The organism is Streptomyces sp. NPDC051578 (assembly GCF_044454045.1).
Classification (GTDB): Bacteria; Actinomycetota; Actinomycetes; order Streptomycetales; family Streptomycetaceae; genus Streptomyces.
The window spans coordinates 1-55829 of record NZ_JBITDH010000012.1; the positions used below are offsets into that span (position 1 = coordinate 1).

47 protein-coding genes and 1 pseudogene (1 of these 48 running past the window's edge) are annotated in these 55829 nt (G+C 74.2%); 23 read left to right on the forward strand and 25 right to left on the reverse strand.

Annotated features, from left to right (window positions below):
* The 3 genes from ACIA6C_RS30345 to ptsP all read left to right on the forward strand — a co-directional run.
* A partial coding sequence (locus ACIA6C_RS30345) for a hypothetical protein (RefSeq protein ID WP_399280706.1) occupies positions 1-224 on the forward strand: 224 nt, incomplete at its 5' end.
* A gap of 338 nt (positions 225-562) precedes the next feature.
* Positions 563-1012 (forward strand): PTS glucose transporter subunit IIA, encoded by a 450-nt coding sequence (locus tag ACIA6C_RS30350; protein ID WP_399280708.1) that lies wholly within the window; start codon positions 563-565, stop codon positions 1010-1012.
* Between the two features lie 78 nt (positions 1013-1090).
* The gene (gene ptsP / locus ACIA6C_RS30355; protein WP_366082729.1) at positions 1091-2761 is read left to right on the forward strand and encodes a phosphoenolpyruvate--protein phosphotransferase; all 1671 of its coding nucleotides are present in this window, start codon (positions 1091-1093) and stop codon (positions 2759-2761) included.
* A gap of 132 nt (positions 2762-2893) precedes the next feature.
* Here the strand turns inward: ptsP and ACIA6C_RS30360 are convergent, their stop codons facing one another.
* Both ACIA6C_RS30360 and ACIA6C_RS30365 read right to left on the reverse strand, forming a co-directional pair.
* Positions 2894-3862 carry a hypothetical protein gene (locus ACIA6C_RS30360; RefSeq protein ID WP_399280710.1) on the reverse strand — a complete coding sequence of 323 codons (969 nt, stop codon included), beginning with the start codon at positions 3860-3862 and terminating at the stop codon, positions 2894-2896.
* Positions 3863-3920: 58 nt separating this feature from the next.
* Positions 3921-5897 carry an acetoacetate--CoA ligase gene (locus tag ACIA6C_RS30365; protein ID WP_399280712.1) on the reverse strand — a complete coding sequence of 659 codons (1977 nt, stop codon included), beginning with the start codon at positions 5895-5897 and terminating at the stop codon, positions 3921-3923.
* A 222-nt stretch (positions 5898-6119) separates the two neighbouring features.
* Here ACIA6C_RS30365 and ACIA6C_RS30370 point away from each other — a divergent pair, with 222 nt between their 5' ends.
* Positions 6120-8465, forward strand: a complete 2346-nt coding sequence (locus ACIA6C_RS30370) for a glycoside hydrolase family 31 protein (RefSeq protein ID WP_399280714.1) — start codon at positions 6120-6122, stop codon at positions 8463-8465.
* A gap of 53 nt (positions 8466-8518) precedes the next feature.
* Here ACIA6C_RS30370 and ACIA6C_RS30375 read toward each other — a convergent pair whose 3' ends face one another.
* A complete protein-coding gene (locus ACIA6C_RS30375; RefSeq protein ID WP_366082726.1) occupies positions 8519-9028 on the reverse strand; it encodes an NUDIX domain-containing protein in 510 nt (169 codons plus the stop codon).
* 29 nt (positions 9029-9057) lie between these two features.
* Here ACIA6C_RS30375 and ACIA6C_RS30380 point away from each other — a divergent pair, with 29 nt between their 5' ends.
* The 3 genes from ACIA6C_RS30380 to ACIA6C_RS30390 all read left to right on the forward strand — a co-directional run bounded on the left by ACIA6C_RS30380 (position 9058) and on the right by ACIA6C_RS30390 (position 11474).
* On the forward strand, positions 9058-9729 hold the full coding sequence (locus ACIA6C_RS30380; RefSeq protein WP_399280716.1) for a M15 family metallopeptidase: 672 nt from the start codon (positions 9058-9060) through the stop codon (positions 9727-9729).
* Positions 9730-9822: 93 nt separating this feature from the next.
* Entirely contained in the window at positions 9823-10287 is a 465-nt protein-coding gene (locus ACIA6C_RS30385; RefSeq protein ID WP_361140407.1) for a zinc ribbon domain-containing protein, read from the forward strand.
* A complete protein-coding gene (locus tag ACIA6C_RS30390) occupies positions 10284-11474 on the forward strand; it encodes a lipid-transfer protein (protein ID WP_399280718.1) in 1191 nt (396 codons plus the stop codon). The genes ACIA6C_RS30385 and ACIA6C_RS30390 overlap by 4 nt, the downstream gene beginning before the upstream one ends.
* A 189-nt stretch (positions 11475-11663) precedes the next feature.
* On the opposite strand, the gene ACIA6C_RS30395 is transcribed toward ACIA6C_RS30390, so the two are convergent.
* Genes ACIA6C_RS30395 through ACIA6C_RS30410 form a run of 4 tightly spaced genes read right to left on the reverse strand, consistent with a single transcriptional unit; the run spans position 11664 to position 15984 of the window.
* Positions 11664-12290 carry an ATP/GTP-binding protein gene (locus tag ACIA6C_RS30395; RefSeq protein WP_361140401.1) on the reverse strand — a complete coding sequence of 209 codons (627 nt, stop codon included), beginning with the start codon at positions 12288-12290 and terminating at the stop codon, positions 11664-11666.
* Complete coding sequence (locus tag ACIA6C_RS30400) at positions 12271-12705, reverse strand: DUF742 domain-containing protein (protein ID WP_329193451.1); 435 nt, start codon at positions 12703-12705, stop codon at positions 12271-12273. The genes ACIA6C_RS30395 and ACIA6C_RS30400 overlap by 20 nt, the downstream gene beginning before the upstream one ends.
* Before the next feature lie 10 nt (positions 12706-12715).
* The gene (locus ACIA6C_RS30405; protein ID WP_361140398.1) at positions 12716-13153 is read right to left on the reverse strand and encodes a roadblock/LC7 domain-containing protein; all 438 of its coding nucleotides are present in this window, start codon (positions 13151-13153) and stop codon (positions 12716-12718) included.
* Positions 13150-15984, reverse strand: coding sequence for a nitrate- and nitrite sensing domain-containing protein (locus tag ACIA6C_RS30410; protein ID WP_399280721.1), 2835 nt, complete (start codon positions 15982-15984; stop codon positions 13150-13152). Before ACIA6C_RS30410 ends, ACIA6C_RS30405 begins: the two co-directional genes overlap by 4 nt.
* 392 nt (positions 15985-16376) lie before the next feature.
* On the opposite strand from ACIA6C_RS30410, the gene ACIA6C_RS30415 reads away from it, so the two are divergent.
* On the forward strand, positions 16377-16895 hold the full coding sequence (locus ACIA6C_RS30415; RefSeq protein ID WP_399280723.1) for a hypothetical protein: 519 nt from the start codon (positions 16377-16379) through the stop codon (positions 16893-16895).
* Between the two features lie 109 nt (positions 16896-17004).
* Here the strand turns inward: ACIA6C_RS30415 and ACIA6C_RS30420 are convergent, their stop codons facing one another.
* The 3 genes from ACIA6C_RS30420 to ACIA6C_RS30430 form a co-directional block, all read right to left on the reverse strand.
* Entirely contained in the window at positions 17005-21723 is a 4719-nt protein-coding gene (locus ACIA6C_RS30420) for a hypothetical protein (RefSeq protein WP_399280725.1), read from the reverse strand.
* 54 nt (positions 21724-21777) lie between these two features.
* Entirely contained in the window at positions 21778-22680 is a 903-nt protein-coding gene (locus ACIA6C_RS30425) for a hypothetical protein (protein WP_399280727.1), read from the reverse strand.
* Between the two features lie 493 nt (positions 22681-23173).
* A complete protein-coding gene (locus tag ACIA6C_RS30430; RefSeq protein WP_399280856.1) occupies positions 23174-24712 on the reverse strand; it encodes a hypothetical protein in 1539 nt (512 codons plus the stop codon).
* Between the two features lie 87 nt (positions 24713-24799).
* Here ACIA6C_RS30430 and ACIA6C_RS30435 point away from each other — a divergent pair, with 87 nt between their 5' ends.
* The 3 genes from ACIA6C_RS30435 to ACIA6C_RS30445 are packed head-to-tail and all read left to right on the forward strand — an operon-like array spanning position 24800 to position 27047.
* On the forward strand, positions 24800-25579 hold the full coding sequence (locus ACIA6C_RS30435; protein WP_366083091.1) for a 5-oxoprolinase subunit PxpA: 780 nt from the start codon (positions 24800-24802) through the stop codon (positions 25577-25579).
* Positions 25576-26187: an allophanate hydrolase subunit 1 gene (locus tag ACIA6C_RS30440; protein ID WP_366083093.1), complete on the forward strand. Its 612-nt coding sequence runs from the start codon at positions 25576-25578 to the stop codon at positions 26185-26187. The genes ACIA6C_RS30435 and ACIA6C_RS30440 overlap by 4 nt, the downstream gene beginning before the upstream one ends.
* A complete protein-coding gene (locus ACIA6C_RS30445; RefSeq protein ID WP_399280729.1) occupies positions 26184-27047 on the forward strand; it encodes a biotin-dependent carboxyltransferase family protein in 864 nt (287 codons plus the stop codon). Before ACIA6C_RS30440 ends, ACIA6C_RS30445 begins: the two co-directional genes overlap by 4 nt.
* A 224-nt stretch (positions 27048-27271) precedes the next feature.
* Here ACIA6C_RS30445 and ACIA6C_RS30450 read toward each other — a convergent pair whose 3' ends face one another.
* Together ACIA6C_RS30450 and ACIA6C_RS30455 are read right to left on the reverse strand one after the other, a co-directional pair.
* Positions 27272-28669, reverse strand: a complete 1398-nt coding sequence (locus ACIA6C_RS30450) for a HEAT repeat domain-containing protein (protein ID WP_399280731.1) — start codon at positions 28667-28669, stop codon at positions 27272-27274.
* Between the two features lie 340 nt (positions 28670-29009).
* Positions 29010-29432 (reverse strand): ankyrin repeat domain-containing protein, encoded by a 423-nt coding sequence (locus ACIA6C_RS30455; protein WP_361139908.1) that lies wholly within the window; start codon positions 29430-29432, stop codon positions 29010-29012.
* Between the two features lie 364 nt (positions 29433-29796).
* Between ACIA6C_RS30455 and ACIA6C_RS30460 the strand changes: the two genes are divergently transcribed.
* Entirely contained in the window at positions 29797-29991 is a 195-nt protein-coding gene (locus tag ACIA6C_RS30460; RefSeq protein ID WP_030031218.1) for a hypothetical protein, read from the forward strand.
* A 172-nt stretch (positions 29992-30163) separates the two neighbouring features.
* Positions 30164-31882: a hypothetical protein gene (locus tag ACIA6C_RS30465; protein ID WP_399280733.1), complete on the forward strand. Its 1719-nt coding sequence runs from the start codon at positions 30164-30166 to the stop codon at positions 31880-31882.
* 44 nt (positions 31883-31926) lie between these two features.
* Here the strand turns inward: ACIA6C_RS30465 and ACIA6C_RS30470 are convergent, their stop codons facing one another.
* Positions 31927-33429 carry a PLP-dependent aminotransferase family protein gene (locus ACIA6C_RS30470; protein ID WP_366081836.1) on the reverse strand — a complete coding sequence of 501 codons (1503 nt, stop codon included), beginning with the start codon at positions 33427-33429 and terminating at the stop codon, positions 31927-31929.
* A gap of 267 nt (positions 33430-33696) precedes the next feature.
* On the opposite strand from ACIA6C_RS30470, the gene ACIA6C_RS30475 reads away from it, so the two are divergent.
* From ACIA6C_RS30475 to ACIA6C_RS30485, 3 genes are all read left to right on the forward strand, one after another.
* Positions 33697-34467 carry a glycerophosphodiester phosphodiesterase gene (locus ACIA6C_RS30475; protein ID WP_399280735.1) on the forward strand — a complete coding sequence of 257 codons (771 nt, stop codon included), beginning with the start codon at positions 33697-33699 and terminating at the stop codon, positions 34465-34467.
* Positions 34468-34536: 69 nt separating this feature from the next.
* Positions 34537-35907 (forward strand): MFS transporter, encoded by a 1371-nt coding sequence (locus ACIA6C_RS30480; protein WP_399280737.1) that lies wholly within the window; start codon positions 34537-34539, stop codon positions 35905-35907.
* A 306-nt stretch (positions 35908-36213) separates the two neighbouring features.
* A complete protein-coding gene (locus ACIA6C_RS30485; RefSeq protein ID WP_007262928.1) occupies positions 36214-36588 on the forward strand; it encodes an RNA polymerase-binding protein RbpA in 375 nt (124 codons plus the stop codon).
* A gap of 73 nt (positions 36589-36661) precedes the next feature.
* Here ACIA6C_RS30485 and fxsA read toward each other — a convergent pair whose 3' ends face one another.
* From fxsA to ACIA6C_RS30505, 4 genes are all read right to left on the reverse strand, one after another.
* Positions 36662-37258 carry an FxsA family membrane protein gene (gene fxsA, locus ACIA6C_RS30490; protein ID WP_399280739.1) on the reverse strand — a complete coding sequence of 199 codons (597 nt, stop codon included), beginning with the start codon at positions 37256-37258 and terminating at the stop codon, positions 36662-36664.
* A gap of 95 nt (positions 37259-37353) precedes the next feature.
* On the reverse strand, positions 37354-38136 hold the full coding sequence (locus ACIA6C_RS30495; RefSeq protein ID WP_361139890.1) for a polyprenol monophosphomannose synthase: 783 nt from the start codon (positions 38134-38136) through the stop codon (positions 37354-37356).
* Positions 38137-38458: 322 nt separating this feature from the next.
* Positions 38459-40069, reverse strand: a complete 1611-nt coding sequence (locus ACIA6C_RS30500) for an amidohydrolase (protein ID WP_399280741.1) — start codon at positions 40067-40069, stop codon at positions 38459-38461.
* A 124-nt stretch (positions 40070-40193) separates the two neighbouring features.
* Positions 40194-40634, reverse strand: coding sequence for an Lrp/AsnC family transcriptional regulator (locus tag ACIA6C_RS30505; protein ID WP_168713945.1), 441 nt, complete (start codon positions 40632-40634; stop codon positions 40194-40196).
* Between the two features lie 218 nt (positions 40635-40852).
* Between ACIA6C_RS30505 and ACIA6C_RS30510 the strand changes: the two genes are divergently transcribed.
* Positions 40853-41296, forward strand: coding sequence for a hypothetical protein (locus ACIA6C_RS30510; protein WP_361139884.1), 444 nt, complete (start codon positions 40853-40855; stop codon positions 41294-41296).
* 18 nt (positions 41297-41314) lie between these two features.
* Here the strand turns inward: ACIA6C_RS30510 and ACIA6C_RS30515 are convergent, their stop codons facing one another.
* Positions 41315-42412, reverse strand: a complete 1098-nt coding sequence (locus ACIA6C_RS30515; RefSeq protein ID WP_399280743.1) for a phosphotransferase family protein — start codon at positions 42410-42412, stop codon at positions 41315-41317.
* A gap of 47 nt (positions 42413-42459) precedes the next feature.
* Positions 42460-43593 carry a hypothetical protein gene (locus ACIA6C_RS30520; protein ID WP_399280745.1) on the reverse strand — a complete coding sequence of 378 codons (1134 nt, stop codon included), beginning with the start codon at positions 43591-43593 and terminating at the stop codon, positions 42460-42462.
* A 213-nt stretch (positions 43594-43806) separates the two neighbouring features.
* Here ACIA6C_RS30520 and ACIA6C_RS30525 point away from each other — a divergent pair, with 213 nt between their 5' ends.
* The gene (locus ACIA6C_RS30525) at positions 43807-44646 is read left to right on the forward strand and encodes a class I SAM-dependent methyltransferase (RefSeq protein WP_399280747.1); all 840 of its coding nucleotides are present in this window, start codon (positions 43807-43809) and stop codon (positions 44644-44646) included.
* 880 nt (positions 44647-45526) lie between these two features.
* Here ACIA6C_RS30525 and ACIA6C_RS30530 read toward each other — a convergent pair.
* Positions 45527-46699: an acyl-CoA dehydrogenase family protein gene (locus ACIA6C_RS30530; protein ID WP_399280749.1), complete on the reverse strand. Its 1173-nt coding sequence runs from the start codon at positions 46697-46699 to the stop codon at positions 45527-45529.
* Between the two features lie 147 nt (positions 46700-46846).
* A complete protein-coding gene (locus ACIA6C_RS30535; RefSeq protein WP_399280751.1) occupies positions 46847-47608 on the reverse strand; it encodes a TetR/AcrR family transcriptional regulator in 762 nt (253 codons plus the stop codon).
* A 197-nt stretch (positions 47609-47805) separates the two neighbouring features.
* Between ACIA6C_RS30535 and ACIA6C_RS30540 the strand changes: the two are divergent.
* Together ACIA6C_RS30540 and ACIA6C_RS30545 are read left to right on the forward strand one after the other, a co-directional pair.
* Positions 47806-48314, forward strand: a pseudogene (locus tag ACIA6C_RS30540) (DUF6230 family protein).
* 29 nt (positions 48315-48343) lie between these two features.
* Positions 48344-49273 (forward strand): DUF6114 domain-containing protein, encoded by a 930-nt coding sequence (locus ACIA6C_RS30545; protein ID WP_399280753.1) that lies wholly within the window; start codon positions 48344-48346, stop codon positions 49271-49273.
* A gap of 78 nt (positions 49274-49351) precedes the next feature.
* Here the strand turns inward: ACIA6C_RS30545 and ACIA6C_RS30550 are convergent, their stop codons facing one another.
* The 3 genes from ACIA6C_RS30550 to ACIA6C_RS30560 form a co-directional block, all read right to left on the reverse strand.
* Positions 49352-49525, reverse strand: a complete 174-nt coding sequence (locus ACIA6C_RS30550) for an SCO1431 family membrane protein (protein ID WP_399280755.1) — start codon at positions 49523-49525, stop codon at positions 49352-49354.
* A gap of 203 nt (positions 49526-49728) precedes the next feature.
* On the reverse strand, positions 49729-50175 hold the full coding sequence (locus tag ACIA6C_RS30555; protein ID WP_399280757.1) for an SPW repeat protein: 447 nt from the start codon (positions 50173-50175) through the stop codon (positions 49729-49731).
* 102 nt (positions 50176-50277) lie between these two features.
* Positions 50278-51648, reverse strand: coding sequence for a peptidase C39 family protein (locus tag ACIA6C_RS30560; protein WP_399280759.1), 1371 nt, complete (start codon positions 51646-51648; stop codon positions 50278-50280).
* A gap of 166 nt (positions 51649-51814) precedes the next feature.
* Between ACIA6C_RS30560 and ACIA6C_RS30565 the strand changes: the two genes are divergently transcribed.
* From ACIA6C_RS30565 to ACIA6C_RS30575, 3 genes are all read left to right on the forward strand, one after another.
* On the forward strand, positions 51815-52432 hold the full coding sequence (locus ACIA6C_RS30565) for a hypothetical protein (protein ID WP_399280859.1): 618 nt from the start codon (positions 51815-51817) through the stop codon (positions 52430-52432).
* A 380-nt stretch (positions 52433-52812) separates the two neighbouring features.
* A complete protein-coding gene (locus tag ACIA6C_RS30570; protein WP_399280761.1) occupies positions 52813-54756 on the forward strand; it encodes an AAA family ATPase in 1944 nt (647 codons plus the stop codon).
* Between the two features lie 70 nt (positions 54757-54826).
* Complete coding sequence (locus tag ACIA6C_RS30575; RefSeq protein WP_399280763.1) at positions 54827-55807, forward strand: phosphotransferase family protein; 981 nt, start codon at positions 54827-54829, stop codon at positions 55805-55807.
* A 14-nt stretch (positions 55808-55821) separates the two neighbouring features.
* Here ACIA6C_RS30575 and ACIA6C_RS30580 read toward each other — a convergent pair whose 3' ends face one another.
* Positions 55822-55829: the 3' portion of a hemolysin family protein gene (locus ACIA6C_RS30580; RefSeq protein ID WP_399280765.1), read on the reverse strand. 1069 nt of this gene lie beyond the right edge of the window; only the last 8 of its 1077 coding nucleotides appear in the window; its start codon lies beyond the right edge, outside the window; its stop codon occupies positions 55822-55824.

Genomic DNA, 55829 nt, shown 5'->3' on the forward strand with positions numbered 1-55829 from the left:
TGGCGTTGATTTTTGGCACGCTGTTGAGTTCTCAAGGAACGGACGCTTCCTTTGTACTCACCCTCGCGGGTTTTCCTCCGGGCGCTTCCTTTGTTTTTCGTTTTGTTCTTGCGTTTCCGACTCTATCAGAGTCAGTCCCGCTCGTTTTCCGCCGTCCAGGGCTGCGCTTTCGCGTTTCCCTTTCCGGCGGGACCGACTCTATCAGTGCTTTTCAGTCCCTCTGACCACTCACCGTTCTGCCGCAAGGCATACGGAGAGAAGCCGAGTTCAAGATCAGTACTTCGGAGGGGGGTTCCCGTCCATCGGCGGTTCGCGAGATGTTCACGCGGCGCGTCCTGGCGGGACTCACGACAGTACAGGGCCGGGAGTGCCCAGGCAAATCGATTCAGGCTATGGTCTAGTCCACTACGTTGGTGTCGCGGCAGCACGTCGGCGCCCCTCTCTGGTGGGGAGCATTTCGTGCAGAACCGGGACATCTCATGACTTACCCTTCTCAAAGTAGGCCGTCCTGACAGATTGTGACGGCGACTCGAAGAAGCCCCACCCCCCTGGGAGGCCCTCCATGACCAGCGTGACGTCCCCACTTGCCGGGCGTGCCATCGGACTCGCGGCTGTGCCCGATCCGGTGTTCTCCGGCGCGATGGTGGGACCGGGCACCGCTATCGATCCCGTGCGTGAGGCCTCGGAGGCGGTGGCGCCCGTGGACGGTGTGGTCGTCTCCCTGCACCCGCACGCGTACGTGGTCGTCGACGGGGAGGGGCACGGCGTGCTCACCCACCTCGGCATCGACACCGTCCAGCTCAACGGCGAGGGCTTCGAGCTGCTCGTCAACAAGGGCGACACCGTCACACGCGGCCAGGCCGTCATCCGCTGGAACCCTGCGGCGGTCGAAGCCGCCGGCAAGTCGCCCATCTGTCCCGTCGTCGCGCTCGAGGCCTCCGCGGAGTCTCTCGGCGCTGTCGTGGAGTCCGGGGACGTGAAGGCCGACGACGTCCTCTTCAGCTGGCAGTGACGTACCGCCCCTGTTCGGGGGCGCGTCGGACATCCACCGCGGCTGGCTGGGCCCGCCGCTCAATCGGAGACGGGTGAAATGGAGACAACGCTGCGAGGCGTCGGCGTGAGCCACGGTGTGGCGATCGGCGAGGTGCGGCACATGGGCACGGCGGTCCTCGAACCGCCGGCCAAGCAGATCACCGCGGACGAGGCGGAGCGCGAACAGGGGCGCGCCCGCAAGGCCGTGGAGGCCGTGTCGGCCGACCTCATGGCGCGCGGGCAGCTGGCCGGTGGCGAGGCCCAGCACGTGCTGGAGGCCCAGGCGATGATCGCCACGGACCCCGAGCTGATGGCGGACGTGGACCGGCGGATCGCCGTCGGGAGCACCGCTGAGCGCGGGATCTACGACGCGTTCGCCTCCTACCGCGACCTGCTCGCGGGCGCCGGGGAGTACATGGCCGGGCGGGTGGCCGACCTGGACGACGTGCGCAACCGCATCGTGGCGCGCCTGCTGGGCGTGCCGATGCCGGGCGTGCCGGACAGCGACGAGCCGTACGTCCTGATCGCGCGGGACCTGGCGCCCGCCGACACGGCGCTGCTCGACCCCGCTCTCGTCCTCGGTTTCGTCACCGAGGAGGGCGGGCCGACCAGCCACAGCGCGATCCTCGCGCGGGCTCTGGGCGTACCGGCGATCGTCGCGCTGCCGGGGGCCTGCGAGATCGCCGAGGGGACCCTCATCGCCGTCGACGGCAGCACGGGCGACCTGTTCGTGGACCCGTCGGCGCAGAAGCGGGGCGAGCTGGAGGCCGCGGCGGCCGAGCGGAAGGCGGCGCTGGCCGCTTCGTCCGGGCCGGGTGCCACCTCCGACGGGCACAAGGTGCCGCTGCTGGCCAACGTCGGCGGGCCGGCGGACGTACCGGCGGCCGTCGAGGCGGGTGCAGAGGGCGTGGGCCTGTTCCGTACCGAGTTCCTCTTCCTGGACGACAGCAAGAAGGCGCCGTCCGAGGAGAAGCAGGTCGAGTCGTACCGCAAGGTGCTGGAGGCCTTCCCCGAGGGCCGGGTCGTCGTACGGGTGCTGGACGCCGGCGCCGACAAGCCGCTGGACTTCCTGACTCCGGGCGACGAGCCGAACCCTGCTCTGGGCGTGCGGGGGCTGCGTACGCTGCTGGACCACCCGGAGGTGCTGCGTACGCAGCTGTCCGCGCTGGCCAAGGCGGCGGAGGGCCTGCCGGTCTACCTCGAGGTCATGGCTCCGATGGTGGCGGACCGGATCGACGCCAAGGCGTTCGCGGACGCCTGCCGGGAGGCCGGGCTGCGGGCGAAGTTCGGGGCGATGGTGGAGATCCCCTCCGCGGCGCTGCGGGCGCGCTCGATCCTGCAGGAGGTCGAGTTCCTGTCGCTGGGAACGAACGACCTCGCTCAGTACGCCTTCGCGGCGGACCGGCAGGTCGGGGCGGTGTCCCGGCTCCAGGATCCGTGGCAGCCGGCTCTGCTCGACCTGATCGCCATGTCGGCCGAGGCCGCCAAGGCGGAGGGCAAGAGCTGCGGTGTCTGCGGTGAGGCCGCTTCCGATCCGCTGCTGGCGTGTGTGCTGACGGGTCTGGGTGTCACCTCCCTTTCCATGGGTGCCGCTTCCATTCCTTATGTGCGGGCGACGCTGGCCAAGCACACACTGGCGCAGTGCGAGCGTGCCGCGGCCGCGGCGCGTGCGGCCGACACCGCGGACGAGGCCCGGGTGGCCGCGCAGGCGGTGCTGTCCGGCGAGTAGTCGGGCGGGCTCGCGGGAGTGAGCCGCAGGAGTCCTGGTCCCGAGGGGGCCTTCGCCACCGGCGGAGGCCCCCTCGGGCATGCACCGGCCCCTCGGGCGTTGACCGGCCCTTCGGGCGTTCGTCTTCGCCCGTCAGTGGTGGGGGTCCGGGTCGTCCACCTCGTATCCCGGGCAGTACTCCACTCCCGGTTCGGGTGCGACGGGGTCACCGGTGTCCGCGTCGGTGCAGTAGGCGTTGAAGACCGCCGCCGCCGAGAGGGCGACCAGGCGGCCGCGGTCCAGGCGCCAGCCGTGGACGCGGTCCGGTGATTCCCCGGAGGTGCTGCGGAGCACCAGTCCGCCGGCTCCCCCCAGGGCCAAGCCGGCGGCCAGCACGGTGACGAAGTCCATGCCTTCGCGGCTCTCGATCCGGGGCCGGGACCCGGTGTCGGGCACTTCCGCGTGGAGGACGGCGACCAGTTGTTCGGTGTCGGTGGGAACGCTGCACACGAGGTGGTGATGGCCGGGGCCGGCTCCCTCCACGAGGCGTTTGAAGGCGCCGGTCGCCCGTTCGAACGAGGCCTGGCCGATGTCCTCGCCGCAGTCCGCGCAGGTGCCGACGCCCGCGAGCAGGGTGGTGGCGTACTCCCAAGTGGCCTGCCGGACGGCTTCGTCGAGCAGGAGGGGGACGAGTTCCCCGATGGGCTGGCCCCGGTAGGGGAGGCAGCCGCTCGCGCCGGCGAGTTCCGCGGTGAAGCGGGTACGGGCCTGTGCCGTGTCCGGGTCGAGTCCGTGTTCCGTGCAGTAGTCGGCGTACTCCTCGGGGTCGAAGAGGGCGACGGTGGAGTGGATGCCCTGCGCCGCGAGGGAGCGGAGCAGGGCTTCGACGTGGTGGAGGTAGTCCGCGTAGTCGGCGTGTTCGGCGAAGGGGAAGCTGCGGTAGCGGCGCATGGCCGCGAAGTCCCCGGCGTCGGCCAGGAGGCCGAGGGTGCTGGGGACTTCGCGGCGGAGCCGACGGCGCAGTGTGCGCCGGTTCGTGCGGCGGCCGGTGGTCCCGTCGGCGGCCGGTGCGGCTCCGCTTCCGGCGCCGGCGGTGTCGGCGGTGGTGTTCGTGTGTGGCATGGCTCCCCCTGAGTGTCGCAACGTATTGCTCACTCACAGTAACCAAGGCCACTGACAGTCACTTCCGGCTGCGGGCCAGCTCCTCGTAGAAGGCCAGGAGTTCGGGGCGGTCGACCGAGCCGATGTTGACCGCCTTGTCCATGGGGGTGCCCTGGAGGAGGCGCTTGACCGGGACCTCGATGCGCTTGCCGGTGAGGGTGTGCGGGACCGCCGGGACCTCGATGATCTCGTCGGGCACGTGGCGCGGGGAGAGCTCCTCGCGGATCGTCGCCTTGATGCGCGCGCGGAGGCCGTCGTCCAGGGTGGCGCCGGGGGCGAGGTGGACGAACAGCGGCATCCAGTAGCCGCCGTTGGGTTCCTCCATGCCGATGACCAGGGATTCCTTGATCTCGGGGAGCCGCTCGACGGCTTCGTAGATGTCGGCGGAGCCCATCCGGACGCCCTGCCGGTTCAGGGTGGAGTCGGAACGGCCGTGGATGACGACCGAGCCGCGGTCGGTGATCGTGATCCAGTCGCCGTGCCGCCACACGCCGGGGAACATCTCGAAGTAGCTCTCGCGGTAGCGGCTGCCGTCGGGGTCGTTCCAGAAGCGGATCGGCATGGAGGGCATGGGGTTGGTGACGATGAGTTCGCCGACCTCCCCGATGAGCGGCTTGCCGGAAGGGTCCCAGGACTGGAGGTCGGTACCCAGCGAAGGCGCCTGGAGTTCGCCGATGTGGACGGGCAGGGTGGCCACGGCGCCCGCGAAGCAGCTGCAGACGTCGGTGCCACCGCTGACGGAGGCGATCCAGAGGTCCTCGGCGACCTCGTCGTGCAGCCAGCGGAAGCCGTCGGGGGGCAGCGGCGAGCCGGTCGTGGCGACGCACTTCACGGCGGACAGGTCGTAGTCGCGCGAGGGGTGGACCTCGGCCTTGCGGCAGGCCATCACGTACGCGGCCGACGTCCCGTACAGCGTCGCCTTCGTCAGCTCGGCGATGCGCCACTGGGCGCCCGTGTCGGGGTGGCCGGGGCTGCCGTCGTAGAGGACGACCGTCGTTCCGGTGAGGAGGCCCGAGACGAGCAGGTTCCACATCATCCAGCCGGTGGAGGTGAACCAGAAGAACCGGTCCTGCGGGCCGAGGTCGCTGTGCAGGCCGAGCTGCTTGAGGTGTTCGAGGAGGATGCCGCCCTGCGACTGGACGATGGCCTTGGGCAGGCCGGTGGTGCCGGAGGAGTAGAGGACCCAGAGCGGGTGGTCGAAGGGGACCTGTTCGAAGACCGGTTCCGCGTCGCCCGCGACCAGCTCCGGCCAGGGGAGCGTCCCCTCGGGGGCCGGGGTGCCCAGAAGCGGGATGTGGACGACGGCGCGCAGCGAGGGGAGCTCGGCGCGCAGTTCGGCGACGGTCTCGCGGCGGTCGTGTTCCTTGCCGCCGTAGCGGTAGCCGTCGACGGTGAACAGGACGACGGGCTCGACCTGCTGGAAGCGGTCGAGGACGCTGCGGGCGCCGAAGTCGGGGGCGCAGGAGGTCCAGACCCCGCCGACGGCGGCGGTGGCGAGGAGCGCGACGACGGCCTCGGGGATGTTGGGGAGGTAGCCGCTGACCCGGTCGCCGGGGCGTACGCCGAGGGCGCGCAGTTCGGCGGCGAGCGCCCCGACCTGACGGCGGAGCTCCGCCCAGGTGACGGGGACCGGCTGGTGGGTCTCGTCTACGCAGATCAGGGCCGGCTCCCCGGCGCGGGCCGGGTCCTCGGCGGCGCGCAGGGCGTGCTCGGCGTAGTTGAGGGTGGCGCCGGTGAACCAGCGGGCGCCCGGCATGGAGCGGTCGGCGAGGACCGACTCGTAGGGGGTGGTGAAGCGCACGTCGAACCACTCGGCGACGGCCTGCCAGAAGGTGTCGAGTTCGTCGACGGACCAGCTGTGGAGGGCGGGGTAGCCGCCTTCGGCGGGGGCGCCGTGGTGCTCGGCGGCCCAGGCCTGGAATGCGGTGATCCGGGCCGCCGCGATCCGTTCGGGGCCCGGGGTCCAGAGGGGTTCCGGCTGGGTGGCTGAGGTCATGGGTCGGCTCCCGGTCGACTGTGTGGCTCGCGCTTCGTGTGCGTACGTTGCCATCGCGCGTTCGGTGCGCGCGCGGCGGCTCACAGGGACGATGCCATGTGATCGACATCCGCACCAGAGTGGTTCGGGGCGGCGGTGTGATCGCCCGCCGGGCGCCGTCGGCGGGTGAACGGCAGCTGAACGCAGCCCGCTCGGCCGGGGGGCGGTGGCAGGGTGGGCGCCATGGACGGTCGTGATCTGGTGCGTGGGGTGCGGGAGCTCGGTACGGCGCGCGGGAGGCGCGCCTGGCGCGCGGCGTGGCGGCGACGGCGTGCGGACGCCGAGGGGCTCCTGCCCCGGGGCGCGGAGCGGGCGCGGGTGCCGGGGCTGCTGACGGGTACGGAGCCGAGGCCGGGCGGGGGTGTGCTGCGCTTCGCGCGTTCGGAGCTCGTGGTGCGGGTCACGGCCGGCGGCGCGGTGTTCTGGGGGTGGGACGGGGCGGAGCCGACGCCCTCGTACGCGGTGGTGGGCAACGGCCCCGAGCCCGATCCGCGCGCCGTGCTGGAACCGGACACGGGGGGCGGCTGGCGGGTGGTGTCGGAGCGGGTGACGGTGGCGGTGTCCCGGCACGGGGCGGTGGAGGTGCGCACACCGGGCGGGACGGTGCTGCGCCGGGAGTCGCCGCCGCGCTGGTGGGAGCCGGTCGAGCCGGGCCGGGGCGGGGCGCGGTGGCAGGTGCGCGGGGAGGTCCCGGCGGACGCGCGGTTCTTCGGGCTGGGCGGCCGGGCGGCGGGGCCGCGGCTGCGGGACGGCTCGTACCGGCTGTGGAACACCGACCCGAAGGGCGGTTTCGGGCCGGGTGACGATCCGCTGTACCTGACGATGCCGGTGCAGTGGGTGGTCGCGGACGCGGGGACGCACCTGATGTTCCACGACAACACCTGGGACGGGCAGGTGGTGCTGCGCGAGGGCGAGGAGGGCGCGGGTTCGGGCGCGGACCGGCCCGGGACGGCGGAACTGCGAGCGCTGGGCGGTCCGTTGCGCTGCTGGGTGCTGGTGGGTACGCCGGCCCGGGTGCTGCAGGGCTGGTCGGCGTTGACGGGAGGGGCGGCGGTGCCGCCGCAGTGGGCGCTGGGCTACCAGCACGCGCGCTGGGGTTTCGGCAGCGAGGCGGAGGTGCGGCGGGTGGTGGCGGGGTACGCGTCGCGGGGGCTGCCCCTGGCGGCGCTGCACCTGGACATCGACCACTACGACGGGCACCGGGTGTTCACCGTGGACCGGGAGCAGTTCCCGGACCTGCCGGGGCTGGCGCGGGAGCTGGCGGCGGACGGGGTGCGGCTGGTGTCGATCGTCGACCCGGCCGTGAAGGCGGGCGACCCGCTGCACACCGCCGGGCTGGCGGTCGGTGAGCGGGGGGCCTTCGTGCGGGACGCGCGGGGACGGGAGGTCAGGGGGGAGGTGTGGCCGGGCGAGTGCGCGTACCCGGACTTCACGGATCCGGCGGTGCGCGCGTGGTGGGGCGGGCTGTACGAGGAGCGCCTCGCGCAGGGCTTCGCCGGTTTCTGGCACGACATGAACGAACCGGTGGCGTTCGCGGCGTTCGGTGACGCGACGCTGCCCCGCTCGGCGCGGCACGTGCTGGAGGGGGCGGGCGGGGACCACCGGGCCGCGCACAACGTGTACGCGCTGGGCATGGCCCGGGCCGGATGGGAGGGGCTGGTACGCCTGCGGCCCGACGAGCGGCCGTTCCTGTTCTCCCGGTCGGGGTGGGCGGGGATGCAGCGGTACGGGGGAACGTGGTCCGGAGACGTGGAGAGCAGTTGGGAGGGGATGCGGGCCTGTCTGGCGCTGGTGCTGGGCCTGGGTCTGTGCGGGGTGCCGTACTCGGGCCCGGACGTGGGGGGTTTCGGCGGGTCTCCGTCGCCGGAGCTGTTCCTGCGGTGGTTCCAGCTGGGGGCTTACCTGCCGCTGTTCCGTACGCACGCCGCGATATGGGCGGGCCGGCGGGAGCCGTGGGAGTTCGGGCCGCAGGTCGAGGAGGCGGCGCGGGCGGTGCTGGCGGAGCGGGAGCGGTTGCGGCCCTACTTCGTGACGCTGGCCCATCTGGCACGGCGGACGGGGGCTCCGTACGTGCGGCCGCTGTGGTGGGGGTCGCCGGAGGACCGGCGGCTGCGGGACTGCGAGGACGCGTTCCTGCTGGGGGACGCGCTGCTGGTGGCGCCGGTGCTGGAGTGCGGGGCGGACCGGCGGGCGGTGCGGCTGCCGAGGGGGCGGTGGTACGACACCGCGACGGGGGCGGCGCACGAGGGTCCGGGCCAGGTGCTGCTGGACGCGCCGCTGGGGCGGACGCCGGTGCTGGCCCGGGCGGGGTCGGTGCTCGCGGTGCGCGGGGAGGACGGGGCGGTGACGCTGGAGGCGTGGGCCCCGGCGCGGGGCCGGACGGGCGGTGGGGTGGTGGTGCGCGATCCGGGGCCGGGTTTCGAGGCGGGCGAGGTGGAGCGGTACGCCGTGCGGTGGGCCGGGGAGGCGGTGGCGGTGGAGGACGAGGCGGGCGAGCCGGTGCCCGGGGTGGTGGTGCGGGGGCTCTGAGGGGTGGCTGACGCGACCGCCGGGGGGCTCCGAAGGCAGGGGTGGGGGGCGGCTCAGGCGTACTGGCCGGCGAAGAAGGCACCGACCGCCCGGGTGTGGAGGGGGAAGGCCAGTTCCGCGGGGGCGCGCAGGATGTGCCAGCCGTCCGTCTCGTCGGTCGGCACGGAGGGCGGGAGGGAGTCCGCCGGGCGGGTCGGGAGGAGGCCGAACAGGAGCAGGTGCCCGGCGCGGGAGCTGAGGGCGTCGGCCAGGGTGACTCCGGAGGCGGGCTCTTCGATGCCGGTCTCCTCCCGGAGTTCCCGTACGACCGCGTCCTGCCAGGCCTCGGCGAAGTCGACGAAGCCGCCGGGCAGGGCGATCTCGCCGAGGGCCGGTTCGATGGTCCGGGTGACGACCACCAGGCCGGTGCCCTGCTCGTCCTCCACGGGCAGGAGGGCCACGGCCACCGGGAGCGGGTTGCGGTAGGTGGTGGTTCCGCACGCGGCGCACGTACGGGGCCAGTCGGCCGTGTCGAACGGAGCTCCGCAGGTGGAGCAGTGCGAGTCCCTCAGGTGTCGCGGCATCCGGCGATGGTATGCCAAGGGGAATGAGGATGTCGGCTGTCGTGGCCCTGTTGGGGGCGCTGCTCGGCGGTTCGGCGGCGCCCGGTTTCGTGGCGCTGTCGGACGTCGATCCGACCATCGGGCAGGAGATCCGGTACGCGTCGGCGCACAACTTCACCGGCCGTCCGGTGGCCGGGTACGAGGAGCCGGTCTGCCTGCTCGCCCGGCCCGCCGCCGAGGCCTTGCGCCGGGCCCAGCGGCAGTTGTCGAGGCGCGGGTACGGGCTGCTGGTGTACGACTGCTACCGGCCGCAGCGGGCGGTGGACGCGTTCGTACGGTGGGCGGGGGACCCGGAGGACCGGTCGGCCAAGGCGGAGTTCTATCCGCGCGTGGACAAGGCCCGGCTGATCCCGGAGGGGTACATCGCGCCGAAGTCGGGGCACAGCCGGGGCAGCACGCTGGACGTGACGCTGGTGGCACTGCCGGGCGGCCGGCCGCTCGACATGGGGACGGCGTTCGACTTCTTCGATCCGCTCTCCCATACGGATGACCCGCGCGTGGGCGTACGGGCGCACGCCCACCGGGAGCTGCTGGGGCGGGCGCTCGCCGCGCAGGGCTTCGTCAACCTGCCCGAGGAGTGGTGGCACTTCACGTACCAGCCCGAGGCCTTCCCCCACACGTACTTCGACTTTCCGGTGTCCGTCTCGTCCGCGGCCCGCTGAGCGGGCCGGCTGCGTGAACCGGTGACCGCGGCGGGGCGCTCGTGCCACACTCGCATTCTGACGAGCCGTCAGATAGCGAGTGAGGGAGGGGCTTTGGAACGCAACCGCACGCCCGTCGTGAGCGGGTGGTTCACCGGTTCGCAGGAGGACGGGGACTTCCGGCTGCTCGGCACCCGGTGCTCCGCCTGCGCCGCCGTGTTCTTCCCGCGCGAGGACGCGTACTGCCGCAACCCGCACTGCCCGGGAGGCGGCGAGCTGGCCGAGGCGCCGCTGTCCCCGCGCGGGCGGATCTGGTCGTACACCGACGGCCGCTACCGGCCGCCCGCGCCGTACGTGTCCGACCCGGACGCGCCCTGGGAGCCGTACACCCTGATCGCGGTGGAGCTGGAGGCCGAGGGGATGGTCGTACTGGGCCAGGGCGCGCCCGGGGTGACGGTCGCCGACCTGGCGGTCGGGATGGAGGTCGAGGTGATCGGCGGGGTGCTGAACGAGGACGCCGGGACGGTGTGGACCACCTGGCGGTTCCGGCCCGTGGACCCGGCGGGGGTGGCCGCGTGAGCGCCGACGTGGCCGTGCTCGGGGCCGGCATGCACCCGTGGGGCAAGTGGGGCCGCAGCTTCGTCGAGTACGGGCGGGCCGCCGCGAAGGCCGCGCTGGCCGACGCGGGCCTGGAGTGGACGGACGTGCGGTCCGTCGTCGGCGCCGACACCGTGCGTTCGGGGTATCCCGGCTACGTGGCCGGCGCCACCTTCGCGCAGGCCCTCGGCTGGCAGGGCGCGAGGGTGACCAGCGTGTACGCGGCCTGCGCGTCCGGTGCCCAGGCCATCGGGGCGGCCCGGGCACAGATCCTGGCGGGGCTGGCCGAGGTGGTGCTGGTCGTGGGGGCCGACGCGGCGCCCAAGGGGTTCTTCGCCCCGGCGGGCGGGGAGCGGCCGGACGACCCGGACTGGCTGCGGTTCCGGGTGCTGGGGGCCACGAACCCGGCGTACTTCGCGCTGTACGCGCGCCGCCGGATGGCGCTGTACGGGGAGACCCCGGAGGATTTCGCGGAGGTGAAGGTGAAGAACGCGGCGGCGGGGGCGCTCAACCCGTACGCCCGCTACCGCAAGGCGGTCACCGCCCGGGAGGTGGCGGCCTCGGCGGTGGTGGCCGATCCGCTGCGGCTGCTGGACATCTGCGCGACCTCGGACGGCGGCGCGGCCCTCGTGCTGACCAGCATGGACTTCGCGCGGTCGCGGGGGGTCGCGGACCCGGTGCGGATCCGGGCCGTGTCGACGGTGACGCCCACGTATCCCCGTACGCTGCTGGACCTGCCGGACATCGCCACCGACGCGGTGACCGCCTCCGCCCCGGCCGGCGGTTCGTTCCGGGCCTCGATCGCGCGGGCCGCGTACGAGGAAGCGGGGCTGGGGCCCGACGACCTGTCGCTCGCGGAGGTGTACGACCTGTCCACGGCACTGGAACTCCAGTGGTACGAGGACATCGGGCTGTGCGGTGCGGGCGAGGGGGCCAAGCTCGTACGGGAGGGGGCGACGGCGCTCGGCGGGCGGATCCCGGTGAACACCAGCGGCGGGCTGGCCTCGTTCGGGGAGGCGGTCCCGGCGCAGGCGATCGCCCAGGTGTGCGAGCTGACGTGGCAGCTGCGGGGCAGCGCCGGGGACCGGCAGGTCGCCGGGGCACGGGCCGGGATCACCGCCAACCAGGGCCTGTTCGGCCACGGTTCGGCGGTCGTCGCGGTGCGGTAGGCGCCTCGGCCGGCCGTGGATCAGGCTCCTGACCGGCGGGTGCTGTCCGAATGCTTGACGGCCCACGGTGGCGGGTTCACACTCACTCCACGGTCCCGCACGACCGGGATCCCCGAACCCCCCATGAGAGCTGCGGCCCGTACCCCAGTCGGCGGGGGTACGGGCCGCCTCCGCGTGCGGACCGCCCGCTCAGGCCCCGGCCGACAGGCTGTGCCGGCGGGCCCTGGCCTGCGACATGGCGTGTTCCACCACACCGACCAGTACGTCCTTGACCGACTCGCGGTCGCGCGCGTCGGTCAGCAGCACCGGCACGTCGGGGTCGAGGTCGAGCGCCTCGCGCACGGTCACCACCGGGTGCCGGTCGGCGCCGTCGAAGCAGTTGACCGCGACCACGAAGGGGATGCCGCGCCGCTCGAAGTAGTCGATGGCGGCGAAGCAGTCCGCGAGGCGGCGGGTGTCGGCGAGGACCACGGCGCCCAGCGCCCCCTGCGCCAGCTCGTCCCACAGGAACCAGAAGCGGTCCTGTCCGGGCGTGCCGAACAAGTAGAGCACGAGGTCTTCACGCAGGGTGATGCGGCCGAAGTCCATCGCCACGGTCGTGGTGCTCTTGCCCTCCACTCCCCCGGTGTCGTCGATGCCGATGCCCGGCTCGGAGAGACGTTCCTCCGTCCGTAGCGGTCTGATCTCACTCACCGCACTGACCAGGGTGGTCTTCCCCACCCCGAAGCCGCCCGCGACCAGGATCTTGAGGGTCAGCGGCTCGACCGGCGACACGGCATGCATGGCGCCGGTGCGGCTAGAGCGCCCGAAGGCCATCGATCACCTCACGCAGAATGGATTCGTCGGGCAGTTCGGCCGGTGGTACCGGCCGGGTGACATGGACCAGTTCGTCGTCGACGAGGTCGCCGATCAGGACGCGGACGACCCCGACCGCGAGGTCGAGGTCGGCCGCGAGTTCCGCGACGGACTGGGGGCGTTCCCGGCACCTTCCCAGGATGTGGGCGTGTTCCGGGGACAGGGTCAGGTCCCAGACCGGATCGTCGGCCGCCGGTTCGGCGACGACGAGCGCGATCAGGTCGAGGCGGTGCTGGCCCGCGTGGCTGGTCCGGCCGCGGGTCATGGCGTACGGGCGCACGACGGGGCCCGCCTCGTCGTCGAACCAGTGCGGGTGCGCGGGGTCCTCCGCCCCGCCCGGGGTCTGTTCGGGGTGGTACCGGCCTGAATCGCTCATGCCGTCCGTCTCACCCTCCGGCTGGCAGCCCGGAGCGCGGGGCGGTCGCCAGGTGGTCGCCGACGCGCTTGACCATGAGGGTCATCTCGTACGCGACCTGGCCGACATCGGATTCGGCGTCGGCCAGCACGGCCAGGCAGCTTCCGTCGCCCGCGGCCATCACGAACAGGAAGGCCTCGTCCAGTTCGACCACGGTCTGGCGGACGTTGCCGGAGTCGAAGTGCCGGCCGACGCCCTTGGCCAGGCTGTGGAAGCCGGAGGCGACGGCCGCCAGGTGCTCGCTGTCCTCCCGGGTCAGGTCCTTGGAGCTGCCGGTGGGCAGTCCGTCGCCGGAGAGGACGACCGCCTTGCGGATGCTGCCGACCTTGTCGACGAGCTCGTCGAGGAGCCAGTTGAGCGGGCCGGAGCCGCGGCCCCTGGTGTCGTTGCCGGTCTGCGGTGCGGTCATCGACCGTCCCCTTCGTTCTCGGTTCCGGGAGCCTGGGCGGCGGGGGTGCCGGCCTCGGCTTCGGACTGCTGCGGTGCGTGCTGGTTGCGGCCCGCCGTCCAGCCGCGCTGGAGGGCGGACATGCGCGTACGTACGTCCTCCGCGTCGCGGTCGGTGACCGCCTTCGCGGTGGTGTCGGCCGGTGCGGGGGCCGGGGCGTTCTTGAGCTGGGGCGCCAGGTTGGCCTGGCGGACCCGGCGGGGGAGGCCGCCGGAGGCCGGATCGGGCGTGCCCGGGCCCTCGCCGCGGGCCGCCTCCTCGCCCTGCCCGGCCCGGCCGGCCATCGGCACGGAGCGGGGCTCGACGCGGCGGCCGTGGTCGGCGACCAGCGTCGGGGTCGGGCGCCGGCGGGGCAGGGGGATGGCTCCCGCGGTGCGGGGGCCTTCGGGGTCCGGGCGGGGGCGCTCCATGCGGACCGGGCCGGACGGGGCGACGGTCTCCCCGGCCGGGGGCGTGCCCCGCTCGCGGTGGCGTTCGCCGAGCCGGTCGCCCTTCCGGGCGGCGGAGCGTTCCGGGTGCCGGCCGGTGCCCGGCCGGCCCGTGGGGCGCAGGCCCAGGACGGCGCCGGGGATGCCGCCGGGCGGGGTCTCGTCGTCGAGGGTGGCCATCGGAGGGCGGCCGCCGACTCCGGTGAGGCCGGCGATGCCGGCGGCCTCGTCCAGGGTCGCGGGGTCGTCGTCCAGGCCGTCGACGCCGTCCAGGCCGAGGACGCCGAGCGGGCCCTCCAGCTCGACGGGGCCGCCCAGCACCCCGGCGGGCAGCGGCCGGCCGGCCGTGGCACCGGCGACCGTGGCCGGACCGCCCTTGCCCGTCGGCACCGGCCGGGCGGTCTTGCCGGCCTTGCCGGTCTTGGCGTTCTTGAGGCCTTCGAGGCGGATGCCGGTGCCGTTGGTGTCGGGTGCGTCCGTGAGCAGCTCCGCCGGGAGGAAGACCACCGCGGTGGTGCCCCCGTAGGGGCTGGGCTGGAGGACCACCTTGACGCTGTGGCGGCGGGCGAGGCGGCTGACGACGAACAGGCCGAGCCGGTCGGTGTCGGAGAGCTCGAAGTCGGGGGTCTCGGCGAGCCGGAGGTTCGCGTCGAGCAGTGCCTCCGAGGTCATGCCGAGGCCCCGGTCGTGGATCTCCAGGGTGAAGCCGTTGGCCACGCGCTCGCCGTGGACCTGGACGGCGGTGTGCGGCGGGGAGAACACGGTCGCGTTCTCCAGGAGTTCGGCGACCAGGTGGGTGACGTCGGCGACGGCGGGGCCTTCGATGCCGATGCGCGGGAGCCTGCGCACCTCGATGCGCTCGTAGTCCTCGACCTCGGCGACGGCGGCCCGTACGACGTCCATCAGCTGGACCGGCTTGCGCCACTGGCGCGAGGGCGCGGCGCCGGAGAGGATCACCAGGCCTTCGGCGTGCCGGCGCATGCGGGTGGTCATGTGGTCGAGGCGGAACAGGTCGGCCAGTTCCTCGGTGTCCTCGGTGCGCCGCTCCATGGTGTCGAGCAGGGTCAGCTGGCGGTGGAGCAGCACCTGGTTGCGGCGCGCCAGGTTGACGAAGACCTCGGAGACGCCCCGGCGCAGTTCGGCTTGCTTGACGGCGGCTTCGACGGCGGCGCGCTGGAGGCTGTTGAGGGCGAGGGCGACCTGGCCGACCTCGTCCTTTTCGAATTCCAGCCGGGGTGCCTCGGTCTCCACGTCGATGTTCTCGCCGGCGGCGAGGCGGCGCATCACGCTGGGCAGCCGGACGCCGGAGGCCTCGTGGGCGTCCTTGCGGAGCCGGGACAGGTCGCGGATGAGGTCGCGGCCGATGCGCACGGACATGACGAGGGAGACGATCAGGGCGATGAAGCCGAGGATGCCCGCGACGGCGGCCTGGACCAGCACGTTCATGGCGACCGGCTTGACGCGTTCCTGGTAGCGGTCGCCGGCGGCGGTGTTCATCTCCGCGAGGTCGCCGAGCACCTTGCCGGCGGCTTCGTCCCACTGGGCGGCCGTGAGGGTCCGCGGGGGCTTGGCGGCGCCTGCGGAGATGAATCGTTCCTCCGCGTCGCGAAGCGCCTTGGTCTCGGGGCCGGCCCAGTACTGCTCGAAGGCGTCGCGGTCGGCGCCGGGCAGGATCGCGAGGTTGAAGTCGTAGAGCAGCGCGCGGTTGGCGGTGTAGTCGGAGACGTGCCGGATGTCGGCGGGGCCGATGTTGCGGGCGGCGAGGGCGGAGGCGATGACGGCGTCCTCGCGGGAGAGCGTCTCGCGGGCGCGGGTGATGCCGACGAGGGCCCGGCCCTGCTTGTCCATCTCCACGTCCTCCAGGGCGTGGAGGTTCATGAGGAACTCGTAGCAGGGGTCGACCAGCCGGCTGTAGAGCTCCATGGCCTGGTCGGGGGCGAGGCTGTTCTGGTCGACGGAGTGGCGCAGGGCTGCGATGCCGTGGAAGGCGTCGAGGATGGAGCGCAGCCGCTGGGCGTTGGCGGGGCTGAGCTGGTCGGCGACCTTGGGGCTGGAGGCGTCCTCGGTGATGTCCTGGACGGCGGTGTCGGTGGCGCTACGGCTCCTGGCGAGTTCGGCTGTGGCGGCCGAGGCGCGGGGGTCGCCGATGACGACGAGGGTCTGGCGGCGTTCCTTCTGCAGGACGCGGACGACGTCCTCGATGGGGTAGCCCACCTTGGCGATCACGGGCGCCACGCCGAGGAGCTGCACGGCCTGGCGGCCGGTGATGACGGTCGCGAAGGCCCACAGGGCGGTGAGGGAGACGAGCGGCACAAGGAGCAACGCCACGATCTTCCGGCGGATCGACTTCCCGCGAAAGCGCATGGCCTCCCCAGCCTCCCCCAGGTCAACCCCGCTGCCGGGGCTCGGTGTTCCGTCTTTTAAACGGCGTGAGCCTACTACTGCCGGGGAGAAGCTTCGAAGGCGTGTCCGGACGTTTTCGGCCTGCTGCCCTTGTGAAGATCATGAGTTGTCCGGTAGGTCCTGGCAAGTCCCGCCCGTTATGTGGCACATGGCACCTCGTGGGGCGTCGGTTCCCTCAATCGGATGGATGGCTGGAATTCCTCCTCCGGGCCCCTTCGAACGCGTGAACCCGTTCGGCGATCCGGGAATCTCGCGGCCTCCCCGATCGTCTGACGGGGAAGACGGTCGAAACCGCACAAGGGGGTATGAGGTGTGGGTAGGCAACGGACCGTGCGGTGGGGAGTGAGTGGACCATGAGCACGACGGACGACGCGGTGTGGGGCGGCGCGGTGAGGGATGACGCGGTGGGGGATGACGCGGTGGCGGACGCCTCGGCGTACGGGCGCCACAGCGGGGCCGGGACGACGGCCACGAGGCGGTCGCTGTGGGTGGAGGAGCCCGCGCGCAGGTACCGGATGCCCGATCCGGTGCGGGCTTCGGCGGTGCGGGCGGTGCTGATAGTGGCCCTGACCCTGATGCAGGCGACGGTGAGCTTCTTCCTGACGCTGACCGGCTCGTGGCTCGCGCTGCCGATGGTGCTCGGCGCGATAGCCGGGACGGTGGTGGCCACCTGGGCCGTGCTGGACGTGCTGATCACCCGGCAGATGTGGAACCAGCGGCACGGGGTCGTGTCCCAGCCGAGCAGCACGGCGCGCGGTGGCCGCGGGGAGGCCCGCCGGGCGGGCCGGGAGGCCGGCTCGGGGACGCCCGGCCGGGTGCCCCGCATACGTCCGGCCGAGGGCGGCCGGCTGGCGGCCCACGGCCGGGGCTGACGGCACGGGGCGGCCTGCCCGGCCGCCCCTCGCCCGGCAGGCCGCCCCCGGGCAGGCCGCCGGGCGCCAGGTGTCAGACGTCCGGCGTTGGGTGTCGGGCCGCCGCGCGTCAGGCGTTCGCGGTCGAGCGGCGGTACATGCGGGTCGCCGTGATCTCGCCGTGGATGGTCTCGCCGTCCGGGGACTGCTGCGGCAGACCGGGGCGCAGGTGCTCCTCGACGCTGATGTACTTGAGGCCCGCGCGCAGGTCCGCGTCGTTGCGCAGCCGGATGACCAGCGGGAACTCCGCGAGGGCCGTGGTGTCGAACAGGCCGGTGGTGTACAGCAGCTGGACGCCGAGCGCGTCGGAGACGGCCCGCTGGAGTTCCAGCAGGTACGTGGCGTTCGCCCGGCCGATGGGGTTGTCCAGGAACAGCGTGCCCGCGTGGCGGTGCTTGTCGCGGCCGCGGTCGTTGCTGCGCAGCGCCGCCATGGTGCAGTAGAGGGCGATCGCGGCGGTGAGCAGCTGGCCGCCGGAGAAGACGTCGCCCATCTGTCCGACCGGCACCCGCTCGGCGCGCAGTACCGCGTCGGGCTTGAGGATCTCCACGGAGATTCCCTTGGGTTCCAGGGCCGCCTGGACTCCGCGCAGCAGCAGGGACATGCCGTCGCGCCGGCCTTCGCCGAAGGAGGCGGTGCTGTTCTTCTTGACGGCGGCGCGGGTGGCCTCGTCGATGACCTCGCCGAGCCGCTCGGTGAGGGTCGCCTGGTCGGGCTCCTCGAAGCGGATCCGCAGGAATTCCTGGCCCGACCACTCGCCGAGGCCCTCGGGGAGCTGGGAGAGCCGCTGGGCGGAGCGCAGGGTGGCCAGTGCCGATTCGACCAGGCCGCGCAGCCGGTCGACGATGCTGTCGCGGTTGCGCTCCAGCTGCGCGAGCTCGTCGGTGAGCACCCGCAGCCGGGGCGCGAACGCGGTGGCCCAGGCGGCCGCGTGCTCCGGCAGGGCGGAGGCGGGCAGTTCGCGGATCTGCTGGCGGGCGGGGGTGCGTACCTGCTCGTAGCGGTTGGCGTTGGCGTGGCGGACCAGGATGTCGCTCGCCTCACGTACGGCGGATTCGGCGGCCGACAGGTCGGCGGCGCAGCCGCGCAGGGAGCGGCGGGCCTCGGCGGCGGACTGGCGGGCCTCCTCCAGGGTGCCCCGGTGGGGCGCCGGCTCCTGCTCGTCCTCCTGCTGCGCGTGATCGCGCAGCAGGTCCCTGAGGAGGGCGGCGGTCTCGTCGAAGCCGCCCGCCCCGTCCTCGGCGGTGCGGTGGGAGCGCAGCAGGTCGGCGTGGGCGGCGCGGGCGCTCTCGACGGCGGCCGTGTGGGCGGCGAGCTGGGCGGTGGCGGTGCGCAGCAGGCCCTGGGCGTGCTCGACGTCGCCGGGCACCAGTTCCTCGGGCAGGTCGGTGTGGGCCTCGCCGTCGGCGGGGGCGTGCCGTTCGGCCTCGCCGCGCAGCCGGCCGAGCTGCTCGCTCGCTGCCGACGCCCGGGATTCCAGCATCTGTACGAGGGCCTCGGCGCGGGCGGCGGCGGCCTGCCGGGAGGGGCCGTCGGCGCCGTCGGTGCCTTCGAGGAGCTGGGCGGCCCGGGTGCGGACCTTGTTGGTGAGCCGGTCGAGTTCGGCGAGGGCGGCGCTCTCGTCGCTTTCGGCGCGGGCCTGTTCCGCGCGCAGGTCGGCGCCGACACCGACCTTCTCGTAGAGCCGGGATGCGGCCCGGTAGGCCTCGCGCAGGTCGGGCAGGGGGGCCTTGGGCGTTCCGTCGTCCTCGGGGAGGGGGTCGGGGGCGCCGGCGATGTCGGCGCGCTCGGCGCGCAGCGCGCGGGCGGTGCGGCGGGCGTCGTCCGCGGCCCGCTGGGCGGCCCGGCGGTCCTCGTCGGCGGCGCGGGCACGGTCCAGGCACGCTTCGGCGCGGGCCTCGGACTCGGCCGCCTCGTCGGCGAGTTCCCTCAGCCGGGCCTGCCAGCCGGAGCGCTCGCGCAGGCGGTAGGCGAGGCCGGAGAGGGCGTCGGCGGCCCGGCGGGCGCGCTGGGCGGCGTCCTGGCGCTCGTCACGGACCCGGGCGGCGTCGGCGGCGGCCTCGTCGGCCTCGGCGCGTACGGTACGGGCCTCCGCGAGTTCGGCGTCGCATTCCTCGGCGAACGACCGTGCGGCGGCGGCGTGTTCGGCGAGCTCGGCGAGACGGCCGGGCGGGCAGCCGGTGCGCCAGGAGGCGAGCCGGGCGGCGAGCTCCCGGTCCCCGGAGAGGCGGGCGGCCAGGTCGCGGATCTCGGTGTCGCGGGCGGTGGCGCGGGTGCGCAGCGCCTGGCGTTCCTCGTCGGCGGCCTGTTCGTCGTGCATGGCCGGGTTCGGCGAAACGATGAAGATGCCGGAGCCGGCCGGATCCGCGTCGGCGGGCGGGACCGGGGCCAGCAGCGCGGCGGCCGTGCCGACGGCCACCGTGGAGCGCGGCAGCAGGGCGGCGCCGGAGAGGACCTCCCGGGCGCGGGAGTGGGTGTCGGGGTCGGTGATGACGACGCCGTCGACCAGTTCGGGGCGGGCGGCGAGGACGGCGGCGTGGTCGGCGGGGTCCACGGCCTGGGCCAGGTAGCGCCAGCCGGGCAGGGCGGGGATGCCGTGCTCGCCGAGGTACTCGACGGTGGCGAGCACGTCGGGGCCGGGCGGGAGCAGCCCGCCGTCGCCGAGGGCGCCGAGGATGCGGGCGTCCTCGGCGGCGGCGGTGCGCAGCTCGAACAGCTGGCGTTCGGCGGAACCCACGGTGTCGGCCAGCATCCGCAGCAGTTCGTCGCAGCCCCGGTCGAGGTCGGCGACGGTGAGCCCGGGGGCGGCGGAGGCCTGGGCGGTGGGTGCGGGCCCGGGGGCGGCGGAGGCCTGGGCGGTGGGTGCGGGCCCGGGGGCGGCGGAGGCCTGGGGGGAGCCGGGCTGCGCACCGGCGCGGGGGCGCGGGAGGAAGGCGTCGGGGGCCGGGGGAAGGCCCAGCAGCTCCGCGAGGCGGGGGGCGGAGGCCAGGGAGGCGGCGGCGCGCTCCTCCGCGGCGTGGGCGGCTTCGGCCGCGTCGGCGGCATCGGCGGCGCGGGCGGCGGTCAGTTCGGCGCGGGCTTCGGTGGCGGCGGCCTCGCGGGCGGCGTCGGCGGCGGCCCGTGCGGCCTCGCGGGACTCGTCCCAGGCGGCGACGGCGCTCTTCTCGGCGTCGCTCGCGGCGAGGGCGGCGCGCGCCGGGTCGGCGTCGGGCGCCGAGTCGTCGAGCCAGCCGGCCCGCACGGCTTCGGCGGTCTCCTGCTGGACCTCCGAGAGGCGGGCGCGAAGGTGTTCGGCTTCGCTTCGGGCGCGCTGGGCGGCCGTGGCGGCGGCGGTGGCGTCGCGGTGGGCGGCTTCGCCCGCGGCCTGGAGGACGGCGGAGCGCTCCTCCTCCTCGTTGGCCCGCGCCTCACCCTGCTCGGCGGCCGTGTGCAGGGCCCGGACGAGCCCGGCGGCGGCCGTGGCGCGGGCGGCCAGGGCGGGGGCGGCGTCGCGCTCGGCCTCCAGGATGGCGGCGGCGACCCGGGCGGAACGGTCGGCGGCGGCGCGGTGGCGCAGTACGGTCTCGGCGGCCTGCCAGGCGGAGTGCAGGGTGCGCGCTTCGAGGAGTTCGCGGCGCTGGGCGGCGGCAGCCTTGTCGGCGACGGTCAGGGCCAGCGAGGCGTGCCGGTAGGCGAGTTCGGCGGAGATGGCGGCGCTGCGCTCGCGCGCGGACTCGGCGGCCGTGACGGCGTGGGCGGCGGCGGTGACCCGCTCGGCGAGTTCGGCGGCGCGGCCGCGTTCCTCGGTGGCGCGGGCGGACAGGCGCCGGGCGAGGGTGCGCGTACGGCGTTCGGCGCCCGCGTGGACGTCGCGCAGCCGGGAGCGGGTCTCGGCGGCCTCGACGATCTTGGTGAGGAGTTCCACCGACCCGGCGGTGAAGTCCCGTTCGGCCATCAGCTCGGAGCGGCGGCCGAGCTTGTTGCCGAAGCCGTGGACGAGGTCGGCGAGGCCGTCGGTGTCCCGGGTGTCGGTGACGGCGCGCAGCAGGAGGTCGGTGAAGTCGGAGTCCTTCTTGACCGCGAAGAGGCCGGCGGCCTCGCCCTCGTCGGCGTTCATCTCGCGCTGGTAGCGGAAGAGTTCGGGGTCGAGGCCGAGGTCGGTGAGGTGCTCGTTCCAGCGGTCGTGGATCTCCTCCCAGTACACCTCCAGGTGCGGGTACGCCTTGCCGGCCTCGGTGATGGAGTCGCGGAAGCCCTTCATGGTGCGGCGGCGGCCCTGGGCGCCGGAGGCGCCTTCGACGGGCGGGCGCACCGTGGTGGCTTCGGCGACGGGCAGGTTGTCGAGGCTCAGGCCCGGCCCGGGGCGGAAGGAGTACCAGGCCTCGGCGAACTTGCGCGGGTCGTTGGAGACCTGTCGGCCGCGCCATTCGCTGACCTTGCCGACGACGACGCATTCGCCGGTCTGGGTGTGCTGCCACTCCAGGGCGACGTGGCCGCAGTCGTCGGCGAGCAGGAACTTGCGCAGCACGCCGGAGCTGGCACCGCCGAGGGTGTTGCGGTGGCCGGGCAGCATCACCGAGAAGATCAGCTTCAGCAGGACGGACTTGCCGCCGCCGTTCTCCAGGAAGAGCACGCCGGCGGGCGCGGGCCGGCGGGGCGGCCCCGTCGGCTCGTCCTCGAAGAACTCCGCCTGGGCGGGCGCCGGGTGGGGCACCGGCTCGCCGACTCCGCGCAGGTCGAGCACGGTGTCGGCGTAGCGTGCGCCGGCGGGCCCGATGGAGTAGAGGCGGATCCGGGACAGCTCGTACATGGCGGCGGGTTCTCGCGGTCTCTCGTGGTGCGTACGGGGGTCGGGGCGCGGGGCTCAGGCGTGGAAGGGCAGGCCGGCGTCGGCGGCGAGCTCCAGGTCGTCGCCCTCGGGCGGCGGCAGGAGGGTGGCGGAGCCGTCGCTGACCGGGACCACGCCGAGCTCCAGGAGTTCCGCCATGGCGGCGCTGCCCGCCATGTCGCGGACCTGGAGCTGGTAGCGGGGGGTGGTGCGGTAGGTGCCGCCGGAGTCGTCGCCGGTGCGCTGGAGGAAGCCGGACTCGGTGAGGAAGGCGGCGGCCTTGCCGACGATGCCGGTGGTGGAACCGGCGAGGCGGCGGGCGTCCTTGGTGGCGCCGGTCGCACTGCGGCGGGCGTAGACCCGCCAGGCGGCCTCCAGGCCGGGGGTGTCGGAGGCCGGGTCGGTGTTCTCGCCGAGTTCCTCGGCGCGCTCCTCCAGGCGGCGGCAGGTCTGCCGGACGAAGGAGTCGACAGCGTTGACGGTGATCCGGCCGATGTAGCCGTCGTCGGCGAGGTCCTCGGGGCGGGGGAAGGCGAGGGCGGCGACGGCGAGGTGGGCGAGGCCGTGCAGGAAGCGGTCGCCTCCGTCGGCGGCCGTGCGGCGGGCGTAGTCGCCCATCCGGACGGCGAAGACGGAGTCCTCGTCGGCGGCCACCGCCATGCCGGCGCGCGGCGAGACCTCCAGCACGACGAGGCCGAGGCCGGTGGCGACGGCGTCGGCGAGACGGCCGAAGGCGGGCTCCTCGCGGTAGCGGCGCAGCAGTTCGGCGTACTCGGCGTCGCGGGCGGGGAGCAGCTTGGGCTGGAGCCCGAAGGCGACGAGCCGGGCCGCGTCGGCGGCGTCGGCGGGGGTCACGGCCGCGGCGCCGGTCGCCGGCGCCGGGCCCGGGGCCGCGTCGGGATCGCCCCACGCGGGGGCTTCGGCGTGGTGGTCGCTCACGGGTGGTGCCTTTCGTGTGGTGCGGTGGATTCGACGGCGGGCGGCGGGGTGACGGCCGCCCCGCCCCGCGCGGCTCTCGGCGGAACCCGGCCGCCCGGCCGACTCCCGGGACGGCAAGCCCCGGACTTCGCCCCCGACGTGGGCGTGCTCCCACTCGTCGGCCCGGGCAACGGCCCGGCGCAGGCGCCGAGGGGCGCGGCCTGCGTCACGGCGACGGACCGGGAAGACATCCGAGCGACCGGCGCGGGGGGCACCGAGGACGCCGGCGCGGCCGCCGTCGACATCGCGGACTCGGACCGCACGGTGGACGGCCGCCGGGGACGCGTCGTGGCGCAGGCGCCGACGGACGACGTGGCCCCCGGCACGGGAGCGACCGGGGCGACGGGCCGGGCAGCCGTCGGCACGGGGGCCGGCGCGGTGGAGGCGGGCGCGCGCCCCGGAATCGGGGCGGCGGACGGCTCGGGGAGGACCGTGGGGGTCGGCCGGGGCGGGGTCACGACGCCTCCGTGCGGGCGGCCGTCATGGCGGCGGCGTCGAGGAGGGCCGTGCCGACGATCAGGTCGGCACCACCGAATTCCGGGTCGTCCAGCTCGGTGCCGTCGTCCACCGCGAACAGCAGGCGCTCCTCGCCCTGCCGGTACGCCGTGCCCACCGCCGGGCTCGCCGCGTGGACGGCCAGCAGCGCCACCAGGTACGGCAGTTCGGGGTCGCTGCGCCGGGCCTGCGCCAACAGGCCGGACAGCCGGCGCGGCGCGTCGTGCGGGAGGTCCAGGAGCGCCATGGCCTCGGCGAGCTGCTCCTCGCTGAACCGGCTGTCGTCCGGGGTGGCGATCAGGTCGGGCTCGGGCATCTCCACGCCCAGGTGCTCGCGCTCCACCGGCGGCGTCAGCAGGATCTCCACCAGGTCGGCCACCCGCACCGAGACGGGCGTGCGCAGCCCCGCGCCCCGGGCGAAGAACGCGTCGGTGACCCGGGTGGCCCGTTCCAGCGGCATCGGCAGCACGGGGGCGATCAGCTGCCCGTACAGGTCGATGCCCGAGCGCGGCGCCGGCGCCGCGAAGGCCTGCCGGTCCTGTTCGGCGCGGAAGAGCGGGCCCGCGTCCAGCAGCCGCGACTGGAGCTGGGTGTGCCGGCGGATGCAGTCCTTGACGATGTCGACCAGCTCGGCGGCGCGCCGCTTGTTGTCGGGGTCCTCGGCCTCGTCGCGGGCCTTGCGGATGTTGGTGAGGATGGCGTTCTCGTGCCGGTAGCGGTCGGCGACGTGTTCCAGGGCCTCGGCGATCATGTCCGGGACGGCTTCGAGCCAGTCCACGGCCCGTACGTTGCGCCGCGTCGCGTCCAGCGTCCGGCGCAGCGTCTCCGCGTACTGGACGGTGCGGTACCGGGCCTGTTCGGCGGCGAGTTGGGCGTCGGCGAGCCGGCCGCGGCTGATCAGCACCTCCAGCTTGACCTCGGCGGCGATCTGCGCGCTGGTGACGTCGGTGTCCAGGGCGCCGACGAGCACGTTCACGGCTTCGTCGGTGGTGCGCAGGTACACCGCCCCGCCGTAGCCGGGGACTTCCTCGATCAGCTTGAAGTCGTAGTCCCTGCGGACGTAGACCCCGTCGGGGCCGAAGGTGCCGTAGATCGCGCGGAAGCCCCGGTCCACGCTGCCGACGTTGATCAGGTTCTCCAGGACCCAGCGCGCCACCCGCTCGTGCTCGGCGGTGGGCCGTGCGGGGGCCTGGGCGGCGACGCGCGGCAGCAGCCGGGCCACTATCTGCTCGTGGTCGGCGCCGGTGTCGAAGTCCATGTTGAGCGTGACCAGGTCGATCGCGGCCAGCGCGACCTCGGCCATCGCGTAGACCCCGTACTCGCCGGCCAGATTGGCCTTGCGGACGTCGAGGTCGTGCAGCGGGGCGGTGCAGGCGAGGGCGCGCAGCCGCCGGGCCAGGCCCTCGTCGGCGGCCGGGCCCGGCGCCGGGGAGACGAGGGGCTTCGCCGGGGCAGGGAGAGTCACGACGGAAAGACTAGGCGCTGACACGGACAACATCCCAAACGGCACGGTTCGGCCGGATCCTCCCCGGGGTCCCGGCCGCACGACGCCCGTTGCGGGCAGGGCCTGTTCTACGCTCACCGCATGGCCCCCGTGATCACACCCGTCATCGACCTCAACGCCGATCTCGGCGAGGGCTTCGGGCGGTGGACGCTGACGGACGACGAGGCGCTGCTGTCGGTCGTCACCAGCGCCAACGTGGCCTGCGGCTTCCACGCCGGGGATCCCTCGATCATGCGGCGGGTCTGCGAGCTGGCGGCCGAACGGGGCGTACGGATCGGGGCGCAGGTCTCGTACCGGGACCTGGCGGGTTTCGGGCGGCGGGCGATGGACGTGCCGCCGCGCGAGCTGGCCGACGAGGTGGCCTACCAGATCGGCGCGCTGGAGGTGTTCGCCCGGGCGGCCGGCTCCGCCGTCTCGTACGTGAAGCCGCACGGCGCGCTCTACAACCGCACCGTGCACGACGCGGGCCAGGCGGGCGCCGTGGTCGCGGGGGTGCTGCTCGCGGCCGGGCCGGGCGGGCTGCCCGTGCTGGGGCTGCCGGGTTCGCTGCTGCTCGCGGCCGCCGGGGAGGCCGGGCTGCCGGCGGTGCCGGAGGCGTTCGCCGACCGGGCGTACACGGCGGCCGGGACGCTGGTGCCGCGGGGCGAGCCGGGGGCGGTGCTGCACGACCCGGACGCGGTGGTGGCCCGGGCGGTCGGGATGGCGGCCGAGGGGGTCGTGACGGCGGCGGACGGGTCGGCGGTCCCGGTGGGTGCGCGCTCGTTGTGCCTGCACGGGGATACCCCGGGCGCCGCGGGCCTCGCGCTGCGGGTGCGGGAGGCGCTGGGCGCGGCCGGGGTACGGGTGGAGGCGTTCGCGTGAGGCCGCTCGTCGTGGGCACCGGGGCGCTGCTGCTGGAGACGGACTCCGCCGAGGAGGTCGCCGCGCTCCACGCCGAGCTGCTGCGGCGGCGCGGGGAGCTGGGCGGCGTACGGGACATCGTGCCGGCCGCGCGGACGGTGCTGCTGGACGGGGTGGCGGATCCGGCCGGGCTGGGGGCCCGGATCGCCCGATGGGAGGTGCCCGCCCTGGCGGGGTCCGAGGGGCCGCTGGTACGGGTCGCGGTGCGCTACGACGGGCCGGACCTGGCGGAGGTGGCCGCGCTGTGGGGCGTGGGCGCGCGGGAGGTGCCGGGGATCGTCGGCGGCATCGAGTTCCGGGTCGCGTTCTGCGGTTTCGCTCCCGGCTTCGGCTACCTGACGGGGCTCCCGGCCCGTTTCCACCTGCCCCGCCGGGCCACGCCGCGTACGTCCGTCCCGGCCGGCTCGCTGGCCCTGGCCGGCGAGTACGCGGGGGTCTACCCGCGCTCCTCCCCCGGCGGCTGGCAGCTCATCGGGTCGACGGACGCGGTGGTGTGGGATCCCGCGCGGGAGCCGGCGGCGTTGTTCGCGCCGGGGGTGCGGGTGCGGTTCGAGGAGGCGGGCGGGTGAGCGGGCTGCTGGTGCTGCGTGCGGGGGCGCTGACGACCGTCCAGGACCGGGGGCGCCCGGGGCTGGCGCACCTGGGTGTGCCGCGGTCGGGGGCGCTGGATTCGGGGGCGTACGCGCTGGCCAACCGCCTCGTGGGCAACCCGGCGGGCGCCGCCGCCCTGGAGACCACGCTGGACGGGGTGGCGCTGCGCGCGCGGGGCCCGGTCACGGTGGCGGTCACGGGCGCGCCCTGCGCGGTACGGGTCTCAGGGCGCCCGGCGGCCTGGGGGGCGCCGGTCCGGCTGCGGGCGGGGGCGGAGCTCGATGTGGGCCGGGCGGAGCCGGGGCTGCGGAGCTACGTCGCGGTGCGGGGCGGGTTCGCCGTCCCGCCGGTGCTGGGCAGTCGCTCGACGGACCTGCTGTCGGGGCTCGGGCCGGCCGTCCTGTCGGCCGGGACGGTGCTGCCGGTGGGCCCGGCCGGGGCGGAACCGGTGAGCGGGGCGGACGCCCTGGGGGTGCCGGGGCCGCCGCCGGTGCTGGTGCTTCCGCTGCGGCTCGGGCCGAGGGCCGACTGGTTCGAGGCGGCTTCGGTCGCGCGGCTGCTGCGTTCGCCGTACCGGGTGTCGGCCCGGTCGAACCGGATCGGACTCAGGACGGAGGGCGGGCCCCGGCTGGTCCGCCGGCGGGGCGGGGAACTCCCGAGCGAGGGCATGGTGCTGGGGGCGTTGCAGATCCCCCCGGACGGCCTGCCGGTGCTGTTCCTGGCCGACCATCCGGTGACGGGCGGCTATCCGGTGCTCGGCGTGGTCCCCGCCGGCCGCCCCCTGGACGCGGCGGCCCAGGCGGGCCCGGGCCTGGAGGTGCGGTTCGTCCAGGCGTAGCCGGCATACCCCCGGCCCCCCGCTCAAGGCGCGGGCCGTCTCGTCCGGCCCTCCCCCGACCCGCGCCATCGGGCACCGCACCTCGCCCGCAGCCACCGCCGAAACCCGGGAACACCCACGACGCGGAACCCCCTCCGCCTCGCGTGCCCGGCACCGGGCGAGGCGGCCCCGGCCGGGCAGGATCCGCGAGAGACGGCCTGACCGGCCGCCCCGAGGTGCTTGCGCTACACCGCCGACTCCGGGGCGATGCGGCTGCGGACCGCCGACTGGACGTCTTCTTCCTCCGCCGGGTCGGCCGCCAGGCGGCGCAGGCGGGGGGCCACGCGGGCGTCGGCCGTCTCGGCGTGGCGGGCGGCCACCTCGCGGGTGGTCTCCTCGCAGTCCCAGAGGCATTCGACGGCAAAGCCGGCCGCGAAGGAGGCGTCCGTGCTGGCCAGGGCCCGGGCCGCACGGCCGCGCAGGTGGGAGGAGGAGGTCTCGCGGTAGATGTGGCGCAGCACCGGCGCCGCGCAGCCGATCGCCAGGCGGCCGGCGCCGTCGACGAGGGCGAAGAGGCGCTGCGTGTCGGGGCCGTGGCCGCGGACGGTGGAGCGCAGGGCGCCGAGGACCAGCCGGGCGTCTTCGGCCGAGCCGCGGGCGGCGAGGAGGGCGCCGGCGGCGCCTCCGAGGGCGTCGGGGCGGTGGACCCACTGCCGGGCCCGCTCGACGGCCGCGGGGCCGCACATGCGCTCGTAGGCGGCCACCGCGGCCTCGTCCCCGGCGGCTTCGATGAGGTCCAGCACCGCCGGGTTCTCCGGTTCGGAGAGGACGAGGTGGTGCAGGGCCGTGGCCCGGGCGGCCTCGCCGTAGGCACCGGCGGCGGCGGCGAGGACGGCCGGGCGGTCCTCGGGCGCGGCGACGGCGGCCAGGCACCGGGCGGCCGGCACGTGCAGCGGGGTGCCGCGGCGCAGTCCGTCGGCGGCCCACTCGAAGACGGCCTCGACGCCCCAGCCGGGCTGGGGGCCCCTGGGGGTGAGCTGGCGCTGCCAGCGGTCGAAGGAGCCCTGCTGCCGGGCGGCGCGCAGCCGCTCCCCGTAGGCGGCGCTCTCCTCCCACAGCCGCCAGGGCCGGGGCTCGTAGGCGTCGCGGACCGCGGCGGCCAGCAGCGCGCCGCCCTCCTCCGTGGCCGGGAAGCGGGCGAGCACGGGCGCGGCGAGCGACCGCAGGCCTTCGTCGTCGTCGCGCAGGGCGAGTTCGTCCAGGGCCCAGGACCAGTTGGCGCCGCAGGCGGCGTAGCGGCGCAGCAGCATCAGCGCATCGTCACGGCCGTAGGCGGCGAGGTGGCCCAGTACCGACAGGGCGAGGCCGGTGCGGTGCTCGTCCTCGTCGAGGAGGTCGTCGGCGGCGAAGAGGTGGGCTTCGATCTCGCCGAGGGGGCCGTCGAGGTCCAGGTAGAGACGGGCGTAGTACAGCGAGCGGTTCTCGACCTGCCAGTCCTGGCGCGGATCGCTGATGACGCACTGGTCGAGGGCCGCGAGGGCCTCTGCCCTGGGCGCTGCGAGCGCGTGCAGCGTGCCGTCGCCGCGGCCCCGCTGGAGGAGCCCGAGCAGGGTGCCGCTCGGCGCTATGACTGGTTCGAACATGGGAATGGCCTCAAATCAAGCTGGGGACGCAACCGGGAATCGGGATTCACAGGGCCGCGTAACAGCATGTGAGGACGTTCGCCGTCTTGTTCCGCTCGATGTAGACCATTGCCTTCTCACTCTCGTCGGTGCTTCGCGATCAGTACGGCCGGTTCGGCGGGGGTGGGCGGAACGGCGTTCGTGTCCAGCCCGCTCCTGCCCGTCCGTCATGTCCGCGAATCGAATCCGACGCCATGATGACCCAGGCGGTTTGTGCGCCGCGACCACATTTACGTCTCCCGTGACCAACCCGTGAGGTCCGTGAGGGGTCGGGGCCCGCCCGGTACCGGCCAGAAGCGGACTACTTGGCTCCGAAAAGTTCCAGCAGGTCGGCCTTGGCGAACATGCGCGCCGTGTCCACGGCGGAGGGGGTCCCGGCGTACGGGTCGGCCCCGCCGGCGAGCAGGGCGCGGATGACGGCCTCCTCGCCCTTGAAGACGGCGCCCGCGAGGGGGGTCTGCCCGCGGTCGTTGGCGCGGTCGGCCTCGGCGCCGCGGGCCAGCAGGGCGGTGACGGCTTCGGCGTGGCCGTGGTAGGCGGCGAGCATGACGAGGGTGTCGCCCCGGTCGTTGGTGAGGTTCGCGGGGACCCCGGCGTCGAGGTAGGCGGTCAGCGCGGCGGTCTGGCCCTGCCGGGCGAGGTCGAAGATCTTGGTGGCCAGCTCGATGACGTCCGCGTCGGGAACGTCCTGGGAGCCGGAGCCGTCCGGGGTGTGCTCGCTCATGGTTCGTACCGCCTTTCACTCACTGTCGTCGGCAAGAGTTTCCCCAGGCCGGAGGGGCGGGGAGCGTACGGAACTGCGTCCGTACGGGTGAATCGCCAGAGTAGCGCCCGGGTCCGCACATGACGGGGGCGACCTGAGGCAAAGATCACCCTTGGCCCGGTTCACCCCGGCCCTTTTCACCCGTCCGCCGCCGCTCCGACGGCCCCTGACCGCTCCGCCGCCGACGCGCCAGCCGGGAGCGGCCAGTCAAGTGAAAGGCGCCAGGATTCACCCGGATGCACCTTTTGTCGCATTGATACTTTCTGTGAGCCTGGAAGAACTGATGGTGACCGTCCCACGTCCCCACCCACCAGGAGAAGTCGTCATGGTCCTGTCCATCTCAGGCGTCGTTCTGCTCGGCATCATCTGCTTCCTCTTCTTCAAGAAGGACGGGATGAAGCTGACCCACGCGTTCGTGTGCTCCCTGTTCGGCTTCTTCCTCGCCGGCTCCGCCATCGCCCCGAGCATCACGGCGAGCACGGCGAGCCTCGCGAGCCTGCTGGGCGGGATCAAGCTCTGAGCCCGCCGTACGCCGTTCAGGCCGGCCGGCCCGGGCCGGCCTGACGGGCCGTCCGTCCCCGCACCCGCCCTCGAAACCCCCCGTCCCGAAACCTCCCGCCCGAACCCCCCGTCCCGAAACCTCCCGTCCCCGACCGCACCGTCCCGCCACACCACAACTCCAGGAGACGCCCGTGGCCCGGCGCCCACTCCCCCGCATCCTCATCAGCGGCACCACGTCGCTGACCCGGGGTCGCGACCTCGCCCGCACGGCTGCCGACAGCGCGACGGACGTACTCCATCCGCTGATCGTCGTCGGGCGGGGCCTGCGCGTCCTGGCGGCCGCCGGACGGCGCAAGTGGGCCGACACCCCCAAGGACAAGCGCGGTCCCGCGCTGTTCCTGGGGGCCGCCGTCGTCCTCGTCCTGGCGCTCGTGCCCTACGGTCCCCTCCTCGGCCTGATCACACTGATGGCGGCGGCCGCCTGGCACGGGCGGGCGCGCACCCCGGTGAAGACCGGCCCCAGCGACGCCGAGACCGAACGTCTGCGCTCGCTCTACGAGGCCCTCGTGCCGTACTTCTCCGTCCCGGAGGACCCGAGTCCCCTGTTCACCCACGGCGGGAGCTGGGACCAGGCGTTCAGCGACCACACCTTCGACGGATCGGGCCGCGTCACCCGCCTGCGCATCCGCTACCCGGCCTACTTCGCCGACGGCGAGCCCGCCGCCCGGGCCCGGATCGAAGCCCTGCTGCACGCCAAGTCCGGGCGGGGGCGGGAGTACCTCTTCGCCTGGGACGAGGAGGGCAACCAGCTCGACCTGCGGGTCCTGGAGGCGCTGCCGACGGGCATCGCCGCGCAGCCGTTCGTGACCGCCCCCGGCGAGATCGTCCTCGGGTTCACCGATGCCGTGAGCGTGCAGCGGACGCTGCCCGTCCTCGCGGGTGACGAGCCGCGTGACGTGCCGCCCGTGATCTGGCGCACCGGGCCCCGCTCCACGGAGCCGCACCTGCTGGCGGCCGGCCAGCCGGGCAGCGGCACCACGACGCTGCTGCGCTCGATCGCCCTGCAGGCGCTGCGGCACGGCGGCGAGGTGGTGGTCGTCGAGGGCGCGGGCAGCGGTGAGTACGCGTGCCTCGCCGGCCGGGCGGGCGTACTGGCCGTCGAGTGCGGTCCGAGCGGGGCGCAGGCCACCTTGGAGTGGGCGGCGCAGGAGACCGAGCGGCGGCTGACCGCCGCCCAGCGGGCCCGGGAGTCGGGGGGCGCCATGCCCGAGGACACCCGCCGCCCGCTGTGGATCCTGCTGGACCGGCCCAGCGTGCTCGCGCACCTGGCGGCGGCCGACGAGGGGCACGATCCGCTGGGTCGGCTCCAGGTGCCGCTGCGGCACGGGCGCGGCGTGCACGTCACCGTGGTGGTGGCCGAGCAGTTCGACCAGCTGGACCTGCTGGGCGACGCCGTCTGGCAGCACACCCGGGCCCGCGTCGTGCTCGGTCCCGCCGGGATCCAGCAGATCGCCGAGGTGCTGGGGCTGCCGCCGCACACGACGCCGACGGCTCAGGTACCGCCGGGCCGCGGGTACGCCCGGCTCGGGGCGGGTCCCGTCCTGCGCCTCCAGGTGCCCTCCACGCCGGACCCGTACGACGACGCCGCGTACCCGGCGCACCGCCAGGCGGTCACGGAGCTGCTGCCGGAGCGGACGGAACGGCGCGCGCCGAGGCCCGCCGCTGCGCAGCACGCCACCCCGGCCGTCCCGCTGCGCATCGTCCAGCCGCCGCCCCAGGCGCAGGGCCCGTCCATCGACGCCGGGCCGGGCGGGAGCGGCGCCACGGAGGTACGCGAGGAGCCGCAGCCGGTGCGGGAGGTCCCGGCGGAGACGCCGAAGGCTCGCGGCCCCTGGCCCGTGGGGCCCTGAGCCGACCGCATCCCGCCGCGGCCCGCGGGCGGCCCGCGGGCCGCCTAGGCGACGAAGGTGCGTGGCGGCTCCGCCCCGCTGCCGCCCGCTCCCGTACCGACCAGCCGGGCCGCCGCCGCCAGCCGGGCGGCGGCCTCCTCGGCGACGGGCCCGCCCACGGTGAACGGCAGCCGGACGTATCCCTCGAACGCCCCGTCCACACCGAACCGGGGGCCCGAGGGGACCCGGACGCCGACCCTCTCCCCCACCTCGGCCAGCCGCGACCCGGACAGTCCGCCCGCTCGGGCCCACAGCGTCAGACCGCCCTGCGGGACCTGGAACTCCCAGTCGGGCAGTTCCCGGCGCACCGCCGCGACCAGCGCGTCCCGGTTGTCCCGGGCCTGGACCCGGCGGATCCCGACGGCCTCCTCCCAGCCCCCGGTGCGCATCAGCCAGTTCACCGCGAGCTGCTCCAGTACCGGGGTTCCGAGGTCGGCGTAGGCGCGCGCCGCGACCAGGCTGCGGATGACGTCGGGGGCGGCGCGGACCCACCCGATGCGCATGCCGGCCCAGAACGCCTTGCTGGCGGAGCCGACGGTGACGACGGTGGAGCCGGCCGGGTCGAAGGAGCACACCGGGCGGGGCATGGCCAGTGCGGGGTCGAGCTGGAGTTCGGCCATGGTCTCGTCGGCGACCAGGACGGTGCCGGCGGACCGGGCCGCCTCGACCATGGCGCGGCGCTGCTCGTCGGAGGCCAGCGCGCCGGTCGGGTTGTGGAAGTCGGCGACGACGTAGGCGAGGCGCGGGGCGGAGTCGCGCAGCACCTGGCGCCACACGTCCATGTCCCAGCCGCCGAGCCCGGAGGCCATGGCGACGGGTACGAGGCGCACGCCGGCGGCGCGCATGAGCTGGAGGATGTTGGCGTAGGAGGGCGATTCGACGGCGATGCGCTCGCCGCGGCCCGCGAAGAGGCTGCAGATGGCGTCGATGGCGCCCATCGCGCCGGTGGTGACCATGATCTGCTCGGGCATGGTCGGGATGCCGCGTTCGGTGTAGCGGTCGGCGAGCATCCGGCGCAGCGCGGGCAGCCCGGCGGGGTAGTCGCCGTGGGTGTGGGCGTAGGGCGGCAGCTCCTCCAGGGCTCCCTGGACGGCCTTGGTGAGCCAGGGTTCGGGTGCCGGCAGGGCGGCGCAGCCGAGGTCGATCATCGAGCCGAGCGACTCGGGCGGCAGGGGTTCCAGGCCGCGGGCGGGCAGCGGGTTCCCGGCGGGGACGGCGGTCCAGCTGCCGGCGCCGCGCCGGGATTCGAGGAAGCCCTCGCCGCGCAGCGCCTCGTAGGCGGCGGCGACGGTGGTGCGGCTGAGGGTGAGCGCGACGGCCAGCTCGCGCTCGGCGGGAAGCCGTGCGGCGACGGGAACGCGGCCTTCGAGGACGAGGAGGCGGATCCCGTCGGCGAGCACGCGGTAGGCGGGGGGCTTGCGGGCGCCCGGTACCGGGGGCCGGTCCTGCTGCGAGGTGATCAGACGGGCGAGCTGTGCGGCACCGACCGCCGAGGTCCACTGAGCCATGGTGTCCGGTCCACCTTCATCGAATTGGCAGCGACCGGCCGGTTCCGGGCCGGTATTGGATTGCCCCTGCGGGGTCAGGGTGTCATGGAGCGGTCCCTTCGGGCCAGGTGGGCCGGCGTGTCCGGCCACGTGGACCGGCGTGTCCGGCCACGTGGACCGGCGCGTCCGGTCAGGTGGACCGGTGCGTTCGGTCAGGGCCCCCGCGCGTTCACCCTGCGTCCATGCGGCCGCTCCCGCCCCACCGGTGACAACGGGCATACTGCCGCCGTGACGCACGTACGCCTTCGCCATCCCTATCTCGACCACCCGGCGCCGATCCCCTTCGCGCACCGGGGTGGTGCGGCCGACGGTCTGGAGAACACCGCGGCCGCCTTCCGGCGGGCCGAGCAGGCGGGCTACCGGTACTTCGAGACCGATGTGCACGCCACCGCCGACGGCAAGCTGGTCGCCTTCCACGACGCCACCCTGGACCGGGTGACGGACGCGCGGGGGCGGATCGCCGAACTGCAGTGGAAGCAGGTCAAGGCGGCACGGGTGGGCGGGACGGAGCCGCTGTCGCTCTTCGAGGACCTGCTGGAGGAGTTCCCCGGGGCCCGCTGGAACGTCGACATCAAGGCCGAGTCCGCGCTGTACCCGCTGGTCAACCTGATCGCCCGGGCCGGGGCCTGGGACCGGGTGTGCGTGGGCTCCTTCTCGGAGAGCCGGGTGGCCCGGGCCCACAGGATCGCGGGTCCGCGGCTGGCGACCTCGTACGGGGTGCTGGGCGTGTTGGGGCTGCGGCTGCGCTCGTACGCCATCCCGGCGGCCCTGCGGGTGGGCGCGGTCGCGGCGCAGGTCCCGGAGAGCCAGGCCGGCGTACGGGTGGTGGACCGGCGCTTCGTACGGACGGCGCACGCGCGCGGGCTCCAGGTGCACGTCTGGACCGTGAACGAACCGGAACGCATGGAGGCTCTTCTCGACCTCGGTGTGGATGGCATCATGACCGACCGGATCGACATCCTGCGCACGGTGCTGGACCGCCGCGGAGCCTGGGCCTGACCGCCCGACGGGCCCGTTCGCGGGCCCGGACGGCCGCGGCGGTACGGGGAACAGCGAGGGGGACACCGGATGACGGCGCAGACGACGGACGAAGCGGAACCGGGGGCGGAGGACGGCAGATCCGCCGCCTCCCGCAAGCGCGAACAGCACGGCTGGTACTTCTACGATTTCGCCTGCTCGGTCTATTCGACGAGCGTGCTCACGGTGTTCCTCGGCCCCTACCTGACGGCGGTGGCCAAGGCCGCGGCGGACGCCGAGGGCTATGTGCACCCGCTGGGCGTCCCGGTCCGGGCCGGGTCCTTCTTCGCGTACGCGGTGTCGGTGTCGGTGATCGCGGCCGTACTGGTCATGCCGCTGGCCGGTGCGGTGGCCGACCGCGGCGGCCGCAAGAAGCCGCTGCTGGCGGCCGCCGCCTACACCGGCGCGGCGGCGACCACCGGGATGTTCTTCCTGAGCGGGGACCGCTACCTGCTGGGCGGGCTGCTGCTGGTCGTCGCGAACGCGGCGCTGGCCGTCTCGATGGTGCTGTACAACGCCTACCTGCCGCAGATCGCCACGGCCGACGAGCGGGACACCGTCTCCTCGCGGGGCTGGGCGTTCGGGTACACCTCGGGCGCGTCCGTGCTGGTCCTGAACCTGGTGCTGTTCCAGGGCCACGACTCCTTCGGCGTGTCCGAGGGCACGGCGGTACGGATCTGCCTCGCGTCGGCGGGCCTGTGGTGGGGCGCCTTCGCGATCATCCCGCTGCGCCGGCTGCGCGACCGGGCGGTGGTGCGGGAGCCGGGGGCTGCGGCGCCGGTCAGCGGCTGGCGGCAGCTGCTCGCGACGCTGCGGGACATGCGCCGCTTCCCGCTGACGCTGTCGTTCCTGCTCGCGTACCTGATCTACAACGACGGCGTGCAGACCGTGATCTCGCAGGCGTCGGTCTACGGGTCGCAGGAACTGGGGCTGGAGCAGTCGACGCTGATCGTGGCGGTGCTCCTCGTACAGGTCCTGGCGGTGGCGGGCGCGCTCGGGATGGGCCGGCTGGCGCGTGCGTACGGCGCCAAGCGCACGATCCTCGGTTCGCTGGCCGCGTGGGCGCTGACCCTGGCCGCCGGCTACTTCCTGCCGGCGCGGACCCCGGTGGGGTTCTTCGTGCTGGCCTCGATGATCGGGCTGGTGCTGGGCGGCAGCCAGGCGCTGTCGCGGTCCCTGTTCTCGCACCTGGTACCGGCGGGCAAGGAGGCCGAGTACTTCTCCGCGTACGAGATGAGCGACCGCGGACTGAGCTGGGTGGGGCCGCTGGTGTTCGGCCTGACGTACCAGATGACGGGCAGCTACCGGACGGCCATCATCTCGTTGGTGGTGTTCTTCGCACTGGGTTTCGTGCTGCTGGCCCGGGTGCCGGTGCGGCGCGCGGTGGAGGCGGCGGGCAATCCTGTTCCCGAACGGCTCTGAGCCCGACGGCCCGGGACGACGGCTCCGGGAACGAATTCGGAACGAATTTCGACGTTGAAGCAAAGGGCCGGTAGTGTACGCCTTTGGCCTGCCAGGCGGACCGTTACTGCGCGCACCCGAGGGATGGGCGCTGGGTGACATCTGCTGCCAGATGTGACAAACCGGGCACTGGTGGGTACAACAAGGGGCGGCACGACGGGCGACGCACGACCCGGAGCGGGAATCTATACCGCCGACCGGACGTTGACCGGATGACGACGACAGCGACACCTGTCCTGTGGGCGATAAGCCCGGGAGGCACGATTCATGAGTGAGCGAGCTCTCCGCGGTACGCGGCTCGTGGTTACCAGCTACGAGACGGACCGCGGCATCGATCTGGCCCCGCGCCAGGCGGTGGAGTACGCATGCCAGAACGGACATCGATTTGAGATGCCGTTCTCGGTTGAGGCAGAAATTCCGCCGGAGTGGGAGTGCAAGGCGTGCGGCGCCATGGCACTCCTGGTCGACGGGGACGGGCCCGAAGAGAAGAAGGGCAAGCCCGCGCGAACGCACTGGGACATGCTCATGGAGCGACGCACCCGCGAGGAACTCGAGGAAGTGCTGGCCGAGAGGCTGGCGGTCCTGCGTTCCGGCGCCATGAACATTGCCGTGCATCCGCGGGACAGCCGCAAGTCCGCCTGACACCCGGACGCAGAACGAAGCCGAGGGCCCCCGCCACTTCCTGTGGCGGGGGCCCTCGGCGTGTTCGCGCGTCTCAGGAGGCCAGCGGCGGCCGGTAGCCCGAGTCGGGGCCGGAGGGTCCGGGGGTTCCCGAGGGGCCGTGTCCGGGTTGCGCCCGGTCCTCGCGGACGACCTCGCCCCGGACCACCTTGCCGTCGGGCTGGTGGATGCGGACCTGCTGGTACGCGGCGCCGAAGCCGCCGGAGGCCGAGGTCATCGAGCGTTCCAGGGAACGGGCGAACCGGCGCGCGGCCAGCGCCCGCACGGGCGGCAGCAACAGGAGCAGGCCGACGGCGTCGGAGAGCAGGCCCGGCAGGATCAGGAGCAGGCCGGCCAGCATGACCAGCGCGTTGCCCTGGCCGGGCTGCTGCGCCGTGGGCGCCTTGCCCTGCTGGGCCTGCTGGAAGCCGGCCGTCAGGTTCCGGAAGGCCCGGCGGCCCGCCCGCTTGATGACCACACCGCCGAGCAGCATCCCGCCGATGACGAGCAGCGCGACGGTGAAGCCGCCGGCCGCGCCCGCGACCAGGCTGAGCAGCCAGATCTCCAGGATGAACCAGGCGGCGAGCGCCAGGGGGAGGAACGTACGGGCGGCCGAGCGCCGCCGGGGAGCAGTCGAGGTGCCGGTCGTCATGACCCCAGTGTGCCCGGGTTGGCGTAAAAGCGGCCTCAGTCGGAGGTACCGGACATCCCCTAAGGGGGACCCGGAGCGCTCGGCGGCCGGGGGCGCTACGCCTCGGGCCGGCCGGTGAGCCTGGCCGTGCGGGCCTTGATGCCCCACTGCGTGACCCGCCACAGGGCCTCGACCACGATGTCCTTGCTCATCTTGCTGTCGCCGAACTCGCGCTCGACGAACGTGATGGGGACCTCCACGACCTTGAAGCCCTTGCGGACGGCCCGGCGGGCGAGGTCGACCTGGAAGCAGTAGCCCGCGGAGGCGACCTCCTCCAGGCCCAGCCCCTCCAGCGTCTCGCGGCGGAAGGCGCGGTAGCCGCCGGTCACGTCGCGGATCGGGACGCCCAGCATCAGCCGGGAGTAGGTGGAGCCGCCGCGGGAGAGGACCTCGCGGCTCTTGGGCCAGTTGACGACCCGGCCTCCGGGCACCCAGCGGGAGCCCAGGACCAGGTCGGCGCCGCCGAGCGCGGTCAGCAGCCGGGGCAGTTCCTCGGGCTGGTGGGAGCCGTCGGCGTCCATCTCCACGATGACGCCGTAGCCGCGCTCCAGGCCCCAGGCGAAGCCCGCGAGGTAGGCGGCGCCGAGCCCTTCCTTGCCCTTGCGGTGCAGGACGTGCACGTGGTCGTCGGAGGCGGCCAGCTCGTCGGCGAGCTTGCCGGTGCCGTCGGGGCTGTTGTCGTCGGCCACGAGGACGTGCGCCTCGGGCACCGCGGCGCGGACCCGGCCGACGATCAGCCCGATGTTCTCCGCCTCGTTGTACGTGGGGATGATCACCAAGGTGGTGCCGAGGGGCCCGTAGGTCCGTTGTCCGCCGTCGCTCACTGGGTCCCCTTGCATGCTTCTCGTCCAGCCCCGCCTCGTCCGTCCCGTCACAGCGGGACGATTTTAGAACAGGGATCGGGGCCCGCGGTCCTTCGGGCCGGCCAGGCTCCCGCTGGCTGCGGGTGACCGTGGCCGTTGTCTACTGGACCGCCGGGCCCCGACCTGAGGCCACCCTCCCCCAACTGCCGCTGGGGGCGCCCGCACCGGCGAAACCTTCCCTCGCCCCCGAGGCGCGGGCGCGCTGGGCGGACGGATCCGTCCGGAAGGGACGTCCTGTGGTGGACCCGGCCGAACCTATCCGGGTCGGGCCGCCGGTACCGAACCGAGGCCCACCGGATCACCCCTGTGGCCGTACGAATACCTCCCGGCCGCCCACGACCGTGGCCAGGCACACGGGCAGATCCGCGCCGGGCGTCAGGTCGGGCAGCCCGGGGGTGCCCGAGCGCGGATCCGTCGACCAGCGGGCGACCCGGTCGTCGGGGGCCTGCACCACCAGTTCCTCCGTGCGCCAGACGGCGTAGTCGGCGGGAGCGCCCGGCACGAGGGTGCCCGCGTCGTCCCGGCCCAGCGCCCGCCACCCGCCGCGGGTGTGCGCGGCGAAGGCGGCCCGTACGGAGATGCGGTGCTCCGGGGTCCGGTGGAAGGCGGCCGCGCGCACGGTGCCCCAGGGGTCGAGGGGGGTGACGGGCGCGTCCGAGCCGAAGGCGAGCGGCACCCCGGCCTTGAGGAGGGCGGCGAAGGGGTTGAGGGTCCTGGCCCGGTCGGCGCCGAGCCGGTCGGCGTACATGCCGTCCTCGCCGCCCCAGGCCGCGTCGAACGCGGGCTGCACGGACGCGGTCAGCCCCAGCTCCGCGAAGGCGGCGATGGTGGCCGGGGTCATCATCTCGGCGTGCTCGACGCGGTGGCGGGCGGCCCGGATGCGGGCGAGGCCGACCTTCTCGGCGGCCGCGCGGACCCCTTCGACGACGGCGCCGAGGGCCGCGTCGCCGATGGCGTGGAACCCGGCCTGGAGACCCGCCTCGGTGCAGGCGGCGACGTGCGCGGCCACGTCGGCGGCGTCGAGGTAGCCGGCGCCGGTGTGGGCCGCGTCGGCGTACGGGGCGTGCAGGCAGGCGGTGTGCGAGCCGAGGGCGCCGTCCACGAAGAGGTCGCCGGCGGCGCCGGCCGCGCCGAGTTCCCTGGCGCGGTCGATGTCGCGGTCGGCCCAGTAGCCGAAGACGCGCGGGCCGCGGTGGTGGGCGGCGAGGTCGAGCAGGGAGGCGAAGTCCTCGGGGGAGGAGATCTCGGGGCCGCCGCACTCGTGGACCGAGCCGATGCCCAGGGAGGCGGCACGGTCCAGGGCGGCGCGCTGCGCCTCGGCGCGCTGGGCCGGGGTGACGGCGTCGAGCGCCGCCCGGCGGACGGCGTGGTGGGCGTCGCGGGTCAGCGGCTCGTCGCCGGCCGGGCGGACGCCGGGGACGAGGTCCAGCAGGGCGGTGGTGACGACGGCGGAGTGCACGTCGACGCGGCTGAGGTAGAGCGGACGGCCACCGGTGGCCTCGTCGAGTTCGGCGCGGCGGGGGGCGCGGCGCTCGGGCCAGCGGGCGGCGTCCCAGCCGTGGCCGAGGAGCACCCGGTCGGCGGGGCGGCCGGCGGCGTGCTCCCGAACGAGGGCGAGGGCCTCGGGGAGGGAGCGGGCCGCGGAGAGGTCCAGGCCGGTGAGGGCGAGGCCGGTGGAGGTGGTGTGGACGTGGGCGTCGGTGAACGCGGGGGTCACGAGCGCCCCGTCGAGGTGGACGACCTCGTCCACGCCCTGCGCGAAGGCGTCGGCGGCGCCTTCGGAGCCGACCCAGGCGATGTGGCCCCGCTCGACCACCATCGCGGTGGCGAAGGGGTCGGCGGGGCTGTGCACCTCGCCGCCGCGGAGCAGGACGGTGCGGGGGGTTCCGGAGGCGGTGCGGTCAGTCATGCCCCCAGTTTCGCTGGTCGCCCGCCCCCGCCCGGACACGCCCCCCTCGCGGGCGGCGAGCGGCGCGGGACGGGGCGCCCCCGGCTCCGGGCGGTGCCGGGGGCGCCCGGACGGGGCCTGCGGCTCACACGCGGGGCGGCCTGGCTTCGTAGGGGGTGGACAGGACCACGGTCGTACGGGTGGCGACGTGGGCCAGGGCGCGCAGGCGCCCCAGGAGGTCTTCGAGTTCCAGGGGCGTGGCCACGCGCACCTTGAGGATGTAGTTCTCGTCGCCCGCGACGCTGTGGCACGCCTCGATCTCCGGGACCCCCGCGAGCCGCTCGGCGATGTCGTCGGGGGCGCTGGGGTCGAACGGTTTGACCGAGATGAATGCCGTCAGCGGCAGCCCGACGGCCTCGGGGTCGACGACGGCCGCGTAGCCGCGGATGACTCCGCGCTGCTCCAGGCGGCGTACTCGCTGATGGACCGCCGACGTGGACAGTCCGGTGGCCTTGCCCAGATCCGTGTAGCTCATCCGCCCGTCCCGCACGAGCAGATCCACGATCTGGCGGTCCAGCTCCTCCATTGCGCTCATAGCCGCTCAACCTATTGCCCAGGACCGCTCCAGGCACAGCGGTGTCCACGGCGAAACGGCACCTGCGGCAGGCATGTGACCAAGGCCACAGGGGTATGGATGCGTACGCCCGGCTCTCGTGGTTACTCGTGCCGCGCGACGGGAAGTGCTTGCTGTGGCCGTGGCCGAAGAAATCTGCCCGCCCGGCCCACCCAAGGGGGAGTACATCCATGCAGAACACCAACCGTGCCGACCGCGTGAGCGAAGCCGCGTATTCCGAGTACGCACAGGACGCGGACGACGGGGAGTACCTCGAAGACGCCGACGGGTTCGAGATCCACCATGCGGTCTGCCCCGACTGCGGCCAGTCGATCGCCCTGGTCGCGGACGAGGAGTACCTGCCGGAGCACGCGCTCTGCCTCACCCCGTGGAACCCGTTCGGGCTCACGGTGTGCGCGGGCACGGGCCGGCCGGCCTCGGAGGCGCTGGCGACCGTGGGCGCGTTCCAGCCGGACGCGCAGGAGCTGGACCCGGTGGTCATGCTCACGCTGCCGCAGGGGCTGGACTGGCGGACGCAGCCCTTCTCGCACGTCGGCGGTCCGGGCTCGCGTCCGGTGCGGATGACGGCGACGGTGCTGCCGCCGCAGATGCGTCAGCACGCGCAGGCCGCCTGACCGGCCCGGCCTGGGGCCCTACCAGTACGTTCCCTGCACCATCGCGGCGAGAGCGGCGTGGTGCAGGATGAGGCCGTCCGGGTCGGCGGGGACCTCGACCTCGCCGAAGTGCGCCTGGCGGTAGGCGATGCGGAGCATGACGATGCCGTGCCGCAGGGCGGCGTACAGCGTGTGGAATTCCATGTCGCGCGGGACGTGTCCGGTGAGTTCGGCGTAGCGGCGTTCGAGGTCGTCGCGACGCAGGAAGCCGGGCAGGCCCGGCTGGCCGAAGCCGACGGTCAGGTCCTGGAAGAAGCGGTGGAGGTAGACGGTCCAGCCGAGGTCCACCTCGCGCGGGGCGTACGCGGCCATCTCCCAGTCCAGTACGGCCACCGGCTGGAAGCCGTCGGGCTGGTAGATCACGTTGCCGATGCGCGCGTCACCCCAGTTGAGGACGGGCTCGCCCTCGTCGCGGGGCCAGAGGTCCTCCAGCCGGTCGAAGGCGCGCTCCAGCAGCGGCGAGGGGGCCAGGCCCTCCACCACCCATGCGTAGTAGGCGCGTTGGGCCTCCACGTGACGGCGCAGCGGGGTCCCGGGGCCGGGTGGGAGAAGGAACTCCCCTTTCTCCGCCGGGAATTGGTCGTGGAGGCGGGCCAGGAGGGAGATGCTCGCCTCCTGGAGGACGGCGCGTTCGGCGTCGGTGGCGGAGTGCAGCCAGTTTCCCTCGTAGGTGTAGGGCATGACGTCGGGCGGGACGCGGCCTTCGGCGCGGGCCATGACGAAGAAGGGCGCGCCGAGCGGTTCGGGGTCCTCCTCGAGCCAGCGCACGCGCGGTACGGGCAGATCGGTGTGTTCGGCGACCAGCCGCATGACGCGGTACTGGCGGCCCATGTCGTAGGTGGGGAAGACGGTGTAGGCGGCCGGGTCGGCGGCCAGGCGCAGGGCGCAGGCGCGGTCGGCGGCGTCCGGGTGCTCGATGTCGAAGAGGAGGGTCTCGCTGGACATGCCGTTGGAGCCGGGTACGGAGGTGTTGGTGACCTTCGCACCGGGGAGGCGGCTGTCGAGCCAGGCCGTCAGGCGCCGGCCGAGCTCCTCGGGCTCGCGGGTGGAGGTGCGGGGACGTGGTGCCGTTGCCATGGAGTCCCTCCGGCTGATTCGGGTGGGGTGTCGGCTCGGGTCGGCCGCTATGGCGCGACGGAGGCGTAGTCGGCGAAGCCGCTGGGGTCGTGGCGGCCGAAGCTGCCGTGCTCGAAGATGCCGTGCCCGATCAGGCCGTCGAGGGTGAAGCGGGCCGAGTGGTCGGTGACGCCGAAGGCGGCCATGGGGTGGGCGGCCGGGTCGGAGAGGTCGTAGACGCGCCGGTCGGTCCAGCCGCGGCCCTGCCAGGTGCCGTGCTGCCAGTCGGCGGCGGGCGGGTATCCGGCGCCGACGGCGAGCGGGGAGGAGTTGAGGATCTCCACGCCGAGTTCGAGGGGTTTGCGGGCCGGATCGGTGAGGTGGACGACGGCGCTCTCGGGGTGGCGGCCGCCGGGGCGGTAGCGGATGTCGGTGTGCGGCCAGCCGAGCTGGACGTCGCCGCGGCCGCTGCCGTCGGGGAACACCTGGACGGCCTCGCTGAGGGTGCGGTGGCCGTCCGCGTCCTCCTGGGTGATGACCATGAGGAAGCGGTCCTCGAAGCGGACGGGGATCCAGAGCCAGTGGAAGCCCTCGGGGCGGTACTCGTCGGCGGCGCGGCCTCCGTCCTCACCGGGGATGGGGCGCACGCCCCAGCTGCGGTCGCGGGTGCCGGTCCAGGCGCCGGGGGCGAGGGTGAATTCCTCGCCCTTGGCGCGGATGGTGCCGGTGGCGCTGCCCGCCTGGACGAAGCGGCGGCCCTCCAGCATCAGGCGGTCGCCGCGCCGCTGTAGGTGGTGCGGCTCCCAGACGGCGGGGAACTCGGCGGTCCAGGTGATGTCGCAGGAGAGCCCTTCGGGGTCGGCGGGGTCGGCGTCGCAGTGGAGGCTGATCCGCCGCAGGGGTTCGTCGACGGTGATGCGCAGGGGGCCGACGGAGAGGTTCATGCGGTCGTCGGTGAGGGCGTCGGAGGCGCGGACGGCGAGGAGTTCGTCGCCGAGGCGCAGGGTGGCGTAGGCGTCGATGACGCCGGCGTTGGGGTAGACGCCGAGCCCGAGGATGAGGACGGCCCGGCCGGCGTGGTCGAAGACGTGGAAGATGCAGCGGTCGTAGGCGTTGCGGTCGCCGCTGACGAGGTGCTTCATCGACAGCGGTGCCTGGTGGATGGGGTACTCGTCCAGGGCGACGGGCCGGTCGGCGGGCATGACGAACCTCCTGCGCAGGGTGGGCTCCGCTCGGGCGGATATGACGGTACGTCAGAAACCGCTACGGACAACAGGGTTGTGGCACACCGCGCCACCCCGGCACAGTCGGCCGGCTCGCCGGCGCGCGGCCCCTCCGCGGGCCACGGTCCCCTCGTGGCCCGGGGGCCGGTGGGGTCCGCCGCGCGAGGAGGACCGGCGCCGTAGTTTGGCCGGGTGACGACCACCACAGCGCAAGAGGCTTTTCTGCGGGCGTTCCACGCCGAGCACCCGGCGGTGACCACCCAGGCGTTCGGCCGCGGCCTCTCTCCGGACGGCCGGTCCAGTTACGAGATCCTGTGCGATCGAGTGGCCGGAAGCAGGCGAGTGCTGGATCTCGGCTGCGGTGACGGCCTCCTGCTCGAACTCTTGGCCGGCGGGGAGGGGAGACAGCTCGCAGGGATTGACCTGTCGGCGCATTCCGTGGCGCTGGCGCGACGTCGGCCGGCGCTTCGCGGGGCGCAGCTGGAAGAAGGCCGGGCCCAGGAGCTTCCCTTCGCCGACGACGGCTTCGACGCCTGCGTCTCCCACATGGCGCTGATGTTGATGAGCGAGGTCGGGCAGGTCGCGGCCGAGGTCGCCCGAGTGCTGGCCCCCGGAGGGGTGCTGGCGTGCGTGGTGGGAGGCGGGGCTGTCGGCGGTGAGGCCTATGACCGGTTCCTGGGGCTGCTGCGGCGCACGATCGAGGAGATGCCCGCCTCACGGCGCATCCCGGCGTTGGGGGACAGAAGGGCGCGCAGTCGCGAGGGGCTCGACGAAGTCCTCGGACCGGCGGGCTTCGCCCCGGTGGAGTGGGAGACCGTTCCCATCGATCTGAGCGGTCCGGCGTGGGAGGTGTGGGCTGCCGTCTCCACGCTCTACGACGTCGGTCCGCTCGACGGGGCGAACGTGGAGCGGCTGCGAGAGGCCTTTTTCAGTGAGGTGCGGGACATGACGACACCGGAGGGGCTCGTCCCCTGCGGGTTCAAGATCCACGTCGCGACGACGCGGCTGCGTGAGCGGGCCGGCGGCCGGTAGCCGGCGGCCGGGGTGGTGACCGGGCACGGGTCACCGGCGGTCACGGTCCGGCGGCCCGCCTCCCCTTGCCGGGATGGCGCGCCGACCGGTCGGGGTCGTTGCCGGGGGCGCCTCGGCAGTGGACCGGGGCGCCCCCGGCATGCCCGCGCCGCGGCTCCGGCCGGGTGCGGTGACGGCAGTGGTGGCCAGGTGTGCCCCATGAGGCCCCGCCCGTCGGTGCGGCGGCGAGGCCGGTTGCACCGCCGTCGACGGCGCTGGGGGGGCGCCGCACGGCCTCCGCTTCCAGGGCGTTCCCGGCGCCCGAGGAGCAGGGAAGGTGCCAGCGCGTCGGTCGACTCGGCGCGGCGCACACCCGAAGAGGCCGGCGCCCCCGGCAACCGGTCAGGGCCGCGTACGGCGGTCAGCGGACCGCAGCTCCCCTGGCTGCCGCGAACCGCAGGGCGCCGACCCGCTCCGTTACCGCGCTCTGCCCGCCTCCCAGCGTCGGCAGAAGGCTGCGGGCAGCTGGTGGCACAGGCACGCCCGACGAGCGGTGCAGGTGGCCCGGGCGAACGACTGCCTCCTCGCACCCGGCGGTCCGGCGCGCCCCGCGAAAGGCGGCCCCGGATGCCGCACGGCGCCGACCGCCGCCACCGCCGCGCCCCGCACCGGCCGAGGGACGGGCACGGGCGGGAGGCAGTGGCCGGGGCGACGGCTGCGTCACCGCGGCGGCTCCGGTGCGCAACCCTGAGGAGCCGGGGCCCCGTGCGGTCGGTCGGGGCCGCATTCGGCGGTCGCCCGATGCCGCCGCACGGCCCGCCGCACGGGCGGAGCGGGGCGGTCGGGGCCGTGCCGGTCGTTTCCCGCGGCCGCCCCGCTGGGGGCGCCCCGCCGAGGCGGGTCAGCGGGATTCGGGGCCCGCCAGGTGGCGGGCGATGACCATGCGCTGGATCTGGTTGGTGCCCTCGACGATCTGGAGGACCTTCGCCTCGCGCATCAGCCGCTCCACCGGGAAGTCCGCGGTGTAGCCGTACCCGCCGAGCACCTGGACCGCGTCCGTCGTCACGGCCATCGCCGCGTCGGTGCAGAACAGCTTCGCCATCGCCGCCTGGCGGGAGAACGGCTTGCCGGCGTCCCGCAGGCGCGCCGCCGCCAGGTACAGGGACCGGCCCGCCTCGATCTTCGTCGCCATGTCGGCCAGCATGAAGCGCAGCCCCTGGAAGTCCGCGATGGGGTGTCCGAACTGCTTGCGGTCCAGCGCGTACGTGAGGGCCTCGTCCATGGCGGCCTGCGCGACGCCGATCGCGCAGGCGGCGATGCCCAGCCGGCCCGCGTCCAGCGCGGCGAGGGCGATGGTGAAGCCCTGGCCCTCCTCGCCGATCCGCCGCGCGTCGGGCACCCGGACCCCGTCGAAGTGGAGCTGGGCCGTGGGCGAGCCCTTGAGGCCCATCTTCTTCTCCGGGACGGCCGCCGTCAGGCCCTCGGCGTCACCCGGGACCAGGAAGGCGGTGATCCCCTTGGGGCCCTCGCCGCCCGTGCGGGCGAGCACGGTGTAGAAGTCGGCGACCCCGCCGTGGGTGATCCACGCCTTGGTGCCGGTGATCACCCAGTCGTCGCCGTCGCGCACCGCCTTGGTGCTCAGCGAGGCCGCGTCCGAGCCGGCGGCCGGCTCGGAGAGGCAGTACGCGCCGAGCAGGCCGCCGCCCAGCATCGCGGGCAGGTGGGCCGCCTGCTGCTCCTTGCTGCCGTACCCGGCCAGCCCGTGGCAGGCCAGGGAGTGCACGCTGACGCCGAGGCCGACGGTCAGCCGGGCCGCCGCGAGTTCTTCCAGCACCTGGAGGTAGACCTCGTACGGCTGCTCACCGCCGCCGAACTCGCCGTCGTACGGGAGGCCGAGCAGCCCCGAGTCCGACAGCAGGGCGAAGACCTCGCGGGGGAAACGGCCGGCGTCCTCCTCCTCGGCGGCCCGGGGGCGGATCTCCCGCTGCGCGATCTCTCGTACGAGCGCGAGCAGATCGCGGGACTCTTCGGTGGGCAGCTGACGTTCCACCGGCTGCGGGGCGCGGTCGTTCATGGCGGCGCTCTCCTCCCTCATCGGGCACGGCGACGGCGCGTGAGGTGTGGGACGCGCCGCCGGGTCTCGGTGCTCTCACAGCCGATACTGCCCTCCCGGATCACGGAAGGGCCTGTTCAGCGGCTGCGGCGGCTTGAGTATGCCCGATCAGGGGCTTCCCGTCACCGGTAGTTGATCGCCAAGGTCCCGGACCTCGGCCGAGGCCTGCTCAAGTACGGGTGGAGCCGGGCATTGCGGTACGAATTCCTCGATCACCGTCAAAGTGGCCCGTAGCTGCCGCACCAGCAGCGCGGCCAGTTCCGCGCGGCCGGGCGGCCCGGGCCGTCCGGCCAGGCCTTCGCCGCCGTCCGCCCCGAGCCCGCCGATCCATTCCAGGGTGGTCCCCTCGACCCCGGAGAGCCAGCCGACGAGGGCCAGGCGGGCGATCGGCGGGAGGACTCGGCGCCCGTACGCGCCTTCGGCGATGGCGGCCACCAGTTCCTCGCGCACCGCGTCGCGGATGGCGAGCACTTCGGCGTCGGACCCCACGCCGCCCGTGACGATGGTGCGGTACGCGGCCTGGTGGTGCTCGGCGTAGAAGAGGTAGCCGTCGATGGTCCGGCGGGCGCGCTCGGCACCGGTCAGTTCGGTGTCCGCGCCGGCGCGGGCGACGAGTTCGGCCACCGAGTCCTCGACGATGGCGAGGTAGTAGCCGCGCTTGCTCTTGAAGTAGTAGTAGATCAACCCCTTGGCGATGCCCGCCTGTTTGGCGATGTCGTCCATGGAGAGCGCGTCGTACGGGGTGTCGGCGAACAACTTGCGCCCGATGGCTATGAGTTCGGCCCTGTGGACCTGCGAACGGCCGGTGGCGCCGGGCTGCCTGCCGCTCCCCTGGCCCCGCCCGTGACCGCGCTGTTGACTATTATTCAAATTCGGCCCTAGCCTCGAACTCCCACAGGACGCCCGCAGTATGGCAGACCTGTCTTCGGCACTTCCCTGCGCACGGACGACGTACGGGAGGCACTTCCATGAGCTCGGACACCAGGCCCGAGGGCCGGGTCGACTGGCGCAAGACGGCGGCCGTGGCGCTGCCCGCGGTGGCCGCCATCGGCGTGATGGCGACGGTCATGGCCCAGGGCGCGCTGGCCGCGTCCTTCGCCGTATCGGGGACCGCTTTCCAGGTCTCCTCCTCCAAGTTGAGCAGCGAGGGCCTCGCCTCCTACGTCCAGACGGACCGGTCGGCGGACGGCAAGGGGCATCCGGTGGCGCTGCTGGGGATCGGTGGGGCGACGCTCTCCGACATCTGCCAGTCCGCCCGGATGGACACCCCGCTGGGCACGGTGGTGTTCAAGCTGACGGCCGGCGGACGGGCCGGGCAGGTGACCGCCGGCAACCTCGTGATCGACGGCGAGGACCTCGACGGTGACGCGACGTTCGGCACCGCCCAGATCGGCCGGGACGCCTCCACCCTCGACCAGGTCGACGGGGTCACGGGCGAGCCGGGAAGTTCGGGCTCCAGGCGGGGAACATCGAGGTGCTGAACGTGAAGTCGCACTCCTGGTCCGCCACGGGTGGCAACTTCCGGCTCAAGGGCATGCGGCTGAACGTCAGCCTGGACGGCGAGCAGTGCTTCTAGGCAGGGTGCGCGCCGCCCGGTGGCGGCGAGTGCTCCCCGCCCGATGGCGGCGGTTCCCGCTCCCCGGCGCCCGGCGGCGGCTGCGGACCTGGCGCCGGACCCGGCCGTTCTGGGGCGGGCTGCTGGTTCTGCTGGGCGGGGCCGAGCTGCTGCTGGTCCCGCTCTCACCCCTGACGGTGCTGGTCAGCCTGGGCCTCGGCGGGGTCGCGGCGATCGGGATCGGGGCCGCGCTGATCGTGGCGGCGCTGTTCCTGTGGTTCCTGCCGCAGACGAGGGCGTACGTCTCCGTCCACGCCCTGCTGCTGTCGGTGCTGTCCTTCGTGGCGACCAACCTCGGCGGCTTCCTGGTGGGGATGCTGCTCGGCGTCGCGGGCAGCGCGCTGGCCTTCGGATGGACCCCGCGCCCGGAAGGGGGCGGGGAGCCGGGTGGTGCGGGCAGCCCCCGGCGCGGCACTCCGCGCGTCATGGCCGCCGCGCTGCCGGTGGCGCTGCCGGCGTCGCTGCCGACGGGCGCGGCCGGCGCCCCCCGGGCCCCGGCCGCGCAGGCGCCGGTGACCGCGGCGCGCACTCCCCCGACCGTGAGCACCTCGCTCTTCGCGCCCCAGGGCTTCGCCTTCGCCGGGGTCACCGAGGTCGCCACGGTCGACGGGCCGCGCAAGGCCCTGGTGCTGAGGATGACGGCCGCCTCGCTCAGCGACTACCGGCTGCGCACCCGGGACGGGCGGGACGAGTACGGGCTGGCCGCCTCGTCGCTGGAGCTGCGCGGCGACGTGACCCTGTACCTGACCAGGTTCAGCGGGTGCATCGAGGGGCTGGTCTGCGTCACGTTCAGCCCGGAGGGCCTGCCCGCTCCCCCGGCCATCCCCCCGTTCGTCTTCATGACGCGGGTCAGCGCCGAGCAGGTACTGGTCACCTCGGACGTGATCGTCACGGACGGGCTGCGGCTGGAGGCGTCGTGAACCGGCGGGCGCGGCGCGCAACGGTCAGAGCCGGCGGGACGCTCAGAGCCTGCGGGGCGCTCGGCGCCGGCGCGACGGTCAGAGCCAGCCGACCTGGGTGACGAACATGGCCACCACGACCACCAGGGTCCAGCCCAGAACGTGTTCCAGCCAGGCGGTGTCCCCGTCGGGGCCACCGGTGCCGACGCGGCGGCGGAGGCGGGTGGGGAGGTCGGGGGCTGCGGCGGTGAGGACGGAGGCGCGTGCGGTCATGCCGTCCAATGTGGCAGTCTTCGCGGCTTTCGCGGTAGAGACGCACGTCACGGGTGGCCCACCTCACACCGCAAGCCCCGCGCACCCGATGGCGGCGGTCCGCACGTCACGCCCGCCGCGGGGGCGGCGGGCGTGAACGGGTTGACCGAACGGGTTGACCGACCGGCTGGGACACGGGTGCATGCGTCCGGGCGGCGTCGCCGTCAGGCGCGGCGCATGCGTCCGGCGCCGCGGCGTCCCGGGTTGGCCATGGCGGCCATCGCCAGTGCGAGCAGGGTGCCGACGGCGCCCGCGATGACGTTGCTGACCACCGTGCGGGTCGTGTCCACGTTGCCCGCGATGACCCACGGGGCGACGATCGTCCAGACGGCGATGCCGACGGCGGTCCACGCCATGGCGTGGGTGCGCTCGTACGCGGTCCCCAGGCCGCCCATGCACAGGCAGTAGGCCAGGCCTGCGATCAGGTTGTTGACGGCCAGCGCGCTCAGCACGCTGAATCCGGCGATCCACGGCGAGGCCGCGATGTAGAGGCCCGTGATGAGGGCCAGTGCCTCCACCGCCTGCGCCCGGGGTGTGCTGGTGACCTGCTCGAACCGCGTGCGCATCTCGGCGAGGTCGGGGTGGTGTTCGATGCTTGAGTGCGTGGTCATGACGGACTGCCTCCTGTTGAAGCTGCTCCTGCACCCCCTCTGCCCTTTATGTCCCACTTATAACCCATTCGGCGGCGAATAAATCGACCGGTGGTCCGCAGGTCAGATCACCCCGACCGAGCGCAGGGCACCGAGCTGCGCGACGCCCGGACGGGCCGGAACGTAGAGGTAGCAGATGCCGCCCGCGGCCTGGACTTCCTTGCCCGCGGCGTTGTGTCGCCGGGTGCGCAGCCAGACGTTCTCCCATTCGGTGCGCCGGTAGACCCGGCGCACGGCGGCGTCGTCCGCCGAGTTCGGGTCGTTGGCGATCACGTCCCCGGCCCCGGTGAAGCCCACGACGGTCATGATGTGGCCGGAGGTGCCGTACCCGGCGCCGGTGAGTTCCTCGGCCAGGAAGGACTGCGAGGTGATGACCGGGATCCCGGCCCGGACCAGGGTCTCCAGGTCCGTGAGGGAGGCCAGCCGGGTCACCACCGCGGCCATGTCCCGGTAGGTGGCGGCGTAAGCGGCGTTGAAGGGCCAGTTGCCGCACCCCTTGTAGGCCGCGTCGTAGGTGGAGCGGGCGGCGTGGCAGACCTGCGGGTCGGAGTAGGAAGGGTCCACCCAGGCCAGGTCCGCGGCAGTGGGCTTGCGGCCCCAGAACTCGATGATCATCTGGGAGGACGTGGGGCTGCACCAGGCCTCGCCGCCGTTGTCGTACTCGGGGTACCGGCCGATGTGGATCTCCTGCGAGTAACGCGGGACCTTGAGCTCGTGGGCCGTGCCGGAGGGCTTCGACGGGGGCACGGTGAACCGGTCCGGGACGTCCGAGGCCATGGCTCCGGCCAGCCACACGGTGGGCCCGCCGGCGCTGCCCGGCCTGCGGTACAGGGTCAGCCGCAGCTGCCAGTCCCGCAGGCGCAGGCCGCTCGCCTTCGCGGGGGTGTCGAGGGCCAGGGTGTCGGTCCAGATGGTGGTGCGGCCGTCGCTCTGGCCGTCGAGCGAGGTGCGGCGGATGTCGCCCTCGCCGGAGGCCCAGCGGCCCATCACGTACCAGGGTGTGGCCGTGCCGTCGGTGTAGGTGCCGCGCAGCTCCACCTGGATCCAGGTACCGGCCGGGGTCCGGGCGTTCCACGAGGCGACGGCCTCCGTGGCGGGGACGGCGCAGCGGTGTACGGGGGAGGTCCAGGTGGCGTGGTCCCAGGCAGCCGTCCTGCCGGTGTGCGGGTCGGTGTACTCGGTCCGGCCGGCCGCGGTCCCGATCTCCAGTCCGGGCCGGGTTCCCGCGACGGCCCTGGTGCCGCGGTGGGTGCCGGCCTGCCAGTGGGCGGAGGAGTACCAGAACCGGTTGTCGATCGTCGGCGCGGCGGCGCTCGCCCCGGGCTCGCGGCGGGGCGGGGTGGCGGCCGTGGCCTTCCCGCCCGGGACCGTGGCCACGGCGGCGGCCGCGAGGGCTGCGGCGAGCAGGGCCCTGCGCGGGGTGGGTGCGGTCATGGTGGTGGGCCCCCTGGGGTCGGTACGACGGGATCGGCTGCTGCTCCACCCTCCCAGTTCCCGCCCGGCGGGCGGCGGAAGCCGCGGGACCGTGTCGGGGGAACCCAGGCCATAGGCTGGCCGGGTGGAGCAGCCCGAGCAGTCCCCCCTCTCCCCCGGCCGGCCCCTGGGCCCGCTGGCGCGGGAGCTCGCCGCCCTGCCGCCCTCCCTCGGGCCGGTCCGGCTGATCGGCGTCGACGGGCACGCCGGATCCGGCAAGAGCACCTTCGCGCGGCACCTCGCCGAGGCCCTGGGCGGAGCTCCGGTGCTGCACCTGGACGACGTGGCCACGCACGAGGAGCTGTTCGACTGGTTCGGGCGGCTCAGCGCCCAGGTCCTGGAGCCGCTCGCGGCCGGTCGGCCCGCGCACTGGGCCCCGTACGACTGGGTTCTGCGCCGGTTCGGCCCGGAGCGGGTGCTGGAGCCGGTCCCGGTGCTGGTCGTCGAGGGGGTCGGGGCGGGCAGGCGGGCCCTGCGTCCGTGGCTGGCGCGGCTGCTGTGGATGGAGACGTCCCGCGAGGTGTCCTGGGGGCGCGGGCGCAGCCGGGACGGGCGCGGACTTCACGGATTCTGGGACGAATGGGAGCGCGCGGAACTCGCGCACTTCTCGCACGACCCTTCGCGCCCCTTCGCCGACACCCTGGTGCGCCAGAGCGGTACGGGATACGAGTGGACTTCCGGGGCTCTTGCGACTGCGCCGACCCCGGCTTCCGTCACGGAACGTCACGGACTCCCCCGGGCCTGAGCGCCGCCCGCGCCGGCCTTCCGCCGGGGGTTCCCCGAGCCGCTTGACCTCGCCCCCGCGGCGGCCTTACGTTCTGAATGCACGGTCCGCAGGGACCGCAGCGGACGCGAAGCCCCCGATTGTTCCCCCGTGATCGGGGGCTTCGTTCTGCCCCGGCACGGCCCGCGAAGGGCCGGCCGCAGCTGCGATCACCTCCGTTTCCTTCACCCTCAGTCACCACGACGGTCCGCGAGGGGCCGACGACCCGCGGCTGCCGCACCCTGGGTAAGGAGCGTCACCGCAGGTACGATGCAGCCCTGATTTCATCGGCATGGTGGACAACTGCGGGAACGGTTCCGAGGGTTGCCGCGCACCACGGGGGCAGGCTTGTGGGGGATGTGATGGACTTCGGCATGCCGGGCAGCACCCACGCCCCGGCCGAACTCGCCTGGCTGCGCGGGGTCGACGCCTGCACCATGGGCGCCTATCCGCAGGCCGAGGAGGAGTTCCGCACGGCGGTGCGGCTCGATCCCTCGATGGCCGACGCCTGGCTGGGCCTGCACGCGCTCAGGGCGGACACCACGAACGCGCTGCTGCGCATGTACGCGCACCGAGACCGCTTCGGCGAGCAGCGCGCCCGGCACCGCAGGACGCTGAACTCCTGGTACTGGCTGGGCTGGTGGGTGCAGCCGGTCCTGGAGAGCCGCCGTGACCTGCTGCTGGCCCACGCCTCGCACTGGCTGGACGGCCGCCACGTGCCCGAGCTGGACCAGGCGCTGGCCGCCCTGCCGCCGGTGGACACCGATCCGCAGGTCCGCTTCCTGCACGCCTGCCGGGCCTACCTGGTCAAGGACTGGGAGCAGTTGGTGCGGCACACCGAGCCGCTGGTGGACGACCCGCAACTGGGCATCGAAGCCCGCCTCTTCGGCGGGATGGCCCGGGTGCGGCTGGAGATGTACGGGCAGGCGGAGCCGATGCTCGCGGCGGCGCTGATGCGCTGTCGCAGCGAGCAGCCGCAGCGCAAGGAGCTGCGGTACTGGCTGGCGCGGGCCCACGAGGGGACCGGCCGCAGCGCCGCCGCGCTGCCGCTGTACCGGGCGGTGCACCGGGTGGACCCGGGGTTCATGGACACGGCGGCCCGCCTGACGGCGATCGCCGACAGCAGCGACCCCGACGACATGGCCGGTTACGCGGCCTACGGGCACTCGGGCGAAGGGTTCGCCGGACACGGGCCGGCCCCGGCGGGCGGGGACCTGGCGGCGGTCACCCTCGGCGGCGGGGGCGGCGCCCCCGCACAGGACGTCGCGGCGGACGGCCAGGCCGAGCCGGACCCGCTGTTCCCCGACCCGCCGCAGCCCCGTTTCGGTGCGCCGGACGGCGGCCGGGCCGACGGCATCCGCCACAAGGCGGCGTTACCGGCCCAGGGCACGCCCGCGGGGCTTCCGGCCGGGCCCGCCGATCCGCGGGCGCTGGCGCAGGCGCTCGCGGAGCTGGAGCGGATGGTGGGGCTGGAGCCCGTCAAGCGCCAGGTGAAAGCCCTCTCGGCGCAGCTGCACATGTCCAGGCTGCGGGCGGGCCAGGGACTCCCGGTGCAGCCTCCCAAGCGGCATTTCGTCTTCTCGGGGCCTTCCGGTACGGGCAAGACCACGGTGGCCCGGATCCTGGGCCGGGTCTTCTACGCGCTCGGTCTGCTGGGCGGCGACCACCTGGTGGAAGCCCAACGCGCGGACCTGGTGGGCGAGTTCCTCGGGCAGACGGCCGTCAAGGCCAACGAGCTGATCGACTCGGCGATCGGCGGGGTGCTGTTCGTGGACGAGGCGTACAGCCTGTCCAACTCCGGCTACAGCAAGGGGGACGCGTACGGCGACGAGGCGTTACAGGTGCTCCTCAAGCGCGCGGAGGACAACCGGGACCACCTCGTGGTCATCCTCGCGGGCTACCCGGCCGGGATGGACCGGCTGCTGAGCACCAACCCCGGATTGTCCTCGCGGTTCACCACCCGGGTGGACTTCCCGAGCTACCGGCCCCTCGAACTGACCGCGATCGGGGAGGTGCTGGCGGACGGCAACGGCGACCGCTGGGACGAGGAGGCGCTGGAGGAGCTGCGCAGCATCAGCGGGCACGTGGTCGAACAGGGCTGGATCGACGAGCTGGGCAACGGCCGCTTCCTGCGCACCCTCTACGAGAAGAGCTGCGCCTACCGGGACCTGCGCCTGGCGGGTTTCGCGGGCGACCCCTCCCGGGAGGACCTGTCGACCCTGCGACTGGCGGACCTGATGCAGGCCTACGGCGAGGTCCTCTCCGGCCGCGGCCCCCAAGAACGCCCGGAGGCACCGCCGATGTAGCGACGGAGCCGCGCGAGCGGGGTCCGGGGTCCGGGGCAGTCGCTGCGCCGCAGGCGGTTAACCTGCCCGCATGGTGACGGAAGGGGCCGAGGGCATCGGCATGGACCCGGACTCCCGGGAGTGGGGCTCCACCCGCTCCTGGGTGGAGGAGCAGTTGTCCGGGGGCGAGTACATCGAACGGGCCGTGCGGCTGCGCGGCGGCTGGACGTCTCGGATGCGCCGGCTGGACATCCGAGGACCGGGTGGCCCGCGCTCACTGGTCCTGCGGTCCTTCGTCGAGCCGTTCTACCTCCGGCACGCGCAGGGCCTGCTGTCCCGTGAGGCGGCCGTACTGCGCCTGCTCGACGGTACGGGCGTGCCCGCGGCCACCCTGGCCGCGGTGGACGCGACGGCGCTCCACTGCGACCACCCCTCCTTGCTGATGACCCTGCTGCCGGGGAGCGTGCGTCTGGACGAACAGGACGCCGACGAACGCGCCGACCTGCTGGCCCGGCAGTTGGTGCGCATCCACCGGCTGCCGGTCACCGCGCGGCAGCGGCCCCGCACCTACCAGGCCTGGACCTCCCCGGAGCGGGTCAGCCCGCCCGCGGACACCGGGCGGCCCGGGCTGTGGCGCCGGGCCGTCGACGTCATCCGCCGTGAACCCCCCGCCTACCGGGGCTGCTTCCTGCACCGGGACTTCCATCCGGGCAACGTCCTGTTCACCGGTACCGGCGACGGCCTTCGGATCAGTGGCGTCGTCGACTGGGTGGAGACGTCCTGGGGGCCGGCCGACCTGGACGTGGCCCACTGCTCGACGGCACTGGCCCTGCTCCACGGTGCTCCCGCGGGCATGCGGTTCGCCGACCGCTACGTCACCGCGGGAGGGACCCTGGCCGAGGACCGCGCCGACCACCTCTACTGGAGGCTCCTGGACGCGCTGGGCTTCGCCCCCGACGCGGAGAAGGTGGCCGTCCCCTGGCGCGAGCTGGGCCGCACCGACCTGGCCGCCGGGGTGCTGCCCCGGCGGCTGGAGGAGTACGTCCAGGCGCTGTTCGACCGCTACGCCTGAGCGGGCCGGCGGGGTCAGCCGG

Bases quoted from the DNA above. Each gene is read 5' to 3' on its own strand.
- ACIA6C_RS30350 (WP_399280708.1), top strand. From the start codon at position 563: ATGACCAGCGTGACGTCCCCACTTGCCGGGCGTGCCATCGGACTCGCG.
- ptsP (WP_366082729.1), top strand. From the start codon at position 1,091: ATGGAGACAACGCTGCGAGGCGTCGGCGTGAGCCACGGTGTGGCGATC.
- ACIA6C_RS30360 (WP_399280710.1), bottom strand. From the start codon at position 3,862: ATGCCACACACGAACACCACCGCCGACACCGCCGGCGCCGGAAGCGGA.
- ACIA6C_RS30365 (WP_399280712.1), bottom strand. From the start codon at position 5,897: ATGACCTCAGCCACCCAGCCGGAACCCCTCTGGACCCCGGGCCCCGAA.
- ACIA6C_RS30370 (WP_399280714.1), top strand. From the start codon at position 6,120: ATGGACGGTCGTGATCTGGTGCGTGGGGTGCGGGAGCTCGGTACGGCG.
- ACIA6C_RS30375 (WP_366082726.1), bottom strand. From the start codon at position 9,028: ATGCCGCGACACCTGAGGGACTCGCACTGCTCCACCTGCGGAGCTCCG.
- ACIA6C_RS30380 (WP_399280716.1), top strand. From the start codon at position 9,058: ATGTCGGCTGTCGTGGCCCTGTTGGGGGCGCTGCTCGGCGGTTCGGCG.
- ACIA6C_RS30395 (WP_361140401.1), bottom strand. From the start codon at position 12,290: ATGGCCTTCGGGCGCTCTAGCCGCACCGGCGCCATGCATGCCGTGTCG.
- ACIA6C_RS30400 (WP_329193451.1), bottom strand. From the start codon at position 12,705: ATGAGCGATTCAGGCCGGTACCACCCCGAACAGACCCCGGGCGGGGCG.
- ACIA6C_RS30405 (WP_361140398.1), bottom strand. From the start codon at position 13,153: ATGACCGCACCGCAGACCGGCAACGACACCAGGGGCCGCGGCTCCGGC.
- ACIA6C_RS30410 (WP_399280721.1), bottom strand. From the start codon at position 15,984: ATGCGCTTTCGCGGGAAGTCGATCCGCCGGAAGATCGTGGCGTTGCTC.
- ACIA6C_RS30415 (WP_399280723.1), top strand. From the start codon at position 16,377: ATGAGCACGACGGACGACGCGGTGTGGGGCGGCGCGGTGAGGGATGAC.
- ACIA6C_RS30420 (WP_399280725.1), bottom strand. From the start codon at position 21,723: ATGTACGAGCTGTCCCGGATCCGCCTCTACTCCATCGGGCCCGCCGGC.
- ACIA6C_RS30430 (WP_399280856.1), bottom strand. From the start codon at position 24,712: ATGTTGTCCGTGTCAGCGCCTAGTCTTTCCGTCGTGACTCTCCCTGCC.
- ACIA6C_RS30435 (WP_366083091.1), top strand. From the start codon at position 24,800: ATGGCCCCCGTGATCACACCCGTCATCGACCTCAACGCCGATCTCGGC.
- ACIA6C_RS30450 (WP_399280731.1), bottom strand. From the start codon at position 28,669: ATGTTCGAACCAGTCATAGCGCCGAGCGGCACCCTGCTCGGGCTCCTC.
- ACIA6C_RS30455 (WP_361139908.1), bottom strand. From the start codon at position 29,432: ATGAGCGAGCACACCCCGGACGGCTCCGGCTCCCAGGACGTTCCCGAC.
- ACIA6C_RS30460 (WP_030031218.1), top strand. From the start codon at position 29,797: ATGGTCCTGTCCATCTCAGGCGTCGTTCTGCTCGGCATCATCTGCTTC.
- ACIA6C_RS30470 (WP_366081836.1), bottom strand. From the start codon at position 33,429: ATGGCTCAGTGGACCTCGGCGGTCGGTGCCGCACAGCTCGCCCGTCTG.
- ACIA6C_RS30480 (WP_399280737.1), top strand. From the start codon at position 34,537: ATGACGGCGCAGACGACGGACGAAGCGGAACCGGGGGCGGAGGACGGC.
- ACIA6C_RS30485 (WP_007262928.1), top strand. From the start codon at position 36,214: ATGAGTGAGCGAGCTCTCCGCGGTACGCGGCTCGTGGTTACCAGCTAC.
- fxsA (WP_399280739.1), bottom strand. From the start codon at position 37,258: ATGACGACCGGCACCTCGACTGCTCCCCGGCGGCGCTCGGCCGCCCGT.
- ACIA6C_RS30495 (WP_361139890.1), bottom strand. From the start codon at position 38,136: ATGCAAGGGGACCCAGTGAGCGACGGCGGACAACGGACCTACGGGCCC.
- ACIA6C_RS30500 (WP_399280741.1), bottom strand. From the start codon at position 40,069: ATGACTGACCGCACCGCCTCCGGAACCCCCCGCACCGTCCTGCTCCGC.
- ACIA6C_RS30505 (WP_168713945.1), bottom strand. From the start codon at position 40,634: ATGGAGGAGCTGGACCGCCAGATCGTGGATCTGCTCGTGCGGGACGGG.
- ACIA6C_RS30510 (WP_361139884.1), top strand. From the start codon at position 40,853: ATGCAGAACACCAACCGTGCCGACCGCGTGAGCGAAGCCGCGTATTCC.
- ACIA6C_RS30515 (WP_399280743.1), bottom strand. From the start codon at position 42,412: ATGGCAACGGCACCACGTCCCCGCACCTCCACCCGCGAGCCCGAGGAG.
- ACIA6C_RS30520 (WP_399280745.1), bottom strand. From the start codon at position 43,593: ATGCCCGCCGACCGGCCCGTCGCCCTGGACGAGTACCCCATCCACCAG.
- ACIA6C_RS30530 (WP_399280749.1), bottom strand. From the start codon at position 46,699: ATGAACGACCGCGCCCCGCAGCCGGTGGAACGTCAGCTGCCCACCGAA.
- ACIA6C_RS30550 (WP_399280755.1), bottom strand. From the start codon at position 49,525: ATGACCGCACGCGCCTCCGTCCTCACCGCCGCAGCCCCCGACCTCCCC.
- ACIA6C_RS30555 (WP_399280757.1), bottom strand. From the start codon at position 50,175: ATGACCACGCACTCAAGCATCGAACACCACCCCGACCTCGCCGAGATG.
- ACIA6C_RS30560 (WP_399280759.1), bottom strand. From the start codon at position 51,648: ATGACCGCACCCACCCCGCGCAGGGCCCTGCTCGCCGCAGCCCTCGCG.
- ACIA6C_RS30570 (WP_399280761.1), top strand. From the start codon at position 52,813: ATGGACTTCGGCATGCCGGGCAGCACCCACGCCCCGGCCGAACTCGCC.
- ACIA6C_RS30575 (WP_399280763.1), top strand. From the start codon at position 54,827: ATGGTGACGGAAGGGGCCGAGGGCATCGGCATGGACCCGGACTCCCGG.